This window comes from Enterobacter sp. WCHEn090032, from assembly GCF_003986875.1.
GTDB lineage: Bacteria > Pseudomonadota > Gammaproteobacteria > Enterobacterales > Enterobacteriaceae > Enterobacter > Enterobacter sichuanensis.
On record NZ_RXRN01000031.1, the window covers coordinates 1 to 51,146 of the forward strand.

Here is a 51,146-nt window from a genome sequence, read left to right on the forward strand (position 1 = left end):
GCACCGTTATTAAACACAACCTCCTGCCTGAATCGGCGCAATTCTGCCAACGACATCAATAAAATCCCGCCAATAGCGGCTAATACAAACCCGCTGCTGCTCGCCGACGCCACCGGGGTCATTATCGTCCCCAGGCCGCCGAGGATCGCCGCGCCAATGGCATCGCCCGTCACGTTCTGCGCGGTCCACAGGCCGTTAATGCGCCCCAGCATCCCTTCCGGCGTCTGGGTCTGGATCAGGGTGTACTGTAACAGCGAGCTGATGGCGCTCAGCCAGCCGAAAATCACCAGGCACATCACGCCCAGCGCCCACACCGGCATCAGGCTGAAGAAGCCAATGGCGATAAACGAGGCCAGCGTGGCAAGCAGCATAATCAATCCCGGACGCGCGCTCTGCGCCAGGTTGCCGCTGGTCAGCGCACCGCATGCCGCGCCGAGCGGAATGGCGGCGTAGAGAATGCCTATCTCCGAAGCGCTCATCTGCCACTCGCCCGCCAGCGCCGGGTACAACACGCGCACCGCACTCGCCATGGTCAGCAGGCCGCCGAGCAGCGCAATCCCGCCGATTAGCGGGTTGCTGAACAGAAAACGAATGGCCGCCTTCAGTGATTTCAGCGGATGCTCGCGCGGCTGCGGCGGCGGGGGCAGAAGCGGCAGGCGCAGCAGCGTCAGCGTGGTGATAAACGTGCCCGCCGCTGCCAGCCCGTAGTTCCAGGCCACGTTACCCGTTGCCAGCAGCAGACCGCCGACCATAGGCGAAATCACCGAGCCCAGACGGACGGTGAGCATGGTAATCGCCCCGGCCTGCATCAGGTTTTCGCGCCCCACCAGCGCAGGCGTGGCCGCCAGCAACGCCGTCACGCCCAGCGAGGCAAAGAAACCGTCCCACAGGCCAAGCGCGTAAATGACCACCAGCGACGGCTCAGGCAGCATGGCGTTCAGACACAGCCCGACAAACCCCACCCCGCAGGTGCCGCGCGCCAGCAGGATCAGCTTTTTACGCTCGTAGCGGTCCGCCAGCACGCCGCCGACCATCAGGCCGATAAACATCGCCCCACCGGTTAAGGTGACCGAAAGGCCCACCAGCCAGCTGGAGTGCGTCATGGTCTGGATCTGTACCGGCACAGCCACGCCGAGCAGGCCGAGGGACAAAATGGAGATAAAGCGGGCGATAAATACAGCGCGATACGCCGGGTGTGTTTTAAGCAGGCTGAGGTTGAGCAGCCAGGATTTTTGATTCATGACAAAGCCTTGAGTGTAATTCTACCCTTTCCATGGGCGCACATGCTAACATAGCCAAATAAGATAGATAACGATAATCACTATCATTATCAAGTCATGGATGTTGCTATGTCGTTTTCCTCTTCTTCGGTGCGCGCCCTTGCCGTGCCCGTTTTATTGCTGCTGTTAATTCTGGCGATTGCACTCAGCCTGCTGGTCGGCGCGAAGCCGCTACCCGCATCCGTTATCGTTGATGCGCTCACCGGCACCTGTCAGAGCGCCGACTGCGTTATCGTGCTCGACGCCCGTCTGCCCCGCACGCTCGCCGGGCTGCTGGCCGGTGGCGCACTCGGTCTTGCCGGTGCGCTGATGCAAACCCTCACCCGTAACCCACTGGCGGACCCCGGCATTCTCGGCGTTAACGCCGGAGCCAGCTTTGCCATCGTGCTCGGCGCGGCGCTGCTCGGTTTGACCTCGCCGTCTGAACAACTGGTGATGGCCTTCTGCGGCGCGCTGGCCGCCTCGCTGGTGGTGGCGTTTACCGGCAGCCAGGGCGGCGGGCAGCTGAGTCCGGTTCGCTTAACGCTGGCAGGCGTGGCGCTCGGCGCGGTGCTGGAAGGGCTATCCAGCGGCATCGCCCTGCTCAACCCGGACGTCTACGATCGGCTACGTTTCTGGCAGGCCGGCTCGCTGGATATCCGCACGCTGGACACCTTAAAAGTGGTGGCGATCCCGGTGGTTATCGCCGCCGCCGTGGCGCTGTTGTTAAGCCGGGCGCTGAACAGCCTGAGTCTCGGGAGCGACACCGCCACCGCGCTCGGCAACCGCGTGGCGCGGACCCAGCTGACGGGATTACTGGTCATCACCGTTTTGTGCGGCAGCGCGACGGCGGTTGTCGGCCCGATAGCCTTTATCGGCCTGATGATGCCGCACATGGCGCGCTGGCTGGTGGGGGCGGATCACCGCTGGTCGCTGCCGGTGACGCTACTGGCAACGCCCGCCCTGCTGCTGGTGGCCGATGTTGTGGGTCGTCTTCTGGTGCCCGGCGAGCTGCGCGTCTCGGTGGTCAGCGCCTTTATCGGCGCGCCGGTGCTGATCTTCCTCGTGCGCCGTAAACGCGGAGGTGCCGTATGATGGCCCCGTCCCGTCGTTTAATGACCAGCGTCGCACTGCTGCTTGTCGCCATTCTGCTGCTGGCGGTCTGGAGCCTGCGCAGCGGCGCGGTCACGCTCGATTTTACTCAGGTCTTTAACGCCCTGCTCGGCAGCGCACCGCGCAACCTCTCCCTGGTGGTCACCGAATGGCGACTGCCGCGCGTGGCGATGGCGATTCTGGTGGGCGCGGCGCTCGGCGTCAGCGGTGCGATATTCCAGTCGCTGATGCGCAACCCGCTCGGCAGCCCGGACGTGATGGGCCTCAATACCGGCGCCTGGAGCGGCGTGCTGGTGGCGATGGTGCTGTTTGGTCAGCACCTGACGGCCATCACCTTTACGGCGATGGCGGGCGGCATGCTCACGTCCCTGCTTATCTGGCTGCTTGCCTGGCGCAACGGTATCGACACCTTCCGCCTGATCATCATCGGTATCGGCGTGCGCGCCATGCTGATGGCGTTTAATACCTGGCTGCTGCTGCAGGCCTCGCTGGAAACCGCGCTCTCCGCCGGGCTGTGGTACGCCGGCTCGCTCAACGGCCTGACCTGGGGCAAAACCTGGCCCGCCGCGCCATTGATTGTGCTGATGTTTATTGCCGCACTGCTGCTGGTGCGGCGCATGCGTCTGCTGGAGATGGGCGACGACAGCGCCTGCGCGCTGGGTGTCGGCGTTGAGCGCTCGCGCCTGATGCTGATGCTGGTGGCGGTCTTGCTGACCGCAGCCGCTACCGCCATCGCCGGGCCAATCTCATTTATCGCCCTGGTGGCGCCGCATATCGCCCGTCGTCTTAGCGGCACCGCGCGCTGGGGTCTGACCCAGGCGGCGCTGTGCGGCGCGGTGCTGCTGCTGGCCGCGGATCTCTGCGCCCGGCAGCTGTTTATGCCTTATCAACTGCCGGTGGGCGTCGTGACCGTCAGCCTCGGCGGGATTTACCTCATCGTCTTGCTCGTTCAGGAGTCACGCAAGAAATGACCGATACCCTCTCCCGCCTGCGCGGCGAAAAACTCACCCTCGGCTACGGCAAAAAAATCATTGCCCGTGATTTAACCGTCGCGATCCCGGACGGCCATTTTACGGCAATCATCGGCCCGAACGGCTGCGGTAAATCGACACTGCTACGCACGCTGAGCCGCCTGATGACGCCGGTTGAGGGCAACGTATTCCTCGACGGCGAGCAGATCCAGCGCTTCCCCAGCAAAGAGGTGGCCAGGCGCATCGGATTGCTGGCGCAAAACGCCACCACGCCGGGAGACATCACGGTGCTGGAGCTGGTTTCGCGCGGGCGCTACCCGCACCAGCCGCTGTTTACCCGCTGGCGTAAAGAGGATGAGGAGGCGGTCAACCGCGCAATGCGGGCGACCGGGATTACCGATCTCGCGCTGCAAAGCGTGGACACCCTCTCCGGCGGGCAGCGCCAGCGGGCGTGGATCGCGATGGTGCTGGCGCAGGAGACCGCCATCATGCTGCTGGACGAACCGACGACCTGGCTGGATATCAGCCATCAGATTGACCTGCTGGAGCTGCTGAGCGAGCTGAACCGCACGCAGGGCTACACCCTGGCGGCGGTACTGCATGATTTGAACCAGGCGTGCCGCTACGCCACGCATCTGATTGCGCTGCGCGATGGCGAGATTGTGGCGCAGGGCGCGCCGAAGGAGATTGTGACGCCAGAGCTGATCGCGCGGATCTACGGCATGCGCTGCATGATTATTGACGATCCAGTGGCGGGGACGCCGCTGGTGGTACCTTTAGGTCGGCGGTAATTGCCGGGTGGCGGCTTCGCCTTACCCGGCCTACACTCAGCTCCCGTAGGCCCGGTAAGCGCAGCGCCACCGGGCAGTTTCACTACCCCAATATCTCCCTCAACACCGACCCAATCTTCTCAAACGCCTGCGGTGAAATGATATCCACGTGGGCGCAGTCCTGGCTGTACACCTCCAGTTCACCTACCCATGGCGCCCACGCAACCTGCGGATCCTGCGTGCGCGTGCGCTCGGCCACAAACAGCGTCGCTTTACCCTCGAAGCGCGCACTGTGTGCCGTGGTGAGCAAGCGCACCGCGTCAGCGTAGTTGCCCTCAATAGCGCTAAACAGTTCGCTGGAGCCCTGTCCCTGCTGAGCGGCGATAAACGCCTGTCGCTCGCGCTCGATTTCCGCCAGCACTGCCGGGTCGAGGCCGTTCGCCTCTTTCTCTGCCCAGTTCTGGGTTTCCGGCGGCCAGGTATCCAGCAGGCCGAGGAACGCGACGACTTCCCCCTGCGCGCACAGACGCGCGGCAATGCCCTGCGCCAGCGTGCCGCCAAGGGAATAACCGAACAGGTAATACGGTCCCTGCCGCTGCTGTGCGCGCAAGGTTTTCAGGTGATGTTCGATTACCTCATCCAGATCCGCACACTGCTGCATTGGCCCGTCCGGGCGAGGTGACTGAATGCCGGTAATGGACCAGCGCGGACTAAGATAGCGAGCCAGCACGCTAAACTGCCACGCAAAACCGGAAGCCGGATGGAAGCAGAACAGCGTTGGGCCGTCGCTTTCACGCAGCGGGAGAAGGGTTTCATACCCCAGACGCTGCGCCTGCGCGTCGCTCATCGACGAGTCCAGCAGCGCGCTGAGCTTGCTGACCGTGGAGGCGACCATAATCTGCCCCGGCGTGACCTTGCGGGCAAACGTGCGGCTCAGCTGTGCCGCGAGGCGCATCGCCAGCAGCGAGTGGCCGCCAAGGGCAAAGAAGTCGGCTTCGGTATCGTTGACCTCGCAGCCCAGCAGCGCGGCAAACGCCTGCGCGACGCCGATTTCGGTTGCGCTTTCCGGCGCGCGACCGGATGTTTTGCTGGTCAGCTCCGGCAGCGGCAGCGCCTTACGGTCGAGCTTGCCGTTGGCGCTTAACGGCAGCGCGCTGATTTGCAGTAGTACCACCGGCACCATATGCGGCGGCAACTGTGCTTTGAGTGATGCCAGTAGCGCATCGCGATCCAGCGGCAGACCCGATTCAGAGACCACATACCCCACCAGTTGGCGCGCATCGCCGTCCGTTGCCGCCGCCTGATTGAACACGCAGGCGTGCGCCACGGCCTGGGCCACGTCCGGCAGCGACAGCATCGCCCGGTCGATTTCGCCGAGCTCGATGCGCTGGCCGCGAATTTTCAGCTGATCGTCGCTGCGGCCCAGATACTCCACCGCGCCGTTGTCCAGCCAGCGGGCGACGTCGCCAGTGCGGTACATCCGCTCGCCAGGGGCGAACGGATCGGCGATAAAGCGGCTGGCGGTCAGATCAGGACGACCCAGATACCCCTGCGCCAGCTGGATGCCGGTCAGGTAAAGATCCCCCGCCACGCCAAAGGGCACCGGGCGCATCATCGCATCCAGAATGCGCAGCCCCGTGTTCCACACCGGGAAACCGATCGGCACGCTGTTGCCTTTAACAGCCGCCAGTTCCGGGCCAAACGCCGGATACCAGCTGACGTCCACCGCCGCTTCGGTTGGACCATAGAGGTTATGCAGCGGCACATGGGTCAACGCTTCCCACTCGCGGCACAGCGCCGTCGGCAGCGCTTCGCCGCTGCAGAACACCTGCTTAAGCGTGTTGCAGCACCCGACGTTTTCCGCCGTCAGCGAGGCGACAAACGCCGCCAGCATCGACGGCACAAAGTGGGTAGTAGTCACGCCGTAGTGCGCGAAGAAGCTCTGCATCGCCTGCGGATCGCGGTGAGCATCCGGCTCGGCCATCACCAGCTTCGCCCCGGCGATAAACGGCCACCAGAACTCCCACACCGACACGTCAAAGCTGCACGGCGTTTTCTGCGCCACCACGTCGCTCGCGTTCAATGGGTAGTGATCCTGCATCCACTTCAGACGGTTAACGATGGCAGTGTGCCCGACCATCACCCCTTTCGGACGCCCCGTCGAACCGGAGGTAAAGATGATGTACGCCGTCTGCTCCGGCTTCGCCAGGCGCAGCGGCTCAGCCCCCGCGGTCGGTAATAGTGTGTTGTAACTAAAGGAGGGAATCGGCAGATCGCTAAAGCGCGGACGCTGCTCGTCGGTGGTAATGAGCAGGGACGGCTTCGCGTCCTCCAGCATCATCCGCAGGCGGTCGTCCGGGTAGCCGGTGTCCAGCGGCAGCCACGCGGCACCCGCTTCGACAATGCCGTGCAAGGCCAGCGTCAGGAACACCGAGCGCGGCAGCGCCACCGCCACGCTGTCGCCCGGCTTCACGCCACGCTCGCGCAGCAGGTTTGCCAGTGCCACCACCTGCTCACGCATCTGGCGATAGGTAAGCTCGATGTGCGCATCCGCCAGCGCGGGGGCATCAGGCGTGTTGCTTGCCTGCTCCGCTACCAGATCGGCGAGCGTAGTGGACGGCAGCGCCAGCCCGGTATCGTTGATGCGCGCAAGCTGCGCATACTCCTGTTCTGAAACGGTCTCCACCTCGCTACAGCGCAGGTCCGGGTTGGCAGCAAACTGCATGAGCATCGCGTTCAGACGGGCAACATGACGGGTAAGCGTCGCTTCATCATAACGCAGCTTACTGGCGAGGATTTCAATACTGAGTCCCCCCTGTTCATCCGGGAACAGTGCCAGCTCAAGGTCATTCACCGGGCCGGTCGCCAGCGTGTGGGTGATGGCCTCCACGCCGTCGAGTTCCAGCCGGTAGTCGAACACCTTCACGTTCAACACGGGGCCAAAAAGGGGCTCGTCGCCCGCCGCTTTCCCGCTGTCGCGCACGATCTGCTCGGCGTCGTAGCGCTGGTGGCGGCGCATTTTTTTTAGCTGGTTCGCCAGGCGCTGCGCCAGGTCCGGCAGGCTCTCCTGCGGATTGATATTCACCGCCAGCGGCAGGACGTTGAGCACTGGCCCGGTCGCGGTCAGCGCGGCCGATCCCATCCTGCGCATAAAGATAAACCCGGCGGCGTAGTCCAGCCGTCCGGTGAGGCGCCCGAGCCACAGCGTCACCAGCGCAAGCGCCAGTTCGGCGCGCTGCACCTGCCCTGCCGCCTGTACAAGCCGGCTAAAGGCGCGACCGTCAGTGGCGATTTTCAGGCGCAGAATATCCGTTGTCGCGGCACGACCCGGCAGCGGCGCAGAAGAGAGCGAGACCGGCGAAGGCAGCTGCTTGCGCTGTTCGGCCCAGAAGGCACCATCGCGCCGCCAGGCTTCACTGTCACGATAGCGCTGGTACTCTTCCACCACCTCCGCAAACGACGTGAACGGAGACTCAGGCGTGGGTTCGCCCTTTTGCCATGCGGAATAAATTGCGGCAATCTGGCGGGTAATGGCCGGGAAACTGAAGCCATCCACCACCAGATGGTGATAACGCTGATACCAGTACCAGCACTGATCCCCCACCTGAATCAGCTGGTGAAACGCCAGCGGCTGGCCGCTGTCAACGCGCAGGTTCTGGTTGAGATCGGTCTCCATCAGCGCCATAGCGGCGTCATGCGAGTCGACGCGCACGATGGACGGTTCCGGCAGAATGAAGGTTTCATCAACCCACTGCCACACCTCACCATTCTCTTGCGTAAAGCGCGTGCGCAGGGTATCGGCCTGCATCATGCCTGCCGCAATGGCTTTTGCCATCAGCGGCGCGTCGATATTCCCTTTCAGCTCGGTGTAGTGCGCCACGCTCCAGGCGTTTGGCAACGTGGATAACTGTTCCGCCATCCAGATACCCGGCTGGGCGGCAACGAGAGGCAGACAGTTCATGCGTTCCCCTTTGCAAAATGAGACGGTTCCAGCGTTTGCCAGCGTTCCGCCAGCCACTGCTGGCACGCTTCCTGGGACTGTGCTTCGCACACCACACGCCACCCTGCCGGCAGTTCGCACTGCTGCGGCCACAGGCTGTACTGCCCCTGGTCGTTTTGCAAAATGGCAAACTGTCCCTGCGGATTATCGAAAGGATTGCTGAATTCCATACAGACTCCGTTATTGAATAAGCGGCTGCCAGAGGGTGATCAGCCCCTGCGTCAGCCCCCCGCGCCAGCAAAGCGCGTCGTGCCCGCCGTCAACCTGACGCCAGTAAACCTGCTGTTGCGCATGCAGTTCGGCGTAAATCGCCTGATTCGCATTGAAAATGAGCGGCTCGTTGCGCCCGGCCTCCAGAACAATGCGCAGCCCACGCGCGGTTATCTCCCCCGCCCTGAGTTGTTCGATAAGGCGTCCCTCCTGCTGCCCGCCGCGATGCGGCCACCAGTAGGAGCCGGACTGGCTTAGCACGCAGCCAAAACGCTGCGGCCAGTTGAGGCCAGCATACAGGGAAGAGAGTCCGCCAAAGCTTTGGCCCGCCACCACCGTACGGTCGGCGCGGTCGCTGAACGGCGCGTGTTTTTTGACAAGCGGGAGAAGTTCTTCCTGCACCGCCAGCCAGAAATCGGGGTTACAGGGCAGTTCGCTGTTGCGATGCGCCATGTCGATCACATCGATTAACACGTAGACGGCTGGCGGCAGCTTGCGCCCGGCAGTAAGCGACGCCAGCGCAGGCCAGACGGGCATGCTTTCCGCCCAGAACTGACCGTCGAGCAGCACGGCCAGCGGGCGTTCAGGGTTTTCGTCCCCGGTGGTAAAAATCCATACGCGGCGGCGGTTTTTCAGGCGCGCGCTTTCCCATTCAATGCAGACCGGCGCGTTGTGAGGGGTATCGGAATGTTGCCAGCCCGGCTGAACCGGTGCTTCCGGCATCTCCAGCGCCGAGACGGCATGGCCGCGCCCGCCGCGCCAGCTCTGCGGATTCAGCGGGTCAGACACCGCGTGCGGCAGCAGTTTTCGCCAGCCTTCGCGCAGCGCCAGGCGGTCCGGCTTCTGGCCTGCGAACACGGCGTCGGCAAAATCGTTTTCATTCACAGAGGGGATAAAACAGTAGCTCCCGCGCCACGCGGGGAAAAATTCGCCCTGCCACTGCCAGACGTCGGTATCCGGGATGCGTTCAAGGGATTGCGGGCGGGCATTCTGGTGGTGATCGGTCACGCCGGTGACGTAGAGCCAGACGCGTTTGATCGGTGACGTTCTTTGCGTTCCTGCCGGGTCACGCCACCAGAACGTGACGCGATATTTCCCTTTTTCCCGTGTCCATTCAGGCCCGTTTTTCGACTGCCACCACGCTTCACTGCCCGTTGTTAACGCCGTCACCCTTATAACCTCATGTTTAACAGTCTTTTTTGTTTCAGAGCAAATTTTATTGATAATATTATTGATAACTATTTGCATTTGCAATAGCGTAGTGGCCGCGCTGTGGGAAGCGCTCATAAAACAACCATAAAAGCAGGACGTACAATGAATAAGAAGATTCACTCTCTGGCCTTGCTGGTCAATTTAGGGATTTACGGCGCCGCGCTGCCCGCGCTGGCAGACGATAACAACGCCTCCGCGCAGCACGAAGACACCATGGTCATCACCGCCGCCGAGCAGAACCTGCAGGCACCGGGGGTATCAACCATCACCGCCGATGAGATCCGTAAAAACCCGCCCGCGCGCGACGTGGCGGAAATCATCCGTACCATGCCGGGCGTGAACCTGACCGGGAACTCCACCAGCGGCCAGCGCGGGAATAACCGTCAGATTGATATTCGCGGCATGGGGCCGGAAAACACCCTGATCCTGATCGACGGCAAGCCGGTAACCAGCCGTAACTCCATCCGTCTGGGCTGGCGCGGCGAGCGTGATACCCGCGGCGATACCGGCTGGGTACCGCCAGAGATGATCGAGCGCATCGAAGTGATCCGCGGACCGGCGGCCGCGCGCTACGGCAACGGTGCGGCAGGCGGCGTGGTGAACATCATCACCAAAAAGTTCGACGACCAGTGGCATGGCTCCTGGAACACCTACCTGAATGCGCCAGAACACAAGGACGAAGGTTCCACCAAACGCACCAACTTCAGCCTGAGCGGCCCGCTTGGCGGCGATTTCAGCTTCCGCATGTTTGGTAACCTGGACAAAACGCAAGCCGACGCGTGGGACATCAACCAGGGTCACCAGTCTGAGCGTACCGGCGCCTACGCCAATACTCTGCCGGCTGGCCGGGAAGGTGTGGAGAACAAAGACATTAACGGGGTGGTCCGCTGGGACTTCGCGCCGATGCAGTCCCTGGAATTTGAAGCAGGTTACAGCCGTCAGAACAACCTCTACGCGGGTGATACTCAGAACACCAACAACGACAACGCGCTGGTGAAAAAGAATTACGGCAAAGAGACCAACCGTATCTATCGCCAGAACTTCGCCGTTACCTGGAACGGCGGCTGGGATAACGGCATAACCACCAGCAACTGGGCGCAGTACGAGCACACCCGCAACTCCCGTCTGGGCGAAGGGCTGGCGGGGGGGCTGGAAGGCCTGTTCAACAGCGAAAAATTCACCGACACCGACCTGGCCGACGTGATGCTGCACAGCGAGATCAACCTGCCGATTGATTTCCTCGTCAACCAGAATCTGACGCTGGGCACCGAATGGAACCAGCAGCGCATGAAGGATTCCACCTCCTTCACGCAAACCCAGCAGGGCGGCACCATTCCGGGGATGAGTAACGATCGCAGTCCATACACCTCGGCAGAGATTTTCTCCCTGTTCGCCGAGAACAATATGGAGCTAACCGACAGCACCATGCTGACCCCGGCGTTGCGCTTCGACCATCACACCATCGTCGGCAATAACTGGAGCCCGTCCCTGAACCTGTCGCAAGGTCTGGGGGATAACTTCACGCTGAAGATGGGGATCGCGCGGGCTTACAAAGCGCCGAGCCTGTACCAGACCAACCCAAACTACCTGCTCTACAGCAAAGGCCAGGGCTGCTACGCCAGCTCCGACGGCGTGGGCTGCTACATGATGGGTAATGAGGATCTGAAGGCCGAAACCAGCATCAACAAAGAGATTGGTCTGGAGTGGAAGCGCGACGGCTGGCTGGCGGGCGTGACCTGGTTCCGCAACGACTACCGCGACAAGATTGAAGCGGGCTACGCGCCGATTGGTCACACCTCCTCCGGTAAAGTGCAGACCGATATCTACCAGTGGGAAAACGTGCCGAAAGCGGTGGTTGAAGGGCTGGAAGGCTCCCTGAACGTGCCGGTCAGCGACACCATTAACTGGACCAACAATATTACATACATGCTGCAGAGCAAGAACAAGGAGACCGGCGATCGTCTGTCGATTATCCCGGAGTACACGCTGAACTCGACCCTGAGCTGGCAGGTCCATCAGGACGTGTCGCTCCAGTCGACTTTCACCTGGTACGGCAAGCAGCAGCCGAAGAAGTACAACTACAAAGGTCAGCCGGTGACCGGTTCTGAGAAAGACGAAGTCAGCCCGTACAGCATCGTGGGTCTGAGCGCGACCTGGGACATGACCAAAAACGTCAGCCTGACCGGCGGCGTGGATAACGTCTTCGACAAGCGCCAGTGGCGTGCGGGTAATGCCCAGACCACAGGTAACGCCACCACCGGCGCGTATATGTACGGTGCAGGGGCGTATACGTATAATGAGCCGGGTCGCACCTGGTATATGAGCGTGAATACGCGTTTTTAAGGCACTGAAGTCAATCCTTCCCTCTCCCCTCAGGGGAGAGGGTCAGGGTGAGGGGAAAACCATGCACACCACCCACCGCACGCTCATTCTCGCCAACCACACCGTCCACCACGTCACCTTCGATCCCACGACCTTCACCGACGCCGATCTCCTCTGGCTCCCCCATCACGCTGAACTTGCAAACGCCGGACGCAAACGCAAAGCAGAGCATCTGGCTGGCCGCATCGCCGCCGCGCATGCCTTACCTGACCACACCGTTCCCGGCATCGGCCCCAGCGGCGAACCACTCTGGCCAGAAGGCATTTCAGGCAGCATCACCCACAGCGGCACGCAGGCAATGGCGGTTGTCGTCCGTCATCCCGATGCGCGGGTGGGTATTGATTGCGAAGCCATACTTCCAGACAGTGAGGCCCGGGAAATCCAGGACGGCATTATTGATGTGCAGGAAGCGATGTGCCTGACGCGTTCGGGCTACCCTTTCGCGCTGGCGCTGACGCTGACGTTTAGCGCCAAAGAGAGTCTGTTTAAGGCGCTCTTTCCGCAGGTGAAGACTTTTATGGATTTTGACTGTGCTCGTATTACGCGACTCGATGAAAGAACACTTACGCTGGCCCTGACCCGCCCCCAGGCTGAGTTTAAGGAAAACACGCTATTTACAATTCACTGGTTACTAAATAACGACCGGGTGATCACGTTGTTGTAACGCGCGACTGACTGCTGTAAATCTTCTTCCAGTTGCTATAGTTTATTGAGCATCTCATCCAGGCGATACAGCGTTATTAAGAAATTAAATTCCTCAACCTTCAATTTTAAGCGAATATAATTCAACAAGCTGTAAACAGAATAGTAAACATACTGAATAAATATAAAAGCACACCCACCGACATATAACCATTTCATTGGGTAAGATATTGTCCCACACCACAACAACAAAGCCCCATAACCGGCAAACAATCCTAAAAAAAACATTAAGAAAGGAATCCATAACAAATTCCTTTTAAGCTTCACCTCAGAGTTTTCATAAGTATAAAAACCTTTCACAAGAAATAAAGACTTACAAAAACCTCCGCGCTCCTTGATGTTTTCAAGGTAATACCTAAGAATGTAAATATTTAAATAAAAGTCATCACACAATTTAAAATCAGACAGCTTAAGTTTTTGCTTGTATTTTCCTATTGGGTCTTCCTCTTTTATCCCTTCCTTCAAATAATCTAAAGCCTCTTCCTTCTTCTCATTTGACAAAGAAAAGAATGTTTCAACAATAATCAATTTCTTCAAATAAGGTAATAGAGGGATGAAAAATTTATAGGTACTTGCCAGCGAGGTAATTTCCATTCACAGCTTCCTTGGGTAAATTTTAACCGCACGCGCCCGGTGAGTAAACCAGAGTAACGAGTACTGCTGCGGGCAGATCTGGTAGAAAAAGTTCTGCTCACCGCCATGTTCACCAGCAGATCCAAATACTGCACTATCGTAGGCCGGGTAAGGCATCGCCGCCACCCGGCATGATGGCTCTTCACTGCCCCGCAAGCGCTCTGAAAAAGGCAGGATTCTCCCGAATCACATTCAGCACTTTCGCCGCCAATCCCGTTGGATTTCGACGTTTAGACTCCCAACTTTTTATCGTATCAACGCTCGTGCCCAGCGCCTTCGCCATTTCACTTTGGGTGACGCTTAGCTGTTCTCTGATTGCCCGCACATCAGCCACCTCATAACGCGTCACTCTTGAGGGGGCTTTCCTGCCAGCCTGGATCTCAACGGCCTCTTCCAGTGAAGCTTTCACATCGTCAAAGATACTCATTACCTACCTCCTCATGCCTGATAGCGTACATTGTACACCTTTCAGAAACAACATTGGAAGCGGTATGCAGAAGAACTGTCGTGAGTTTTTTGAACTCTGCTTTCTCAGCATCAGTCAGGCTATCCTTGATGCTCTTTGGATACGCCATGATGAAATAAATGACCTCCCGCGTTGCGAGAAAATAGATGACCCTGGCTCCGCCTCTTTTCCCCTTTGAACCTGCGGACATCCTGATTTTACGTAACCCACCCGTATGCTGGATAAGATCGCCTTTATCGGGCCTGGCAATGAGCTCTTTTTGTAGTTCCCTTAATTCATCATCCGTAGCAATGCTTTTAATCTGCCGGGTGAAGAGCGATGTTTCGATAAACTCTATCGCATGACTCATCCACTATTCCTTCCTGAATTGCGACAACCGCCTGGATGCGACACCATCAGGCTCCAGCAGCAATATTACTCTTCCCTGAGAAACACCAGGACGTTTTACTGTATTTAAATACAGTAAAACGTATTTTTCAGATTTTGTTTAAACATCCGGAAACATCACACTATTCCCCGGCGCTTCCCTGTGCAGATGGATAAAGTTCAGGTGCCGTTCATACTGGTCCAGAATGTCCGTAATCACCTGCTCCTTGCTGTAATCCATCAAATCATTTCCCTGACTCCCTTCCAGCAGGAAGGTCTCCAGCCGGTAGTAGGTCGATTTCCCGCTGCGCGCCCGGTAGGTAAACCCGGGCACCGAGTACTGCTGCGGCCAGATCTGGTAGACAAAGTTCTGCTCGTCGCCCATATGCACCAGCAGATCCAGATGCCCCAGGTTTTCACCCTCTTCCGGCGGCAGGTTTTTCAGCTCCACATAAGCACCACGCAGTTTCAGCTCCTGCGCCACCTCCTCCATTGCCGGGAAACAGACCGTCTCCATCATCTGGCGGGTGTAGCGCGTGCCCGGGTAGTTCATCAGGCGCGACAGGCGTTTCTTCCAGCTCAGCCTGTCCTGCGCCCCCATCGGACGTGGCGCGGTGTCGCGGCTGGCGCTGACGCGGCGGTAATCTTCCACTTTGAGAGATTTATACAACCCGGCCATCACGAAGAAGATGACGAAGCTGAACGGCAACCCCATGATCACCGTGGTGTTCTGCAGGGCGGAAATGCCGTTGGTCATCAGCATGCCGAGCGTCAGCAGGCCGATGGCGACGGACCAGAAGATGCGCAGCCAGTTTGGCGCGTCGCTGTTGATGTCCTTGAGCTTCGAGGTGAAGTTGCCCAGCACCAGCGCGCCGGAATCCGCCGAGGTGACGTAGAACAGCAGGCCGGTAATGGTCGCCACGGACGCGCTAAAGGTAAACGCCGGATACTGCGCCAGCAGGCTGTAGAAGCCGCGCTCCGGGTGCGCCATCGCTTCCTGCGCAAAGGTCGCGTTGCCGTGGATAATCTCATGCAGCGCACTGTTACCAAACACCGACAGCCACAGCAGTGTAAAGGTGAACGGGATAATCAGCGTGCCCATCACAAACTGACGGATGGTGCGGCCACGTGAAATACGTGCCAGGAACAGGCCAACGAACGGCGACCACGCCACCCACCACGCCCAGAAGAAGAGCGTCCAGTTGTTCATCCACTCCACCGGACGATCAAAGGCGAAGCTGTTCAGCGTCATGCCCATAAAGCGGTTCACGTAGTCGCCCACGTTCAGCACTAAGGCATTGAGCAGGAACGAGGTATCGCCCATAAACAACACGAACAGGATCAGACCCAGCGCCAGCGCGACGTTCAGCTCGGAGAGCACGCGGATACCCTTATCCACGCCGGAGGTCACCGAAATGGTGGCGATAATCACCGAGAGCGCAATCAGCGCCGCTTTCGCCGCCATCGAATCCGGAATATCAAACAGCACGCTCAGCCCATAGTTGAGCTGCACCACGCCAATCCCCAGCGTGGTGGCGATCCCGAAGATGGTGCCGATCACCGCTGCAATATCCACGCTGTGGCCAATCGGGCCGTTTATTCTTTTCCCGAATATCGGGTACAGCGCAGAGCGGATGGTCAGAGGCAAATTATAACGGTAGCTAAAGTATCCCAGCGCCATCCCCATCAGGGCGTACATCGACCAGCCGGTCAGGCCGTAGTGGAACAGGGTCCAGACCATCGCCTGGCGCGCGGCCTCCATCGTCTGCCCCGCCCCTTCCGGCGGCTGCATATATTGCGTGACCGGTTCGGCCACGGAGAAGAACATCAGATCGATGCCGATACCTGCGGCAAACAGCATCGCCGCCCAGCTCAACAGGCTGAACTCGGGTTTTGAGTGCTCGGGTCCAAGCTTCACGGAGCCGAAACGCGAGCAGGCCACGCAGACCACAAAGACGATATAGAGCGTCGCCGCCAGTAAGTAGTACCAGCCGAAGGTCTTCGACACCCAGTTCAGGGTGCGTCCAATCCACTCGGCAGAGAAGTTGCTAAAGAAGATCGTCGTCAGGGAAAACAACAAAATCAGTCCTGCGGAAGTATAAAAAACAACCGGATTGATTTTGTCCTTTTCTCTGTTTTGCGAAAGATCTGTCATCCAGTATCCCCACTATTTTTGTAACTATTAAAATCCAAAGCCGCAACAATTAAGACACATTTTATATTGAACGTCCAATCAAAAACCGCTTTAATGGTTAACCAACGCTGATGAATGGAGTGGCAAAAATGCCCAAAGTGGGGATGCAGCCGATCCGGCGCAGGCAACTGATCAACGCCACGCTGGAAGCAATAAATGAAGTGGGAATGCATGACGCGACGATCGCACAGATCGCCCGTCGCGCAGGCGTTTCCACGGGGATCATCAGTCACTACTTCAGAGACAAAAACGGCCTGCTGGAAGCGACCATGCGCGACATCACCGGCCAGCTGCGCGACGCGGTATTAAGCCGCCTGCATGCCCTGCCGGACGGCAGCGCGGAGCAGCGCCTGCAGGCGATTGTCGGCGGTAACTTTGATGAAACTCAGGTCAGCAGCGCGGCGATGAAGGCCTGGCTGGCCTTCTGGGCAAGCAGCATGCACCAGCCGATGCTCTACCGTCTGCAGCAGGTGAGCAGCCGCCGTCTGCTCTCAAACCTGGTGTACGAGTTCCGCCGCGAGCTGCCGCGCGAACAGGCCCAGGAAGCGGGCTACGGGCTGGCGGCACTGATTGACGGCCTGTGGCTGCGTGCCGCCCTGAGCGGTAAACCGCTGGATAAAAATCTGGCCCAGTCGCTCACCAGCCACTTCATCAGCCAGCATTTACCGACCGAATAACCGAGGAGAATTTATGTCCCGAATGGCAGAACAGCAGCTTTATATCAATGGTGGTTATACATCCGCCACCAGCGGTCGCACCTTCGAGACCATCAACCCGGCCAACGGTGAAGTCCTGGCAAGCGTGCAGGCCGCCGGGCGCGAGGATGTGGACCGCGCTGTGGAAAGCGCAAAGCGCGGGCAAAAGATCTGGGCGGCAATGACTGCGATGGAGCGTTCGCGCGTTCTGCGTCGCGCCGTCGACATCCTGCGCGAGCGGAACGACGAGCTGGCCAAGCTGGAAACCCTCGACACCGGTAAAGCGTATTCCGAAACCTCAACCGTGGACATCGTCACCGGCGCGGACGTGCTGGAGTATTACGCGGGGCTGATCCCGGCGCTGGAAGGCAGCCAGATCCCCCTGCGCGAGACGTCGTTCGTCTATACCCGCCGCGAACCGCTGGGCGTAGTGGCGGGTATCGGCGCGTGGAACTACCCGATCCAGATCGCCCTGTGGAAATCCGCCCCGGCGCTGGCGGCAGGTAACGCGATGATCTTCAAGCCAAGCGAAGTGACCCCGCTTACCGCCCTGAAACTTGCCGAAATCTATACCGAAGCGGGTCTGCCGGACGGCGTGTTTAACGTCCTGCCGGGCGTGGGTGCGGAGACCGGCCAGTACCTGACTGAACATCCGGGTATCGCTAAAGTCTCCTTTACCGGCGGCGTCGCCAGCGGCAAAAAAGTGATGGCCAACGCGGCGGGCTCGTCCCTGAAAGAGGTGACGATGGAGCTGGGTGGCAAATCTCCGCTGATTATTTTCGACGATGCGGATCTCGATCTCGCGGCCGACATCGCCATGATGGCGAACTTCTTCAGCTCCGGCCAGGTATGCACCAACGGCACCCGCGTGTTCGTCCCCGCGAAGGTTAAGGCGGCGTTTGAGCAGAAAATCGTTGAGCGCGTGGGCCGCATCCGCGCGGGCGATCTGTTCGATGAACGCACCAACTTTGGCCCGCTGGTCAGCTTCCCGCACCGCGACAACGTGCTGCGCTACATCGCCAAAGGCAAAGCAGAAGGCGCGCGCGTGCTGTGCGGCGGCGACGTGCTGAAGGGCGAAGGTTTTGATAACGGCGCGTGGGTGGCCCCGACCGTGTTCACTGACTGTACCGACGAGATGACCATCGTGCGCGAGGAGATCTTCGGCCCGGTGATGTCCATCCTCACCTACGCGTCCGAGGAAGAGGCGATCCGCCGCGCCAACGATACCGACTACGGTCTGGCGGCGGGTATCGTCACGGCCGACCTGAACCGCGCCCACGGCGCCATTCATCAGCTTGAAGCGGGTATCTGCTGGATCAACACCTGGGGGGAATCCCCGGCGGAGATGCCGGTTGGCGGCTATAAACACTCCGGCATTGGCCGCGAGAATGGGGTGATGACGCTCCAGAGCTACACCCAGGTGAAGTCCATCCAGGTTGAGATGGGTAAATTCCAGTCCATATTTTAACCGGGAGGTTTTTTTGCAATTTGACTACATCATTATCGGAGCCGGCTCTGCCGGCAACGTTCTGGCGACACGACTGACTGAAGATCCGGCTACCACCGTCCTGCTGCTTGAGGCGGGCGGCCCGGATTACCGCTTTGACTTCCGCACCCAGATGCCCGCCGCGCTGGCGTTTCCGCTGCAGGGCAAGCGCTACAACTGGGCGTACGAAACCGAACCTGAGCCGTACATGAACAACCGCCGCATGGAGTGCGGACGCGGCAAAGGGCTGGGCGGCTCATCGCTGATCAACGGCATGTGCTACATCCGCGGTAACGCGATGGATCTGGACAACTGGGCCAAAGAGCCAGGTCTGGAACACTGGAGCTATCTCAACTGCCTGCCCTACTACCGCAAGGCAGAAACCCGCGACGTGGGGCCGAACGACTACCACGGCGGCGACGGTCCGGTGAGCGTCACCACCTCTAAGCCGGGCGTGAACCCGCTGTTTGAGGCGATGGTGGAAGCGGGCGTGCAGGCGGGCTATCCGCGTACCGACGACCTCAACGGCTACCAGCAGGAGGGCTTCGGCCCGATGGACCGCACGGTCACGCCGCAGGGCCGACGCGCCAGCACCGCGCGCGGCTATCTCGATCAGGCCAAACCGCGTCCGAACCTGACCATCCGCACCCACGCCATGACCGATCGCATTCTGTTTGACGGCAAACGTGCGTCAGGCGTCGAGTGGCTGGAGGGCGAAAGCACTATTCCGTCCAGAGCGACGGCGAAAAAAGAGGTGCTGCTGTGTGCAGGCGCGATTGCTTCGCCGCAGATCCTCCAGCGCTCCGGCGTAGGCAACGCTGACCTGCTGAAGCAGTTCGATATTCCGCTGGTCCACGACCTGCCCGGCGTGGGCGAAAACCTGCAGGATCACCTGGAGATGTACCTCCAGTACGAATGCAAAGAGCCGGTCTCCCTCTACCCTGCCCTGCAGTGGTGGAACCAGCCGAAGATTGGCGCCGAGTGGCTGTTTGGCGGCACCGGCGTGGGGGCGAGCAACCACTTCGAGGCGGGCGGGTTTATCCGCAGCCGCGAGGAGTTTGAATGGCCGAACATTCAGTACCACTTCCTGCCGGTAGCCATTAACTACAACGGTTCAAACGCGGTAAAAGAGCACGGCTTCCAGTGCCACGTGGGCTCCATGCGTTCGCCAAGCCGTGGGCACGTGCGTATTAAATCGCGCGATCCGCACCAGCATCCGGCGATCCTGTTCAACTATATGTCCCACGAGCAGGACTGGCAGGAGTTCCGTGACGCAATCCGCATCACCCGTGAGATCATGCACCAGCCGGCGCTGGACAAATACCGCGGCCGCGAAATCAGCCCCGGTATCGAATGTCAGACCGACGAGCAGCTGGACGAGTTCGTGCGTAACCACGCCGAAACCGCCTTCCACCCGTGCGGGAGCTGCAAAATGGGCTATGACGAGATGGCGGTGGTCGACGGCGAAGGCCGCGTTCACGGGCTGGAAGGGTTACGCGTGGTAGATGCGTCGATCATGCCACAGATCATTACCGGCAACCTGAACGCCACGACCATCATGATTGGCGAGAAAATTGCCGACGCCATTCGCGGGCGCGAGCCGCTAGCGAAGAGCACGGCGGCGTATTATGTGGCGAACGGGGCACCGGTGAGGCGCTGAGTGCCCCTCACCCTAACCCTCTCCCCAAAGGGGCGAGGGGACTTAAAACACCCTCTTCCCCTTGGGGAGAGGGCTGGATGAGGGAAAATTACGTCCGAAACGCCTCTAACCGCGTAATCTGCCGCCCTTCTCCGTCAAAATTCTCTGCCGCCAGCCAGGCGCGCAGTTCCGCGTCTCTTTGCGGCCATTCGCCGTCAATAATAGAAAGCATATCGCTGTCGCGGTTACGCCCTTTGCGCACCAGCTTCTGCCGCAGCCGCCCTTCCCAGACAAACCCCAGCCGCTCTGCCGCCCTGCGCGAGGCGATGTTCATCGAATCGCACTTCCACTCCACCCGGCGGTAGCCGTGTTCGAACGCATTTTTCAGCAGCAGCCATACCGTTTCGGTCCCGATGCGGGAGCCTTTCATCTTTCGCGACCAGGTCACGTGACCGATTTCGACCGACCCCAGTAGCCGCTCGTTGGCCATATAGCTCACCAGCCCGACCGCGCGCTCGGTGCGTAAATCAATGACGGCAAACGGCACCAGTTCATCGTCCATCACCTTCGCCATAATCCAATGCGCAGTGGCTTCCACACTCATGGGCTGTGTGCTGGCAAGCCACGTCCAGTCGCTGTCGTCACCCAGCGCGTAGGCCTCGTAAAGATCGGCCGCGTGGCGATCGGCATCCAGCGGCTCCAGACGGCAATACAGGCCGAACAGCGGCGTGTGGGTCAGCACGCGCGCGCCTTTCCAGTCGGGAACAATATCGTTGACGGTTTGACCATGTTGATTGATTTCGGGCACGGCAGTGACTCCCTGAAAGGTAAGGAGTTTGTTATAGCAGGTTAAAAAACGGGCGAAAAGCAGCGTATGTTAATAGCCCGAACGCATGCATTATTCCTGGAGGGCATAAGCAAAGCAGAATTTCGACTTTGCGTATATCCTTCGCCAGCCTAACGTAGCGGAACATAAAACAAACAATATATTTTCTTCAGGGATCGCTATGACAAAAAAACTGCTGCCTTTACTGGTGCTGGCTACATTCTCCGCTGCGGCTCACGCGGCTACGCCCCCCAATACGCTGGTTGTCGCCCAGGGACTTGATGACATTGTGAGCCTCGACCCGGCCGAAGCCAACGAGCTTTCCAGTATCCAGACCGTGCCCAGCCTGTATCAGCGCCTGGTGCAGCCGGACCGCAACAACCCGGAAAAAATCACCCCGATTCTGGCAGAAAGCTGGCAGGCGGACGCGGCAGCAAAAACCCTGACTATTAAACTCAGGCCCGATGCCAGATTTGCCTCCGGCAACCCGCTGCGTCCGGAAGACGTGATCTTCTCCTATACCCGCGCCGTGACGCTGAACAAATCCCCGGCCTTTATTCTCAACGTGCTGGGCTGGGAGGCGAGCAACATCGCCAGCCAGCTGAAGAAAGTGGATGACCACACCGTGCAGCTGCACTGGACGGCGGACGTCAGCCCTGCCGTGGCGCTCAACATTCTCTCCACGCCGATCGCCTCCATCGTCGATGAGAAGCAGGTCGCGGCGAACGTGAAGGATAACGACTTCGGCAACGCGTGGCTGAAAATGCACTCGGCGGGCAGCGGCGCGTTCAAAATGCGCGTCTACCAGCCGCATCAGGCCATTGTGCTGGAAGCCAACGACTCGGCGCCCGGTGGCGCGCCGAAGCTTAAGAGCATCATCATTAAAAACGTTCCCGATCCGGCTTCCCGCCGCCTGCTGATCCAGCAGGGCGACGCGGACGTGGCGCGCGATCTGGGTGCAGACCAGATCAGCGCGCTCGACGGCAAGCCGGGCGTGAAGGTACTGAGCATCCCGTCTGCGGAGCAGAATTACCTGGTGTTTAACACCGGCAACAGCGCCAACCCGCTGCTGAACAACCCGGCCTTCTGGGAGGCGGCACGCTGGCTGGTGGACTATGACGGCATTACCAAAAACCTGCTGAAAGGCCAGTATTTTGTCCATCAGAGCTTCCTGCCGGTCGGTCTGCCGGGCGCGCTGGAAGATAATCCGTTTAAATTTGATCCGGCGAAAGCGAAAGCCATCCTCGCCAAAGCGGGTATTAAAGACGCCCACTTCACCCTGGACGTGGAGAACAAGCCGCCGTTTATCACCATCGCGCAGTCGATGCAGGCGAGCTTCGCGCAGGGTGGCGTGAAGGTGGATCTGTTGCCCGCCGCCGGGAGCCAGGTGTACGCCCGCGTGCGTGCGAAGCAGCATCAGGCGGCAATTCGTCTGTGGATCCCGGACTACTTTGACGCGCACTCCAACGCCAGCGCCTTCGCGTGGAACGACGGTAAATCCAGCACCGTGGCCGGACTGAACGGCTGGAAAATTCCGGAGCTGAACAAGGCCACGCTGGCGGCGGTGGCCGAGCCGGATCCGGCGAAACGTCTGGATCTGTACAAGAAAATGCAGGAACAGCTGCAGCACAACTCGCCGTACGTGTTCGTCGACCAGGGCAAAACCCAGATCGTGGTGCGCGAAAACGTGAAGGGGTATCAGCAGGGGCTGAACGCGGATATGGTCTGGTACGATCGCGTCACGAAGTAGCCCTTGTTGCCGGGTGGCGCTGCGCTTACCCGGCCTACGTTCTCGGTTTTTGTAGGCCGGGTAAGGCGAAGCCGCCACCCGGCATGAAGAGATTTCCCATGCCACATCTTTCCACCCGCGTGCTTCAGGGTCTGCTGACCCTGCTGCTGACGCTTTTCGGGCTGCTGCTCGTCACCTTTGCGCTTTCGGCGTTTTCCCCGGTCGATCGCGTGCTGCAGATCGTCGGCGATCACGCCAGCCAGTCCACGTACGATCAGGTTCGCCACCAGCTCGGGCTGGATCGGCCTCTTCCCGTGCAGTTCTGGCACTATCTACAGAGCCTCGCCCACGGTGATTTAGGCACCGCCAGCGCCACCGGACAGCCGGTGCTGCAGGATCTGCTGCACGCTTTTCCCGCCACGCTCGAACTGGCCACCCTGGCGCTGATTATCGGCACCGTGCTCGGCGTGGTTGCCGGGGTGCTGTGCGCCCGCTACGCCGGTTCGCCGCTCGATTTAGCCATCAGAACGCTCACCCTGCTCGGTAACTCGGTGCCGATTTTCTGGCTCGGGCTGCTGATGCTGGCCCTGTTCTACGCGAAGCTGCAGTGGAGCGCGGGCCCCGGCAGGCTGGACGACAACTGGCAGTTTACCGTGGAGCCGCGCACCGGCTTTGCGCTGATTGATACCTGGCTTTCCGGCGACCGGGAGGCATTTCGTAATGCCGTCAGCCACCTGGTGCTGCCGGTGCTGCTGCTGGCCTACTACTCGCTGGCGAGCATTACCCGCCTGACGCGCTCCGCCTGTCTGAGCGAGATGAACAAAGAGTACATCCTGCTCGCCCGCGCCAAGGGCGCCGGGGAGATGACCATTCTGCTGCGCCACGTGCTGCCGAACATTCGCAGCACCCTGCTGACGGTGATTGCCCTGGCCTATACCAGCATGCTGGAAGGCGCGGTGTTAACGGAAACCGTCTTCTCCTGGCCGGGCATCGGGCGCTACCTCACCACCGCCCTGTTCGCCGGAGACACCACCGCGGTGATGGGCGGCACGCTGCTGATTGGTATCTGTTTTGTACTGATCAATAACCTTACCGACCTGCTTGTGCGGGCAACCGATCCCAGGGTGCGCTGATGCCGTTTTATCTTTTCTTACGCCGCCTGCGCTGCTCCCCCGCCGCCTTTTGCGGGCTGGTTGCCATCACGCTGCTGGTGCTGATAGCCGTGTTCGCGTCCTGGCTTGCGCCGGTGGACCCAAACTGGCAGGACGCCGCCGCGCGCCTGCAGGCACCAAACGCTCAGCACTGGCTGGGCACCGACAGCTACGGGCGCGATCTGCTCTCGCGCCTGATTTACGGCACCCGCCCGGCGCTCGGGCTGGTCGCTTTAGTGACCGTTATCACCCTCCCCGCCGGTCTGCTGGTGGGCATATTATCCGGTTACTACGGCGGCTGGCTGGAGCGCATCCTGATGCGCTTTACCGACGTGGTGATGTCGATGCCGCGCCTGATTCTCGCCTTCGCGTTTGTGGCGATGCTCGGCCCGGGGCTGGTCAACGGCGCGCTGGCGCTGGCCTTAACCACCTGGCCGGCCTATGCGCGTCAGGCCCGGAGTGAAATTCAGCGCCTGCGCCACAGCGATTACCTGGCCGCCGCGGAGATGATGGGTATTCGCGGCCTGCGCCTGCTGGTCGGCCATATTCTGCCCCTGTGTCTGCCCTCCGCGATTGTGCGCTTAGCGCTGGATCTGGCAGGCATTATTCTGGCCGCCGCCGGGCTTGGCTTCCTCGGCCTCGGTGCACGTCCGCCTATGGCTGAATGGGGAGCGATGATAGCTGACGGCATGCAGGTGATTTTCGACCAGTGGTGGATTGCTGCCATTCCGGGTGCGGCCATTCTGTTTGCCAGCCTGGCCTTTAACCTGCTGGGCGATGGCCTGCGCGACGTACTGGAGCCACAGCATGACTGAACACCGCGTTATCGTCGATGCGCTGAATATCGACTACCCTTCCGCCCGCGTGGTCAACGGCCTGAGCTTTACATTAGGCAACGAGCGGCTGGCGCTGGTGGGTGAATCCGGCTCGGGGAAATCCATGTCTGCCCGCGCCCTGATGGGGCTGGTACGCCAGCCCGGCATCGTGCGCGCTAAGCAGCTTAACGTGCTGGGCAATGATGTGCTGACCCTGAACAGCCGCCGCTGGCAGGCGCTGCGCGGCAACGGCATTGCGATGGTCCTGCAGGATCCGCGCTATGCGCTTAATCCGGTGAAAAGCGTCGCCGCTCAACTACAAGAGGCACTGACTCTGCATCAGCGCCTGCCCCGTTCAGAACGCCTTGAACGTATACACGATATTATCCGCGCCGTCGGGCTCAATGAGCACGTGCTTCAGCGTTACCCCGGCGAACTCTCCGGCGGCATGGGGCAGCGGGTGATGATTGCGATGGCGCTGATCAACAACCCGCAGGTGCTGATTGCCGACGAACCGACGTCTGCGCTGGACGCCCGCCTGCGTAACCAGATCCTCGAGCTGCTGGTGCAGCAGTGCGAAGCGCGACAGATGGCGATGCTGTTAATCAGCCACGACCTGCCGCTGGTGGCGGAGCACTGCGACCGGGTGCTGGTGATGTATCAGGGCGAAAAGGTCGACGAGATGGCGGCACGCCAGCTCCCGCAGGCAACGCATCCGTACACCCGCACCCTGTGGACCTGTCGTCCGAACGCCAGTACCTATGGACAGATGCTGCCGACGCTTGACCGTTCGCAGCCGTGGAAGGAGGCCGGTGATGTCGCTCGTTGAGGTGAATCAGCTCCACGTGAGCTTTGGGGAGAAAACGGCGGTATCCGCCGCCAGCTTTAGCGTCGAAAAAGGGGAAACCTTCAGCCTGATTGGCGAATCCGGCTGCGGGAAATCAACCCTTCTGCGCGTGCTGGCGGGGCTGCAGCGCGAGTGGCGCGGAAGCCTCTCGCTGCTGGGCGGCGCGGTTCGGCCTGGGCAGCGTTTTACCGGCCCGCTGCGCCGCAACGTGCAGATGGTGTTTCAGGATCCGTGGGCCTCGCTGCACCCAAACCACACGATTGCACGCACCCTTTCGGAGCCGTTAACAATCCACGGTGAAACGCAGATTGCCCGGAAAGTCGAAGACGCCTTGCAGCAGGTAGGGTTGCCTGCCGACGCGGGTAAACGTTATCCGCACCAGCTTTCCGGCGGCCAGCGTCAGCGCGTGGCCATTGCCCGGGCGCTGCTGCTGCGCCCGCAGCTTCTGCTGCTGGATGAACCCACCTCGGCGCTGGATATGTCCGTCCAGGCGGAAATTCTGAACCTGCTCAACCGCTTAAAAGCCAGGCACGAGATGACCTATCTGCTGGTGAGCCACGACGCGGACGTGATTGCCCATATGTCCGACCGGGCGGCGTTTATGGCGCATGGGGAGATCCAGAAGGTGTTTGACCGGGAGGCGATGTTGCGGGGCGAGCACAGGATGGGGTAAACCGTGCGGCGGCGAGTGCCGCACGGATTCCGTAGGCCGGGTAAGGCGTCGCCGCCACCCGGCAACAAATCACTTGAGCAGCTTCACCGTGGCATCGATGTCGATCTCATCTTCGGTGAAGATCAACGTCGTATTCTGGAAGGTGGTGATCGCCAGCTTCTTCACCGTGCGCATTTCGCCCGGCTTTTTGTCGGATTTCGGTTTGATGCTGTTCATCAGCAGCCCGACCGACAGCACCGCATTCTCTTTATCGATTTTGGTATCCACGGGCTCTTCTTCGCTGAACACCACGAAGGATTTGATCGAGGTGAGCTTCACGCGCTCGCCCGCAATATAGAGATGCTTGCTTTCCGGGATCACCTTCACCGCATAGGCGGAAAGACCTTTGTTGTTGGTGGTCGGCTCGAAGGTCACCGCCGCGTCTTTCTTAATCAGATCAGGGTTGGCGACCTTAATCACATGAAAATAGCGGTTGTCGCCGTTTTCATCTTTGATAAATCCAAAGCCTTTATCTTTAAACCACGTCGTGATTGTTCCGTTCATCGCTGTTACCGCCTGTCAGATCGTAATGACTAAAGTTTTGCAGCGCGCAGTGTAATGCACAATGGCGGAGGAGACAAAAAAAAGCCCCTGCACGGGGGCAGGGGAAAACTCATGTCAGAGCTTATTAGTATTGAGTATTTAGTTGAACACCATCCCACCATCAATCAACAGCGACTGGCCGGTCATGTAGTCGGAATCGGGTCCTGCCAGGTATGAGACGCAGGCAGCGACATCTTCCGGTTCGGACAGGCGGCCAAGCGTGATGCGTTTGGCAAAGGTTTCGGTCCCGTAGCCGAGCGGTTTACCCGCTGCCTCGGAGACCTGACGGTCGATCTCCGCCCACATCGGCGTTTTCACGATGCCCGGGCAGTAAGCGTTAACGGTGATCCCCAGCGGCGCGAGATCCCGTGCGGCGGTCTGGGTTAAGCCGCGCACCGCGAACTTGCTGGAACTGTAGACGGCCAGCTCCGGGTTACCGGTGTGGCCCGCCTGGGAGCAGGCGTTAATGATTTTCCCGCCGTGCCCCTCTTTACGAAACGCGTCAATCGCGGCCTGAATGCCCCAGATCACCCCTTTCACGTTAATGTTGTAGACCTTATCGACAATCTCCGGGGTGATGGATTCGATCGGGGTGGACGGCGCGATCCCGGCGTTGTTAACGATCACGTGGAAACCGCCCAGCGCGGTGCGGGCTTTCTCCACCGCGGCAAATACCTGCTCGCGGTCAGAGACATCCACCTTCACGGCGACGGCGTTACCGCCGTTGCGGATGATTTCGTCGGCAACGGCTCTTGCCGTCTCAGCGTTATAGTCGGCGATGGCGACGGCAAAGCCATCTTTCACCAGGCGCAGCGCAATCGCTTTACCAATCCCCTGGCCTGAGCCTGTTACGAGAGCAACTTTTTGCATTTCTCTGTCCTTATCGTGAGTCACAAAATCTGGCTGAGATGGAGCTGGCCCATCAGCAGCGGGTTATCGCTGTAGTCGACGGGAATGGCCACCACGGCCGGGCCATTGACATCCATCGCCGCGCGCAGCGTCGGCTCGAGCGCCTCGGCGCTCTCCACGGCAAAGCCCTTCGCGCCGAAGGCATCGGCATAGGCTTTGAAATCGACCGGGCCGAACTCGACGCCGGAAAGACGCTGGTACTTTTTCTCTTCCTGAATGGCGACCATGTTGTAGCCGTTATCCACCCAGATGATGTGCAGCACGTTGGCGTTAAGACGTACCGCAGTTTCCAGCTCCATGCTCGACTGCAGGAAGCCACCATCACCGGAGACCGAGACCACCTTGCGCCCCGGGTTGACCAGCCACGCACCAATGGCCCACGGCAGCGCGACGCCCATGGTCTGCTGACCGTTGGAGATCATCACCTGACGCGCCCGGAAGCTGTAGAGGTAGCGGGCGATCCAGATGTGGAAGCTGCCCATATCCACGGTGAGCGTGACGTCGTTATTGACGATGTCCTGCATGGCGCGAACGATGCGCAGCGGATGCAGGGCAAACTGGTTGAGGGACGCGCCACGGCGATCGAGCAGATCGCGCTGATGCTGGCGGTCGACCAGGATCTCTGAGGCTCGCTGGCTCAGCTCCAGCTTGTGATCGATGCGGTTCGCGAGCAGATTCAGGGTTTCGGCGATGTCCCCCACCAGCTCCAGATCCGGCACGTAGTTACGCTCTTCATAGGCGGGCAGCACATCAATGTGCACCAGCGTGGCATCACCGCTGTTCCACATCGACGGCTCGTATTCCACCGGGCTGTAGCCGATGCAGATAATCAGGTCCGCCAGATGGAGCAGCCTGTCGCCCGCCTGGTTATTGAACAGACCGACGCGTCCGGCGAAGCGGGTAAAGTGCTCCTGGTTCACCGCCCCGGCGGCCTGATAGGTGCTGGTGACTGGAATACGGCTTTTCTCCAGTAGCTTACGCAGCGCCGCGCTGTTGGCCGGCTGGCTCGCCATCAGGCCCAGCAGGATGACCGGGTTTTTGGCCTTTTCGATAAGCTTCGCCACGTCGTTAATGGCGGACTCCGGCGCCGGGCCCATCAGCGCCGGGCCGCTGGCAGGTAAAATTGCCCCTGTAGCGGGCTGGTCGACAATATCCTGCGGCAGGCTGACGAACGCGCCCCCCGGCCTGCCGTGCTCGGCGGCGCGAAACGCGTTCGATACCACTTCGGCAATCGCATCCGGTGAACTGACTTCCACCGCGTATTTGGTGACCGGGCTGAACATGGCGACAGTGTCCATGCTCTGGTGCACCAGCTTGGCTTTATCCGCCCGCTTCACCGCCCCGCCCAGCGCCACCACCGGGTCGCCTTCGCTGTTGGCGGTGGCAATGCCGGTGATCAGGTTCGAGCAGCCCGGCCCGGAGGTGACCAGTGCCACCCCGGCTTTACCGGTCAACCGGCCTACTGCCGCCGCCATAAACGCCGCGTTGGCCTCGTGACGCACCGGGATGATTTCAATGGACGAGTCCAGCAGGGAATCAAAGACTTTGTCGATTTTCGCACCCGGGATCCCGAACACCTGCTTCACGCCCTGCGCTTCCAGCTGGCCGACAACCAAATCGGCGCCGTGCGCCCACTGACGTGACTGTTTCTCACTGTTCACGGTAGTTCTCCTGTTAGTTTTCGACGGAACGGATCGCGGCATCGAGGTCGCTGGGGTGCAGGTTGGCCTGTAAAAACGCGCTGTCGGCGGGCAGGTCAATCATCAGCTTGTGAATTTCACCGAAGGTGAGCACGCCGCTCTCCAGCTGGTAGTCGAGCAGATGGCCTCCGCCCTGGCGGTCGTCGGTGATGAAATGTTCGTGGTAACCCGCCACGTTGATCCCCTGCATATGCTGCGGCGTGCGGAATCCGACCAGCACCCCTTCGCGCTGGTTGAAGCGGAACACCGGCTGGTCGTCCAGCACGTCGGTCATCGCGCGGTACGGCGGCGTCTGGCGCGGTACGGTGCGGGTGTGGGCGTGGCGGAAGTTGCCGTCGATACGCAGGGCGCAGAACAGGTTATCGGAGGGGATCTGTTGGTCGATCACGTCGTGGATCTGCTGACGGCTGACCGGCCCCTCGAAGGTTTTGCGATACTGCGGCTGGAACCAGGTCATCACCGCGAACGGCGTTTTCTGCTCTGGCTTCGCGGCCCGGGCGCTGCCGTCGGCGCGCAGCTGATACACCTGGCTGCTGAAGGCAATCATTTCGCCGTCCAGCTCGTTGAAGGTGCCCAGACCAAAATCACCGTGCGCCAGCAGATCGGCGATGGTGGTCTCCCCCTCATACACGCCGCTTAGCAGGGCGCTCATTAGCGATGTCTGATAGATCACGCTGTCAGGATGCCGGGCGGAGAACCCGCGCAGGGTCTCGCACAAGCTGGCCTCACAGTCGCAGGCAGATGAATGCATCATCATGCTCGTCCTCTTCAACTTTATTTATAAAGGTTAAATAAATGTTGACCCGATTCAGCAGAGAGTTCCAATATAGAATCCATGGTGGTTTGAGACGTTTTTGATATGGAACTTCGTTATCTGCGGTATTTTGTCGCGGTTGCACGCGAGCGACACTTCACCAGGGCGGCCGAAGCGCTGGGTATTTCACAGCCTCCTCTGAGTCAGCAGATCAAACGGCTCGAAGAGGAAGTGGGCACGCCGCTGTTCAGACGCCTGACGCGGGGCGTGGAGCTGACCGAGGCGGGAGAAGCCTTCTACGAGGACGCCTGTAAAATTCTGGCGCTAAGCGACGCCGCGCTGGAGAAAGCCCGCGGCATCGCCCGCGGGCTGAACGGCAATCTGTCGATTGGCATCACCAGCTCCGACGCTTTTCATCCCAAAATTTTTGCCCTGATTCGCCAGTATCAGGTGCAGAACATGGCGGTGCAGGTTCACCAGGTGGAAGCTAATATGTCGTCGCTGACGACGATGCTGGCGGAGGGTGAACTGGATATCGCCTTCGTGCGCCTGCCGTGCGAGAGCAGCAAGGCGTTCGAGTTAACAATCCTCGACCGGGAGCCGATGGTGGTGGCGCTGCATCGCGACCATCCGCTGGCGACAAGCGGCGATCTGGCGCTGGATCAACTCCGGGATACGCCGGTGGTGCTGTTCCCGCAGGAGGTCGCGCCCGGCCTGTACGACCGGGTTCACGGCTGCTGCGAGCGGGCCGGGATCGACGTGCAGCACGCGCTGCAGTCCTCACAGCTTTCATCCTCCCTGAGCATGGTTTCCGCGGGTGGCGGCTTTGCGCTGGTGCCGAAATCCATGGCGGCCATTTCTCCGCCGAATGTCACCTATCACGCGCTGAGCTCGCCGGAGCTTTATACCGATATCGCGCTCTGCTGGCGGCGCTTTGAACGTTCGCGGACGGTGAAGCGGTTTCTGGCGATGATGAGCGAGGGATAGCGGCCAGTTTGGTTGGTGGTTTTTGTAGGCCGGGTAAGGCGTAGCCGCCACCCGGCAATGCCCTTCAGGGAGCACAACAACAGGGTTACAATACTGTTATCGAATGCTAAGGTAGATGCCCTTCTGTCTTTCGAAACCCCTGATGTAATGGAAAAGCCCCTGTCCCGTCCACTGACGCCAGCAACGCTAACCGTAAAGAGCGTAAATAGTAGCTATGAATCCAAGGGAAAATATTGTTAATACATTCAGAGAATTGTCTGCCGAATTACAGCGCGCTGCCGAGTTCTCACTACAGAATACCAATCAACTGGTCGTGCTATCGATGCGCGCCTTCGCCGCTGAAGCCGGTGTAAAACCCGCTACGTTGTTACGACTGGCGCAGCGATTAGGGTACAACGGCTGGGGGGAACTTAAGGACGCTTTCATTGATGAGCTTGGACTGCGTAATGATACATATGTCTCCAAAGCCGAGAAACTGATCGCCAAAGGCACTCAACCCCAGCTGTATGAAGAGGTGTTTCAGGCACATCAGGCCAATCTGGCGTTTACACAAAATGAAAACCATCAGGCCATGGAGCAAGCGGTATCGCTGCTGGACGCGGCGGAGAATGTCTACATTTGCGGCTTCCGTGCCAGCTTTCCTATTGCCTGGTCGCTGTTTTATGTCTATCGATTGTTCAATCGGCAAGTGTCGCTCATTGATGGTCTCGCGAGCAACATCGAGGTGTTCACCCGCGAATTAACAGCACAGGATTGCCTGTTACTCACCAGTTTTGCGCCCTATTCGCGTGAGTCGCTGGATGTTTTACGCGCGGCCCAGCAGGCGGGCGCGACCATCGTCGCCATCACGGATTCCCCCGTCTCACCATTAGCACAGGCTGCCGATTGCACGCTGCTGTTCTCCACAGACAGCCCGTCGTTTTTCCCTTCCGTGGTTTCGGGCATGGGGCTGGCCGAGTGTTTACTGGCGATGCTGGTGGCTCGCCATGGTCGGGATGCGGTGAGTAAAATCGAAAATGCTGAACGCTATCTCATCGACTCGGGTGCGTATGTCGTGCCCCGGAAACCCTGAAAAATGATTCATTTGCCTCCGGCATAAGAAAAGAGAATGCATTTGAATCCAAATTGCATTGACGTGATACAAATGAATCCTGCAAGATGCGCTTTATTAACACAGCGTATTCAGGAGCAGGACCAGCATGAGCCATATTATTCACCGCAGCCTACGCAGCACGCCCGCCGTCGCGGCGCGTGCGCAAGGGGCGTACATTTTTGATGCACAGGGAAAGCAGTATCTGGATGCCTGCGGTGGCGCCGCCGTTTCCTGTTTAGGTCATGCGCATCCTGATGTGCTGGCGGCAATGCATCGCCAGATCGATCAACTGGCCTATGCCCACACCAGTTTTTTTACCAGTGACACCGTTGAACAACTTGCTGAACAGCTGACGCGCACGGCGCCTGGCGATCTTAACTACGCCTATTTCGTTTCGGGCGGTTCGGAAGCAGTCGAAACCGCACTCAAGCTGGCGCGTCAGTATTTTGTTGAGCTCGGCCAGCCGTCGCGCACCAAATTTATCGCCCGTAAACAGAGCTATCATGGCAATACCCTTGGGGCACTCGCGGTGGGAGGCAATGAATGGCGTCGCCGTCAGTTTGCTCCCCTGTTAATCGACGTTATCCGTGTTTCGGCCTGCAATGAGTATCGCGACCGCCGCGCTGACGAAACCCAGCAGCAATATACCACGCGTTTGCTGAACGAACTGGAGCACGCCATTCTTGAGGCCGGTCCGGAGACCATTATTGGTTTCTGCGCAGAAACCGTGGTGGGGGCCACCACCGGCGCCACTCCCCCTACTCCCGGCTATCTTAAAGGGGTACGCAACCTGTGCGATAAATACGGCATTCTCTACATCGCGGATGAAGTCATGTGTGGCATGGGACGCACCGGTACGCTGCATGCGTTTGAACAGGATGATGTGGTGCCGGATTTGGTGACCATCGCGAAGGGACTGGGGGGCGGCTATCAGCCGATTGGTGCAGTATTAGCAAGCGAGAAGATTGTCTCAGCGCTGCAAACCGGCAGCGGTCTGTTCCAGCACGGACACACCTACATTTGTCACGCGACTGCCGCTTCCGCAGCCCTGGCGGTGCAGCAGGTGATTGAGCGCGATAATTTGCTCCAGGCGGTCAGGCAACAGGGTGATTACCTGCACAACGCATTGCGTGAAGTGCTGGGGGAATTACCCCACGTCGGTGATACGCGTGGACGTGGCTTGTTTGCGGGTGTTGAGCTGGTCCGTGATAAAGGCAATAAAACTCCCTTCGATCCTGCCCTGAAACTGCATGCGGCGATCAAAGCAAACTGTATGTCACGCGGGCTGATGGTCTATCCGATGGGGGGAACCATTGACGGGCAGTATGGCGACCATATTTTGATCGCCCCACCGTTTATTATCACCCCAGCCCAGCTTGATTTTGTGGTGGACACGCTGAACACCGTGATTCGCGAAGAGACGAGTAAATTATGATCAATCGTTTACCGCCCCTGGCGGAGCATGAGTGGGACGATCGGCAGCGTTCCTTAGCCGAAGAGATCATCAATGGGCCACGCGGTGCCCTGCTGCCTCCCTTCGAGCCGCTGCTGCGCAGTCCTGAGCTGATGGCGCATGCACAACGCATGGGGGAATATCTGCGTTATCGCAGTGCCCTGGGACAGCGTTTGTCGGAGCTGGCGATTTTAATGACCGCACGGCACTGGTCGCAGCCTGTGGAATGGGCAATTCATGCGCCAATAGCTCGCGAGAAAGGCATCTCTGCGGCAGCGGTGCAGGCGATTAATGAAAAACGTCTTCCTGAAGATCTGCAACCGGATGAATGGGTAATTTATCACTTCTGCAAGGAGTTACAGGAGCAGCAGAAGGTCAGCGATGCCACCTGGCAGCAGGCTGTCGCGCTGTGGGGCGAAAAAGGCGTGGTGGATCTGATCGGAATCACGGGTTATTACAGTTTTCTCTCAATGGTAATGAACGGCGCGCAGACGCCGGTACCCGACACGCGGGATGAGATTATTCCCGCATAAGCTATCGTTTTAACGTTGGCGCATGAAAGTGCGCCCTGCCTGTCACTATTTTTATTTCCCACTCCGTCGATTTTATTTCGCCGGATGATATTCATGCACGCTGTTTCACTGACGCCGAGGGTTATTATGTCTGGATTACTGACCAAATTAAAAGTTACGTTAGCGCTGGTCGCTTGTTCCGCCAGTTTTGTGGCAGGCGCGCAGGATAAATTAACTGTTGGAGTTGATACCGCTTTTGTACCCTTTGAATTTAAACAAGGCGATAAATATGTCGGTTTTGATATAGATTTGTGGGATGCCATTGCCAAAAAGATGAATGTCAGCTACGAATTGCGCCCAATGGATTTCGGCGGGCTGATTCCCGGTTTGCAATCACGTAATCTCGATGTTGCGATGGCGGGGATTACTATAACCGACGCGCGTAAACAGGTCGTTGATTTCAGCGAGGGTTATTATGATGCTGATTTATTAATGGCGGTTAAAAGCAGCGATAATACCATTACTAAATTCAGCGATTTAGCGGGTAAGAAAGTGGGACTGAAGCAGGGAACAGCGGCGGCCAGTTTTATGAAAAGCAAATATAAGGCGAATTATGTCGAGTTCCCGAATATCGATAACGCCTATCTTGATTTGCAGGCAGGTAATCTTGATGCCGTGGTACATGACTCACCCAACGTGCTCTATTACGTTAAAACGGCAGGTGATGGCAAAGTGAAATCTACCGGCGAGACCGACAGCATTCTGCCGCAGCACTACGGCTTTGCGATGCAGAAAAACAGCCCCCTGACGCCAAAGATCAACGCTGCACTGGAGGCCTTACGCGCGGATGGAACCTATAGCAAGATCTACGTGAAGTGGTTTGCGAAACAGCCAAAATAATCCCGCCAGGTCGGAGCGATCCGACCTCGTTGCATCTTAACGGGTAGAATGATGAATTTCGACAGTAAATATATTTGGGAGTCCCTGCCGCTGTTGTTGCAAGGACTACAGCTGACGCTGATTATTTCTTTATCAGGTTTATTGGGTGGTTTTGTTATTGGCCTGCTGGCAGGAACCTGCCGTGCGCTTGGAGGAAAGATATCAAAAACCGTCTCGTTAGTCTTTGTCGAGTTAATCCGCGGCACGCCGATTATGGTGCAAGTGATGTTTATTTACTTCGCACTTCCCATGGTGTTACCCGTTCATATTGATCCGGTAACGGCAGCCATTACGACAATTGTAATTAACTCGGGTGCTTATATTGCAGAAATCACCCGCGGGGCGATTCTCTCAATTAATAAAGGATTCAGAGAGGCCAGCCTGGCAATGGGATTATCACAACGCAGCACGCTATGGCATGTCATTATGCCGCTGGCATTACGCCGTATGATCCCTGCGTTAGGTAATCAGTGGATTATTAGTATAAAAGACACCTCGCTATTTATTGTGATTGGTGTGGCGGAATTGACGCGTCAGGGGCAGGAAATTATTGCCGGTAATTTCCGCGCACTGGAAGTCTGGACCGCAGTGGCAATGATTTACCTGCTGGTAACGCTGTGTCTGAGTTTCCTCCTGAAGCAACTGGAGAAAAGGATCCATATTTTATGAGCATGGTTGAATTTAGCGCAGTGTCGAAGAACTTCGGTTCCACTCAGGTGCTGCACGACATCAATTTAAAAATTGAAGCCGGTGAAGTGGTGGTGATCATTGGTCCTTCCGGTTCGGGTAAATCGACGCTGCTACGCTGCATTAATAAGCTGGAGGAGATTTCCTCCGGCACGCTGCTGGTAGCGGGAATGCATATTACCGATCCTCACGCGAATGAGTGCGATATCCGCCGCGAAGCCGGGATGGTGTTTCAGCAGTTCCATCTCTTCCCCCATCTGACGGCGCTGGAGAATGTGATGTTTGGTCCGGTTCGCGTGCGCAAACAGAGCAAAGCTGCCGCGCGTGAACAGGCACTGGCGCTACTGGACCGTGTGGGCTTACGCGAACGCGCTCATCACTACCCATCAGAGCTCTCGGGCGGTCAGCAGCAGCGCGTGGCCATTGCCAGAGCTCTGGCAGTGAAACCGAAAATGATGCTGTTCGATGAGCCGACCTCAGCGCTGGATCCCGAATTACGGCATGAGGTCCTGAAAGTGATGCGCTCGCTGGCCGAAGAAGGCATGACCATGGTGATTGTGACCCATGAAATCGGCTTCGCCCGCGATGTGGCATCACGGCTCATCTTTATTGATGGCGGCACCATTGCCGAAGATGGTCCACCTGATATGCTGCTGAACAGCAGCGCTAATCCTCGCCTGAAAGAATTTTTGCAGCATGTATCCTGAACAGAAGTGAATGATAACACCATGAAAAAATTAGAAATTAGCGGTTCCGCTTTTGCGGTGGGTCAGGAACTTGGCGCATTCGGCCGCGAGGCCTGGCATGCAAAACTGACGCAAACGGCGTTGTGGCAAACCGTTACCGCCATGAAAGACGCAGAACAGACCCGGCGAATGCGCTCTCGCGTCCAGTCTCAGTTTCCCCTGATTTGGCAGGAGCTGGAGGGACTCGCCAGGGGGCTGGGGGCACCGCTTGATGAGGTGTTTGCCTGGAACTGTCGCGGCGATTTGGTGCGCTCTACCTCTGACGGTTGTACCACCGTAGCGGGAAGCACTGCGGAGGGAGAGCTGATTATTGCGCATAACGAAGACGGTTTCCCTCAGCTTCGCAATGACTGCGCCATCGTCAGTATCACCCCTGATGACGGCCTGGCGTTTACCAGTTTTGCCTATCCAGGATCGATTTGCGGACATACCTTTGCCGTAAACGAAAAAGGTGTGGTGAATACGGTGAATAACATTCGCGCTGTACACCGTCCGTACGGAATGCCGCGCCAGATACTCGCCCGCGCCGCGCTGAATGCCGCCACCCTGGATGAAGCCATCACCATACTGACCTCAGAGCCACGCGCCGGAGCCTTTCATCACACGCTGGGGCAACGGGGAGACCGTCGTCTGTTTAGCGTAGAAGCCACGGGAACAGGCTGTTCCGTCATGCCGTTGCGGGAGGTTTTCGCCCATGCTAATCACCTTATCCACCCTCAGTTTGCTGCGGTTGAGCAGGTGATCACGGACAGTTCCCGTTCACGGCAAACACGGCTAAACGCCTGGCTTGAGACGCAATCTCAGCTTGATGGTGCGGCGGCACTGGATATTCTTTCTGACCAGCACGACTCCTCTCTCCCGATTTATCGTCTCTCGCCACACGATCCGGATGAAGAGAACACGCTAGCCACGGCCATTTTTACCCTGAGTACCTCGGCAATAAAATGGCAGATCTTCACCCACGATCGGCAAAAACCCGCTTTACAGTCTTGTTCTGTCGGCCATAAATGTGAATGACCCAATCTGCAGTTCTCGTAGGCCGGGTAAGGCGTAGCCGCCACCCGGCAATGGCCTTCTGGAAGCCGCCTCGCAAACCTGCAAGCAACCTTATGTAATTCAGGAGCATCCCTTTTCATCCCTTCATCACGGCCGTAAAGTGCCTGCGTTGCGGCATATTCGTAACCGGGCGTAGGAACCCGTTAGCATAACATGTCATTTTTTTGCCCGAAGAGGATGCTAAATGGCGACTATCCCTGCATTTTCTTACCCGCTCTCTGAAGAAAGCGCGGTTCATCACCTTATTAACCTTCAGCTCCCCGATTCTGCGGATCTTTTCGAGCTGGCTGATACCTGTGCTGCCTATGTCAGCGTGCTGGTGGAAACTGACGATGCAGTAACGTTTGCCACACTCTGCAGACGATTGCTGGCCGTGCTCAAACGGCTGCGCGAGTGCTGTGACGCCGAGCTTCCGCCGTATCTGGTTGAACAGCTGATTGCGGGAGAAAAGCTGACCTCCTGCGTACCGGACTGCTGGCAGAAGACGGCGTTGCAGGTGGATTATGCTCTGGCGTTAACGTTGGCGGTGATGGGCGGGACACTGCCTGCGAGCGTGGCGAGAGAGCTCACCGGGCTATTGCATGATATGGTCTGGTTGTTGGCGGAATTTGTGAAGGAGCCGTATCTCACAGCACACTGAGGCCGGCGAAGAGAGGCCGGAATGCTACCGAAGCAAGGTACGGTTTCGGCCAGATACCCCTCTCTTTTCCTGGTAATTGTCTGCGGCAAGCCATCTGTTACTCTGGCTGAGCTCAAAGGATGACAAGGAAGAGAGATGCTAAACCCAGGATTCGTTACCCACAAAGCGCTTTCTCACTGGCGTGATGCTCCCGTTTTCCTGCCCCAGTTTCAGTTTCATGAGAAACATCGAACGGTTATACATACTGCTCATCCAGAAACTATTCTGCCGTTGATTGCACACTTTGACGTCCGGCAAGACCCCGTGATTCGGCGACTAATGTCTTTGCGCCAAATACCGCAGAAATTACTGCGCAACACGCAGTCTAACGCGATCGGCAACTTTGGTTTGCACAGCTTTACCCTGTTGAAAAGTTCACCCTCTGAGCTGTGCTATGGCTTAAAAGGGCAATTCTGGCGTACGGATTTCGGTCTGGAAAACGTGCCGGACGCGAATACTTTTCAGACGCCCGCTGCGCCGGGCAGCGCGAAACTGCTGCTGCGCTATCAGGTAACGGAACTGGCGCCAGGCCAACATGAGCTCTCTACGGAAACCTTCGTCTATTGTCCGGACAGAAGCACCAGGCTAAGGATGACAGCTTACTGGCTGGTAATACGGGCGGGCAGCGGCTGGATCCGTAAGAGGATGCTGGAGGCTGTTAAAGCGAATATTGAAAGTCAGGGGTGAGGTTCGCCTGTGAAATGTTCCGCATGGGACCCTCGCGGGAATATTTTCCCGCACGTAAATGGAGTGAACAATGGAGATTTTAATGAATAAGCGCACTATTGCCTGTTTGCTTTTACTCAGTGCATTTGCCGTAAATGCTGCTGATGGCGGTAAAGGTGGTGATGGAGGAAATGGGTCTGATGGCGGAAACAGTTCTGATGGCACCGTCTCATCTGATGGCCGGGCGGGTTGTCCGGGCGGAACAAATCCGGATCCATCAGGGAATTTTTATTTTCCCGGAACAAAACAGCAATGCAACCCGGGGAAGCAGGATGCAATGAAAAACGCCAGGCAATAAGATAAAGCGTGGCAATACGCTTACTCATCCTGATTCCATTTCCTCATCAGCCCCTGCTCCCGGAAAAATTTACCAAGGAAACAGACAGGCATCCGCCAAACTGAACGAAGACACAGACAGATAAGCGTTTGTTGAAAGCTTCTCACGAAAAATCAATTTGAACTCTTCGGGTTGCATGAGGTTGAAAAGCGCTATCGGCCCAGTGTGATTTTTAAAATAATATTGGCCTTATCTGGGATCGGTATATTCATCCTTTGTTTATGCGCCTGTTCACGATGTCATTCACATAATGTTCAATCGAAATATTGTGCTCCCGATTAATCTGAGAAATGAATGCGCAGAGATGCTCTTGCGATGCATGAAGGACAGTGGCAATAAGGTTATCAAAATCGTTCTGCGTAAATCTGTTATGTCCCTTCAACGTCGAACGCTGGAGCAAAGTGTGAGCGGTCACTTCCAGGACTGCCCGCCGGTAATGATCGGACAGCAGGACGTCAAGATCGGTCTGACGAATATCAAACTCAAAATGAAAGCTGACAAATCCCGATTCGACAGGTATTGAATAAATCAGTTTGTCACCTAATTGCTCAACGTAAGGTTCATATCCTTCGCCCATTACTCGCGTCGTCTGCATGTAATCCCTCTCCTTTGATGTATTGGATTAATTTCACCTGAATAAATATACAGCATTACTCTTTAGAACCTTGCTTAATATACCTGTAAGAGTCACAGAGAACATCACCTCGCTAAAAATAATATTTTCGCCATACTGGTTTACCTTGAAAGAAAATAATTAGCCATAAAAATAATTATAAAACGCATTGAAATTTTCATTACCGATAAGTGGTAAAATTCTTTCCCGCAACTCATCAATGAAATTATCTTTTACTTCGTCATTATCATCTGCTATATCAAAGATATCGTAGTGACCATATATCAAATCAATTAGCTCAGCTAGAGAAAATATGAACCCAGAGAGACTACTGGCTATTTGAAACGGTTCAATGACATCATAACTAGCATAGACAGAGGAATTCCCTTCATCGATAACCGCAACTATAGGTTTACCTCCAACTAAATCATCCCCAATAACAAGATAATTATCTGGTAAGTATTCATAACCACTTTGAGCCTTCGTGAGCTCATTGACAGAGTGAATTTTAATTGGTGTGAAACCTGTTTCAATCCTTAACTTTTCAGGATTATAATTTTTATATAAGAAATCGATATCTGTTGAACGAGGTAAGTTGGACGGGAATGTATTATCCAGGTCACTGACGGTGCTGAAACTCCCTGACAGCGAGTATTTATTGCAAATAATAATAAATTGTTTTAATGCTTTTTCAATCTCATTCACCATGATCTCAGACTCATCCATAAATATAGTCCTCAGTAATAACCCATTAATTTAGCACAACATTTGCAGAATGCATTATCTTCTGACAAGCTAAGTAAAGCAATTTCCGATTAGTCTCTCGTTCTTTAAATCAAAGCTCTATGAAGTTATCGTTCTCGAGATAAAAATTCAAACCTGATATTAAATCCTCAACAGATGGTTTTTCTCTTTGGAAAGAGATATTATGTAATACATCAATAAATTGTTCTCCATAGAAAAAGAGCTCTAGCGAATTTTCGACAACAAAATCGGGGTATACTTCCTCATCGTCATCACTAATGACAGGATAGTTATCTAAATAACAAACAAGATCTTCTTTAGCAGAGGATTCATATTCTTTTGTATACACACAAAAATTATCCAATGTGTACCCATTCATAATTCCAAATATTAAATCATATAAACTATAAGCTTTTCTGTATTCTAAATGATTCATATACATAATCCTTAATTGTCTATCTTTTATGCTTTGTAAAGAAAGTTGTTAATGATAGGATAATAAACCCATTGAATTATATTTTAAACAATTTTTATAATCTGGAAATAATTTCATGGACCATATTTACTTACTTAAATCATAGTTATATTAATAAAGAGGGGTCAACAAACTCTATTCCTTTCATGTTATTCTTAGAAAGTAACTCTTTAAATTCATTTGAAATAATTATGCAAGCTTTATACTCACTACATCTTGCCATACTAAAATTTTCAATAACATTTTCTTTGAAGACTATTTTACTAAACTTCCTTGGACCATTAGGCAAATAACTTAATATAGGTTGACTTTCCGAAGCTTCCATATCGATGCATGAAACCTCTCTTAGTAGATTAATTATTTTATACCCTTGCTGTTTGTCTTCATTTACAGATACAGTTGCATCAATAAGTTGAACATCAGTCCGAAAAACATCGTGACAAGAAATTAGCGATGCTAGTCTGGGGGATATGAATATAGGCCCATCACTATAATAAAAATCATATGCAAGCAGTGCATTCTCACTCACCTTTGATTTTAATGTAAAAAAATGCCCCTCGTAAGTTTCAATTGATTTACATTGAGAAAAAGCACTTCCAGATATGTCAGGGTGCTGGTATTCAAACCAGTAATTATTGGGATAATCACAAGCAATTCTTAACCAATACATATTTAACGCCCTCTATTTCAAAACATATTTATGAATGCTATATTAATTTTTTTAATTCTAGCTGTATAGCTTTTATACTCATTTTACTAACCGGGGTGAGTACGATACACCCCGCAATTTTATTTAAAGATAATTAATCTCACATCTTCCAATAATATCGAAAACGTGGTCGTATGTGCATAGAACTACTCGTTGCAGATCATCTTCCCTTTCAGTTTCGATTAAATCAAAGCTCGACTGTAAATTCCCATCATAAGGATAATCATCTATTTTATACACAGACATCATTTCGATGTTACTGAATAAAAACTCAATACGAACATCAGGAGCATCTTTTATACCTGGCTTACAAGAAGATAAACTTAAAGAAGCTTTCACCAAAAAATTAAAGGGGTAAAGTTTTAGCTCGGTGCCAGATACTATCAAAGCATCACGACCGTAAATCAAACCATACTTTGTTTCTATTGCCTTTATATTCATATCAACGATACTCTGTTGTGCATATCGAATTAAATTCTTAACCATTTGAAACTATGTAGCTTTAAATACTAACATTTTTGCGTAGTTAGTATTTAAAACACGGGTGCGTAATCATTTTTAAATTATATAAAATTTCTTCCCCTGATGCCTGGTATTAACACCATTATTATTTAGAGGAATTTTATAGACGTAAGTAAAAAATCAAAAAAAACATTCTTCATAAAAACATCATCTGTATTATAAAAGCCGGAATAATTAATATTAATCCAGATTTTATTAATCAGTTATCTTTACGAGTACTGCCAAAAACCAGCTATAGTATTTCCGCCGGATATTTTTTTATACAAATACAAAGCACCGTAACCAAAGATGTAATCACCATCAAGCAATGCATCTGGATAATAGTCTTCATCTATCTGCATGAAAAATTGATAACCATCCTTTTGTAAAGCATCTAAATAATAATCTTCAGATTGTATTAACCTTGCTTCTTCGGTTTTAGTGATAAAATCAAACTCTTCACTTTCAACTTTATCATACCCAACAATACCTGCCTTATTAATGTGTTTTATCGTAAATGCATCATTATTGCTTTCATAAGAAAAAGTATGCGTGAAAACTTTTACCGAACAATTAGGGTAGATATTGTTATCAATCATATCGTCATATCTTTCCGGAATAACTATCGTAATATACTCATGTCCATCATCAGGATTCTGAACTGTCAAATAAAACTTATAACCTTGAATATCATCTAGTTTATCTAAAAAGAATTCAGGAATATTTCCACCTATCCGCCCAATGACATTACCATCAGAAAAGATACTTATTTTAGAAATTAGATTACATTTAATCATTTCTTAAACTCACTCCCATAAAAAGTACATTCTCTCTTTCCTAATTCGCATAACCATTTCTGCGAACAAATTCTTCGCATCTTTAAGTCACATTTATGATTAACTAAAATGCACGTCTCTTTAGGTATGATTAAAAAATAAACTAATAAAGGCCGGAAAAGTTTATTTTTTTTGCCAGCTAATAGATTTAATAAAGCCTGGAGTCTGAGCGTGGTTCAACATCTCTTGTACCAAGTTGATTCGTTTTTTCAAAAATCAAATCATAGCAATAGATAGTCTCTTCCCCCTTTAATAAATGAACACCTTCAAGGCTCACTTTATATATTCCTTTAGGAACATCAGCGTTAACCCAACCAGTATAATCTTCCCACTCCCAAAATACTGCCATATCAGCAAAATATAAATCACCAGTTACATTAAGATAGAAATATTTATCCGTGAATATAACCTCTCTGTCTTCATTGTCGGGGAATTCATTTAAAAAGAACCTAACAACATAGCCACCATCATCAAGGCCCATAATAGGTAAGGCAATACCTTCATTAAGCACAAGCTCCCCTTTGTCTGTGGTAGTGAACTCCTCGAGAATGTTTTCTCCATCATCTATCTTCCCACCAAATGGGGCCAGTATTCCTGGATAATCGAAAATTATTATCCCGTTAAAATCCAGATCAGTGTCAATTGTTTTAACCACATCTGCCTCCTGATGCCTTACCTGTTTGTTTATTATTGAACCACTCCAACAGTTTTGAATGTGCTTCTTTAGGAGTGACATTTCTGGCTAAGATATCACCCGTCGAAGCAATCTTTAAATCGCCTCTTATATGTGAAACGGAATCTAAATTACGGCTAGACGCATTGAATAAATCTTCCGCGGCCCCCTGCCACGGCCCCTGAATTTTTCCAATATCGTTTTTAATAGCTCTATGTAGTTCTTCATGCATTCCAGCACTATAAGGATCCGGGAAAAACGTTGGCGTATTTTTCATAGTACCAGGATCGGTTAGCCAAATGCTGTTGGCCTTGTTTCGTGGGATTAAATGGTGTCCCATTCCATTTGGGTTCCATGCCCATGGCATTAACCCTAATGGATCTATCCAGGTAAGTGGATTAGGAACGTATGAATATGAATTAAAACCGCCATTCAACCCAATCGGATCCCGCACAATAAACCGCCCGACCTGCGGGTCGTAGTAGCGGAACAGGTTATAGTGCAGCCCCGTTTCACCGTCAGCGTACTGCCCGGCATAGCGAAGCGACTGGTGTGCCATCGCCGAGCGATTCACAAGCTGTGAGAACCCTTCGCTCTGGTGGCGTACCTCGCCAAAGCTGCCGTACTGACCGCTCCAGCGCACCGCGCCACGCTCGTCGGTCACTTCCAGCGGCGCGCCGTTCAGATCGGTGTTGACCCAGTAAATCTCACCGCTGCTCTGGTCACGAAGATGATCCACCCGCGCCAGCGGGCTGCAGGCTTCATTCGGGTCGTATACATACGTGCTGCACAGCCCGCTCTCCTTCTGCTCCTGCTGCTCCTGCTGCTCCTGCAGCAGGCGGTAGCCCTGCCACAGGAATGGGTCTGCCCGATCGGATAGACATAATTAAATTCTATAAAAATGCTGTTTCGCCACTACCAATTTTCTTCACTGCAAGTCCTTTAAATTTAATGCCAATCCCATGTTCCTCATCTAAATCGGTCGAGAACATGAACCCAAATTCATTGTCTTCATCTGGAGAAAGATAAACTTTCAGCAAAATCAAGTCTTTTGCATCCGTACCATATATACGCTTACTATATGCCTGGGTTTCAGTTGCGATTTTCTCGGAAAAATTTTTCTGTTTCTTAATAAGAAAATCGATGTCTTTTTTCATTTTTTCATCGACCGAATCAGATTCAAGATTTACGCACTGGACGAGAAAATGACCAAACACTGATAATACTAAATCGACTGAAATACCTTCATCATCTTCATAAAATCCCATATTCACTGACATCGAAACCTCTTTCATTATGAATTCTATGATTTTTAAAATAAAAATCATAGATCAACATTTACTTTCACTCCTGCATCAAGGGAAGACTCACAAATTCTCTCGTAAAATTCAGTAAAGCTATTACTAATTTTAAAGATATTGCCGCACTCATTTTTCTCAGCGATGTCAAACTTTTGGATATCATCCTCTGCATGTAGATGAGTTCTATCCCAATAATACACACCCTGGTTTTTACTTCCATTTAATATAAGATAAAAGTTACCTCCAGGATCACCGCCAATGATTAATTTATCATCAATAAAATCAAGTTCATTTAAAAAACACTCATTTTGGCGAAAAATGTCGTGATTAGGATTTTTCATATTTATTCCAAAAAGGGCATAAAAAGCGATAACCCCTTCATCTACACCTTCGTACTCCAGCTCACAAAAATCTGGAGGTTTTACAACAAAACCATTTTTCAACCTGAGGAATTCTTTATAATCTTCTGGCAAACCGACTTTAAATTTTCCCTCCAAATTTCTAAGTTCATCTTTTGTTTTGGGTTTACCGCATGAAATAGGCATAAGCTATCCTTAGTATATAACTCCTTGATGTTAGATAATCCACCTTAAAAAAACTACAATTAATTTTTACATACATAATTTATTGTAGTAATAAAGTCGGGAAAACTATCCCAACTTCTTATTTCAAATGCTTTCGAACTTGATAACAGGTGGAGGGAAATCATCAGGGAATGATTTACATCTAATTTTATTTTTTAATAATCCCTCAAGAAAATCAGTTAATCCGACATCAAAATACTCAACTTCTGGTAATCTTGCTGCAATAATAGCAACAGTCCATAACTCACTATTATCTTTAGAATTTACGGACCAGAATAGATAATCACCATTATCGGTAACTCCTAACGGAATCAACCCATTATCCTTGGGATACATTTGATAATTATAATAATCTTTATCTGACTCAATCAGATAATTAAGGTCTTCCAAAATAAATTTATACTGTTTAAAAAAATTGACATTTTCATTTTTACTAAATGGGTTAAAAATAACAATAAAGTCCGCAATACGACCTGAACCATACTCATTTATAAATTCAATATAATCAGAGGGGAAAGTTAAACCATCCTCAATCAGTGGCCATTTCATTCCGTTCCCCGAATCCGAAGGGGCTACAGGTGTTGCTAATATTGTAATCAGTTTATTTTTTGACATATTTACCCCCCCAAGAGGATTAAATTAAAAAACCAGTTAAACTCTATTTAATTAACTGGATTTTAAGATCATTTAAAACAGTTTACTTATAGAGGTAATTTATCAGGAGCCCAAACTGATCTTCCCCATTTTATATTACCATTCCTTAAAGTTTCCTTTATGAAATTTTCAAAATTGGAATTAAAATAGTCATCAGATTTTATCGTTATTTCAAGACTATAGTTTTCATCGCATAAAAATTCGCTTAGCCTATCTTCTTTATCTATAAGCGTTACAGTAAAACCATCACATTCAGCTTTAGCAATATAACGCCCCTCATCATCCTCGCAAACTAGTGTTCGTTCAAACACCTGCTCTAAATTTGTAAGCAGCTCTTTAAATGATATATTTTCAAGCAATACATAGCTTAACCATCGTTTATGTATACTCATTTTCTCCTACTTACAGCCGACTTAGCGCTGAACATCACCACGCCTTGCCATGTCGCTTAACTCATGGCTCTTAAAAATTCTGAAACCGAAAGGTTCTTCTCTTAAACCAAGTAGGGTAGAACGTAATTTACTATTTATAGACGCTTCTATTTCGCTCACTCCTACAATTTTCGATGCATCACGGCGTCTGTTAGTAAATACAGGTTCATTAGCTGAATAATCCGATTGAATAAAATAATCCACATCAAAATTGTTGAAGTTTATAGGTCTTGATATATTAGGATCGTGTGCTTTACTTATGCCGCTTGCTATACTTCCTCAGTAATCAATAGTTGCATTAGGGTCAATCACTTGTATTGCTGGTAAACGCTCACGAAGAACAGTATCAATTTGCTATTGAACGCTATTTAAATTTGTTAATCCTAACGGATCAATTCACCCCGACGGATTCGGCACATACTGATAAAGAATCACCTTTCCGTTAGCCCAATCGGATCCTGCTCAATAAACCACACAATCTGCGGCTCGTAGTAGAGGATAGATTATTAATTATATCTTTGTTTGTGGTTCAAGAAAGGATTATATCATATCAAAGCCGGACGAATCTCTCACCCGACCTTCATTCTTTTTAGCTTAAACAGTTTATTACTAGCGAGTCTAACTCTACCCATGCATCTTCTAATTTAAAAACCAAATCTGGTTTATTTTCCACTTTTTCAAAACTCGCATACGCATTTCTTATCATTTGAGGTATTGTATATAAATACAAAGCTAATTCTTTATCTATGGACTCATTATTTTTCAATAAGTTAGCAACCTCCTTTAAACTAGAAACCAAGTCATTATATTGTTCATCATTGAAAACCATATTAATTCTGACATTATTAACAAAGCCATTGTCAATTATTTTTTTCTTTACATCACATAACATAAATCACCTATTTAAATATTATGGCTTCGTGAGGAACCTCACCAAAAATCAATACTTCCTGATGCGCCGCAGCAGCATTTCGAGTAAACGGTGTTTGTAAATTCTCTGCTGATGCCTGGCTTCTGGTGGAGGAAATCCAAGAGTCACGCGAATGCGGAGCACCTGCAATATATTAGGCCGGTGTTATTTTATGCTAAGCTGTTGTACTTATTGTTTTTTATCCGCTCACATACTCTCGGGTTTCCAGGCGTCACCGCTCTTATGACAATATTACCATTACATAGCCCCCACGGAGCACCCCCCCAGCGGATTCAGTGCATACTGAAAAAGATTCCACCCTGCATTCAACCCAAGCGGATCCTGCACAATTAACTGCCCAACCTGTAGGTCTTAGTAGTGGTCCAGGTAAGTTCTTCTCAGTTTCAATCTACACTTCAAAAGGATACAATGAGATATTTTTTATGGCTGTTGAAAACGAAACAAATTTACTACCACCTGGGTAGTACTCAACATCTAAAAAAATGATCTGACCACCTAATGAAACAGTTAAAACCCCGTCACTCTCATAAGAGATGACCTGAGAAACAAATAACATTCCATCACCATCCACCTTGATTTCAGATGTCTCCTGACAAACATCATTAATATTCAAGCCCCATTTAAAAATGTCATCTACATCAAATTCGACATTATAACTACTACTTACTTCCGGTGGTTCATCACACCATACAGCCACTCCATTGCCTAAAGGTGAGGTGAACTCTACTTTATTTCCATCAAATTTTACTACTGTTATGTTTGTCATTTTAGTATCGGTACTCTCACAACAAGATTATCAACATTCATGACATTATTTGCAGGGTCTAATGTCCACGTTTCTTCATGGTAATGATGTTTAGTTGGTTTACTATTCATTTCATGGTTACCATAACGGATACTTCTCTTACCGTCAGCTGATACGATTCGGTCTGGGTCTGGTAATCCAGTTCTTGTATGGATATTTGTATGGGGCCGGGGCCAGGGAAATCATCCCAACGATTAAGGGCATCCTCTGGTTTAACTGGCTTAGGAGCATAAGTCTCATTGTGGTACCCCTGCCCTGGAGGATTAGGATTTTTTCCACCAGCATTAATTCTGTCTTGCATAATCCCAGCGGCTCAATCCACCCCAACGGATTCGGCGCATACTGATAAAGGTTCCAGCCGCCATTCAACCCAATAGGATCCTGCACAATAAACCGCCCGACCTGCGGGTCGTAGTAGCGGAACAGGTTATAGTGCAGCCCCGTTTTATCATCATACTGCTCTGAAGAGAGTTATATTTCTTATCGGACCAATAATCTATTGTATATTCATTCGAAAAATGTCAAATATATCCAGAAGCTCATCAAATGTTGAAAATTCATTTCGCTTATTTAGTTTGTACGAACCTGCATTTACATCCATTACTTCTGACATACAGCTAAAATCATCCCAAACCGTAAATCTTGCTATATAGTTTTCGTTTTCGAAATCTACCACTACACTATTGGATAATTCATTTTATTATGAGCAAGCATATAATCACCATGCTGAAATACCCATTTCTCAAATTTATTTAGCATCTTTTCCTAACTTTCCCATTAATCTTCCCACCTTTAATAGTGATATTTTGTGCTGTTGGCATTTCAGGAACTTCCAAGCCTTTGCGTTTAGCTAATCGCCCTTGAATAGAATCTGGCCCTACTATTTTTGCCCACCCTTCATTGGTTGGTACAAATGTTTTTTCCGGTACATCAAATTCAACATATATCGCACAATTCTTGGCCTGCTTACCAAAAGCATCTATATTAGCTGGGCAGGCAACATGAGTAGTTCCTGTTGAGCTTTGTATTACTTTCCTGTATTAGGCATCTGTTAATATTGCGATGGTCCCATCCAGCGACCAACAGTCGCAGTTAAGCCAAGAGGATCGATATAGTTTAACGGATTCGGCGCATACTGATAAAGGTTCCACCCGCCATTCAGCCCAATCGGATCCTGCATAATAAACCGCCCGACCTGTGGGTCGTAGTTGCGGAATAATGGACATACTGAATTATTGGATAGAACATGTATTAAATATTAAGAAGTCAGGAGAGCTGAATATCCTCCTGATATTTATTAATCAATGAATTAAATATTATTCATTTCAAAATCAATCGCAATAACCACCCAGTGAAAAATTTAAATATCCATCACTAGGTTAATTTTTACTGTTTTTCAACATCTCTAATATCTCTCCTTCACTTTTATCATAAGGAGGCTTCCATAAAGATAAATCGTTTTCTATCCATTCATCAAATTCCTCTGCAGATATTTTTGACTCTAGCTCCCGATAAAGATACTTTCTAGTTTTAGATAATTTGTCTAAAACATTGCATTGATTAAAAAAAAGCAAAAGGGCTGATGCTGTTCTATTTTCTTCAATAAACCCAGATCCGATCTTATCTATTACGATAACAATTTCCTCCATAGAGGTCAGGATCTCTTTTAATTCATCTATATTTTGTGTGTCTTTATTCATAATTTCAGCATCCCTTATTAAACTTAGTGGTCCTTTTATCTAGTATAACATCACCTTTAATTTTATATTCTTAGATACCTAAATCATTTTTCCTGAATTCTACACGACTTTCATCAATATCTAAGTCGATATAATTTCTAGCGTGATTTTGTTTTATATTAAATTTTTCTGCTGCAACAGCCATGCTTAAAGGCTTACCTTTGGCTCTTGTAGCAAAAACAGCATTCTGATCTGCAGCCTTGATTACCATACTGTTTTTTATTCCAGTAAACCCTTGATTACTTGTATAGTGCCTTAATCGAATGACATCTAGGCCCAATGGGTCAATCCAAATAAGCGGATTCGGCGCATACTGATAAAGGTTCCACCCGCCATTCAGCCCAATCGGATCCTGCACAATAAACCGCCCGACCTGCGGGTCGTAGTAGCGGAACAGGTTATAGTGCAGCCCCGTTTCCCCGTCAGCGTACTGCCCGGCATAGCGAAGCGGCTGGTGTGCCATTGCCGTGCGATTCACAAGCCGTGAGAACCCTTCGCTCTGGTGGCGTACCTCGCCAAAGCTGCCGTACTGGCCGCTCCAGCGTACCGCACCACGCTCGTCGGTCACTTCCAGCGGCGCGCCGTTCAGGTCGGTGTTGAACCAGTAAATCTCACCGCTGCTCTGGTCACGAAGGTGATCCACCCGGGCCAGCGGGCTCCAGGCTTCATTCGGGTCGTATACATACGTGCTGCACAGCCCGCTCTCCTGCTGCTCATGCTGCTCCTGCAGCAGGCGGTAGCCCTGCCACAGGAAGCGGGTGTCGGTGGTGCCGTGCGTCGGGGTGACGATTTTGCGCGTGCGGCGGCTCAGCGCGTCGTAGCGATAGCGCGCCTCAAAGCGCCCTTCCGGC

General features: G+C 53.8%; 53 protein-coding genes and 3 pseudogenes. 24 read left to right on the top strand and 32 right to left on the bottom strand.

Features of this window, described 5'->3' with window-relative positions:
• The coding region (gene entS / locus EKN83_RS19745; RefSeq protein ID WP_126801537.1) for an enterobactin transporter EntS at positions 1 to 1,241 on the bottom strand (1,241 nt) is incomplete at its 3' end.
• Between the two features lie 108 nt (positions 1,242 to 1,349).
• Here entS and fepD point away from each other — a divergent pair.
• Genes fepD through fepC form a run of 3 tightly spaced genes read left to right on the top strand, consistent with a single transcriptional unit; the run spans position 1,350 to position 4,134 of the window.
• The gene (fepD, locus tag EKN83_RS19750; RefSeq protein ID WP_126801538.1) at positions 1,350 to 2,354 is read left to right on the top strand and encodes a Fe(3+)-siderophore ABC transporter permease; all 1,005 of its coding nucleotides are present in this window, start codon (positions 1,350 to 1,352) and stop codon (positions 2,352 to 2,354) included.
• Entirely contained in the window at positions 2,351 to 3,343 is a 993-nt protein-coding gene (gene fepG, locus EKN83_RS19755) for an iron-enterobactin ABC transporter permease (RefSeq protein WP_032672685.1), read from the top strand. Before fepD ends, fepG begins: the two co-directional genes overlap by 4 nt.
• Positions 3,340 to 4,134, top strand: a complete 795-nt coding sequence (fepC, locus tag EKN83_RS19760; RefSeq protein ID WP_126801539.1) for an iron-enterobactin ABC transporter ATP-binding protein — start codon at positions 3,340 to 3,342, stop codon at positions 4,132 to 4,134. Before fepG ends, fepC begins: the two co-directional genes overlap by 4 nt.
• An 82-nt stretch (positions 4,135 to 4,216) precedes the next feature.
• On the opposite strand, the gene entF is transcribed toward fepC, so the two are convergent.
• From entF to fes, 3 genes are read right to left on the bottom strand one after another with little or no spacing between them, the layout of a single operon-like run.
• Positions 4,217 to 8,074, bottom strand: coding sequence for an enterobactin non-ribosomal peptide synthetase EntF (entF, locus tag EKN83_RS19765; RefSeq protein ID WP_126801540.1), 3,858 nt, complete (start codon positions 8,072 to 8,074; stop codon positions 4,217 to 4,219).
• Positions 8,071 to 8,283: an MbtH family protein gene (locus tag EKN83_RS19770; RefSeq protein ID WP_025759969.1), complete on the bottom strand. Its 213-nt coding sequence runs from the start codon at positions 8,281 to 8,283 to the stop codon at positions 8,071 to 8,073. Before EKN83_RS19770 ends, entF begins: the two co-directional genes overlap by 4 nt.
• 10 nt (positions 8,284 to 8,293) lie before the next feature.
• Positions 8,294 to 9,493 (bottom strand): enterochelin esterase, encoded by a 1,200-nt coding sequence (gene fes / locus EKN83_RS19775; protein WP_126801541.1) that lies wholly within the window; start codon positions 9,491 to 9,493, stop codon positions 8,294 to 8,296.
• A gap of 144 nt (positions 9,494 to 9,637) precedes the next feature.
• Here fes and EKN83_RS19780 point away from each other — a divergent pair, with 144 nt between their 5' ends.
• Entirely contained in the window at positions 9,638 to 11,878 is a 2,241-nt protein-coding gene (locus EKN83_RS19780; RefSeq protein WP_025759967.1) for a TonB-dependent siderophore receptor, read from the top strand.
• Between the two features lie 61 nt (positions 11,879 to 11,939).
• Positions 11,940 to 12,581, top strand: coding sequence for an enterobactin synthase subunit EntD (gene entD / locus EKN83_RS19785; RefSeq protein ID WP_126801542.1), 642 nt, complete (start codon positions 11,940 to 11,942; stop codon positions 12,579 to 12,581).
• A gap of 35 nt (positions 12,582 to 12,616) precedes the next feature.
• On the opposite strand, the gene EKN83_RS19790 is transcribed toward entD, so the two are convergent.
• The 4 genes from EKN83_RS19790 to betT form a co-directional block, all read right to left on the bottom strand.
• Positions 12,617 to 13,213, bottom strand: a complete 597-nt coding sequence (locus EKN83_RS19790) for a hypothetical protein (protein WP_126801543.1) — start codon at positions 13,211 to 13,213, stop codon at positions 12,617 to 12,619.
• Positions 13,214 to 13,394: 181 nt separating this feature from the next.
• The gene (nadS, locus tag EKN83_RS19795; protein WP_025759670.1) at positions 13,395 to 13,679 is read right to left on the bottom strand and encodes a NadS family protein; all 285 of its coding nucleotides are present in this window, start codon (positions 13,677 to 13,679) and stop codon (positions 13,395 to 13,397) included.
• Positions 13,666 to 14,067 (bottom strand): type II toxin-antitoxin system RelE/ParE family toxin, encoded by a 402-nt coding sequence (locus tag EKN83_RS19800; protein ID WP_126801544.1) that lies wholly within the window; start codon positions 14,065 to 14,067, stop codon positions 13,666 to 13,668. The genes nadS and EKN83_RS19800 overlap by 14 nt, the downstream gene beginning before the upstream one ends.
• 138 nt (positions 14,068 to 14,205) lie before the next feature.
• Positions 14,206 to 16,239, bottom strand: a complete 2,034-nt coding sequence (gene betT, locus EKN83_RS19805) for a choline BCCT transporter BetT (RefSeq protein ID WP_126801545.1) — start codon at positions 16,237 to 16,239, stop codon at positions 14,206 to 14,208.
• 128 nt (positions 16,240 to 16,367) lie between these two features.
• On the opposite strand from betT, the gene betI reads away from it, so the two are divergent.
• From betI to betA, 3 genes are read left to right on the top strand one after another with little or no spacing between them, the layout of a single operon-like run.
• Positions 16,368 to 16,955: a transcriptional regulator BetI gene (gene betI / locus EKN83_RS19810; RefSeq protein ID WP_025759674.1), complete on the top strand. Its 588-nt coding sequence runs from the start codon at positions 16,368 to 16,370 to the stop codon at positions 16,953 to 16,955.
• A 13-nt stretch (positions 16,956 to 16,968) separates the two neighbouring features.
• Complete coding sequence (gene betB / locus EKN83_RS19815) at positions 16,969 to 18,441, top strand: betaine-aldehyde dehydrogenase (RefSeq protein ID WP_126801546.1); 1,473 nt, start codon at positions 16,969 to 16,971, stop codon at positions 18,439 to 18,441.
• A 13-nt stretch (positions 18,442 to 18,454) separates the two neighbouring features.
• Positions 18,455 to 20,119 carry a choline dehydrogenase gene (gene betA / locus EKN83_RS19820; protein WP_045286420.1) on the top strand — a complete coding sequence of 555 codons (1,665 nt, stop codon included), beginning with the start codon at positions 18,455 to 18,457 and terminating at the stop codon, positions 20,117 to 20,119.
• Between the two features lie 88 nt (positions 20,120 to 20,207).
• On the opposite strand, the gene EKN83_RS19825 is transcribed toward betA, so the two are convergent.
• Positions 20,208 to 20,906, bottom strand: a complete 699-nt coding sequence (locus tag EKN83_RS19825) for a GNAT family N-acetyltransferase (protein ID WP_126801547.1) — start codon at positions 20,904 to 20,906, stop codon at positions 20,208 to 20,210.
• A 199-nt stretch (positions 20,907 to 21,105) separates the two neighbouring features.
• Here EKN83_RS19825 and EKN83_RS19830 point away from each other — a divergent pair, with 199 nt between their 5' ends.
• The 5 genes from EKN83_RS19830 (at position 21,106) to EKN83_RS19850 (ending at position 26,139) form a co-directional block, all read left to right on the top strand.
• Positions 21,106 to 22,674: an ABC transporter substrate-binding protein gene (locus tag EKN83_RS19830; RefSeq protein WP_126801548.1), complete on the top strand. Its 1,569-nt coding sequence runs from the start codon at positions 21,106 to 21,108 to the stop codon at positions 22,672 to 22,674.
• 98 nt (positions 22,675 to 22,772) lie between these two features.
• On the top strand, positions 22,773 to 23,786 hold the full coding sequence (locus EKN83_RS19835; RefSeq protein WP_126801549.1) for an ABC transporter permease: 1,014 nt from the start codon (positions 22,773 to 22,775) through the stop codon (positions 23,784 to 23,786).
• Positions 23,786 to 24,619 carry an ABC transporter permease gene (locus tag EKN83_RS19840; RefSeq protein ID WP_126801550.1) on the top strand — a complete coding sequence of 278 codons (834 nt, stop codon included), beginning with the start codon at positions 23,786 to 23,788 and terminating at the stop codon, positions 24,617 to 24,619. The genes EKN83_RS19835 and EKN83_RS19840 overlap by 1 nt, the downstream gene beginning before the upstream one ends.
• Entirely contained in the window at positions 24,612 to 25,448 is an 837-nt protein-coding gene (locus EKN83_RS19845) for an ABC transporter ATP-binding protein (RefSeq protein ID WP_126801551.1), read from the top strand. The genes EKN83_RS19840 and EKN83_RS19845 overlap by 8 nt, the downstream gene beginning before the upstream one ends.
• Positions 25,435 to 26,139 carry an ABC transporter ATP-binding protein gene (locus tag EKN83_RS19850; RefSeq protein WP_126801552.1) on the top strand — a complete coding sequence of 235 codons (705 nt, stop codon included), beginning with the start codon at positions 25,435 to 25,437 and terminating at the stop codon, positions 26,137 to 26,139. Before EKN83_RS19845 ends, EKN83_RS19850 begins: the two co-directional genes overlap by 14 nt.
• 69 nt (positions 26,140 to 26,208) lie before the next feature.
• Here EKN83_RS19850 and EKN83_RS19855 read toward each other — a convergent pair whose 3' ends face one another.
• The 4 genes from EKN83_RS19855 to budA all read right to left on the bottom strand — a co-directional run bounded on the left by EKN83_RS19855 (position 26,209) and on the right by budA (position 30,084).
• The gene (locus EKN83_RS19855) at positions 26,209 to 26,682 is read right to left on the bottom strand and encodes a cold-shock protein (protein ID WP_008499407.1); all 474 of its coding nucleotides are present in this window, start codon (positions 26,680 to 26,682) and stop codon (positions 26,209 to 26,211) included.
• 138 nt (positions 26,683 to 26,820) lie between these two features.
• On the bottom strand, positions 26,821 to 27,591 hold the full coding sequence (locus tag EKN83_RS19860; RefSeq protein ID WP_023618768.1) for a (S)-acetoin forming diacetyl reductase: 771 nt from the start codon (positions 27,589 to 27,591) through the stop codon (positions 26,821 to 26,823).
• 20 nt (positions 27,592 to 27,611) lie between these two features.
• Positions 27,612 to 29,291 (bottom strand): acetolactate synthase AlsS, encoded by a 1,680-nt coding sequence (gene alsS / locus EKN83_RS19865; RefSeq protein ID WP_025759686.1) that lies wholly within the window; start codon positions 29,289 to 29,291, stop codon positions 27,612 to 27,614.
• 13 nt (positions 29,292 to 29,304) lie between these two features.
• On the bottom strand, positions 29,305 to 30,084 hold the full coding sequence (gene budA, locus EKN83_RS19870) for an acetolactate decarboxylase (protein ID WP_025759687.1): 780 nt from the start codon (positions 30,082 to 30,084) through the stop codon (positions 29,305 to 29,307).
• 105 nt (positions 30,085 to 30,189) lie between these two features.
• On the opposite strand from budA, the gene EKN83_RS19875 reads away from it, so the two are divergent.
• The 11 genes from EKN83_RS19875 to EKN83_RS19925 all read left to right on the top strand — a co-directional run bounded on the left by EKN83_RS19875 (position 30,190) and on the right by EKN83_RS19925 (position 39,260).
• The gene (locus EKN83_RS19875; RefSeq protein ID WP_025759688.1) at positions 30,190 to 31,071 is read left to right on the top strand and encodes a LysR family transcriptional regulator; all 882 of its coding nucleotides are present in this window, start codon (positions 30,190 to 30,192) and stop codon (positions 31,069 to 31,071) included.
• Between the two features lie 214 nt (positions 31,072 to 31,285).
• Positions 31,286 to 32,143 (top strand): MurR/RpiR family transcriptional regulator, encoded by an 858-nt coding sequence (locus EKN83_RS19880; RefSeq protein ID WP_025759689.1) that lies wholly within the window; start codon positions 31,286 to 31,288, stop codon positions 32,141 to 32,143.
• 127 nt (positions 32,144 to 32,270) lie between these two features.
• Entirely contained in the window at positions 32,271 to 33,599 is a 1,329-nt protein-coding gene (locus EKN83_RS19885) for an aspartate aminotransferase family protein (RefSeq protein ID WP_059386198.1), read from the top strand.
• Positions 33,596 to 34,150: a carboxymuconolactone decarboxylase family protein gene (locus tag EKN83_RS19890; RefSeq protein WP_025759692.1), complete on the top strand. Its 555-nt coding sequence runs from the start codon at positions 33,596 to 33,598 to the stop codon at positions 34,148 to 34,150. The genes EKN83_RS19885 and EKN83_RS19890 overlap by 4 nt, the downstream gene beginning before the upstream one ends.
• 126 nt (positions 34,151 to 34,276) lie before the next feature.
• On the top strand, positions 34,277 to 35,029 hold the full coding sequence (glnH, locus tag EKN83_RS19895) for a glutamine ABC transporter substrate-binding protein GlnH (protein ID WP_047957967.1): 753 nt from the start codon (positions 34,277 to 34,279) through the stop codon (positions 35,027 to 35,029).
• A 51-nt stretch (positions 35,030 to 35,080) separates the two neighbouring features.
• Complete coding sequence (glnP, locus tag EKN83_RS19900; protein WP_025759694.1) at positions 35,081 to 35,737, top strand: glutamine ABC transporter permease GlnP; 657 nt, start codon at positions 35,081 to 35,083, stop codon at positions 35,735 to 35,737.
• A gap of 2 nt (positions 35,738 to 35,739) precedes the next feature.
• Positions 35,740 to 36,462, top strand: coding sequence for a glutamine ABC transporter ATP-binding protein GlnQ (gene glnQ, locus EKN83_RS19905; protein WP_025759696.1), 723 nt, complete (start codon positions 35,740 to 35,742; stop codon positions 36,460 to 36,462).
• 21 nt (positions 36,463 to 36,483) lie between these two features.
• Complete coding sequence (locus tag EKN83_RS19910) at positions 36,484 to 37,518, top strand: C45 family autoproteolytic acyltransferase/hydolase (protein ID WP_126801553.1); 1,035 nt, start codon at positions 36,484 to 36,486, stop codon at positions 37,516 to 37,518.
• Between the two features lie 223 nt (positions 37,519 to 37,741).
• Complete coding sequence (locus EKN83_RS19915; RefSeq protein ID WP_126801554.1) at positions 37,742 to 38,197, top strand: hypothetical protein; 456 nt, start codon at positions 37,742 to 37,744, stop codon at positions 38,195 to 38,197.
• A gap of 135 nt (positions 38,198 to 38,332) precedes the next feature.
• Positions 38,333 to 38,923: a hypothetical protein gene (locus EKN83_RS19920; protein WP_126801555.1), complete on the top strand. Its 591-nt coding sequence runs from the start codon at positions 38,333 to 38,335 to the stop codon at positions 38,921 to 38,923.
• Between the two features lie 70 nt (positions 38,924 to 38,993).
• Entirely contained in the window at positions 38,994 to 39,260 is a 267-nt protein-coding gene (locus EKN83_RS19925) for a hypothetical protein (RefSeq protein WP_260591316.1), read from the top strand.
• Between the two features lie 247 nt (positions 39,261 to 39,507).
• Here EKN83_RS19925 and EKN83_RS19935 read toward each other — a convergent pair whose 3' ends face one another.
• The 19 genes and pseudogenes from EKN83_RS19935 to EKN83_RS20030 form a co-directional block, all read right to left on the bottom strand.
• A complete protein-coding gene (locus tag EKN83_RS19935) occupies positions 39,508 to 39,894 on the bottom strand; it encodes a hypothetical protein (RefSeq protein WP_126801556.1) in 387 nt (128 codons plus the stop codon).
• Between the two features lie 159 nt (positions 39,895 to 40,053).
• A complete protein-coding gene (locus EKN83_RS19940) occupies positions 40,054 to 40,638 on the bottom strand; it encodes a hypothetical protein (protein ID WP_260591318.1) in 585 nt (194 codons plus the stop codon).
• A gap of 109 nt (positions 40,639 to 40,747) precedes the next feature.
• A complete protein-coding gene (locus EKN83_RS19945; RefSeq protein WP_126801557.1) occupies positions 40,748 to 41,092 on the bottom strand; it encodes a hypothetical protein in 345 nt (114 codons plus the stop codon).
• A gap of 145 nt (positions 41,093 to 41,237) precedes the next feature.
• Positions 41,238 to 41,801 (bottom strand): imm11 family protein, encoded by a 564-nt coding sequence (locus tag EKN83_RS19950; protein WP_126801558.1) that lies wholly within the window; start codon positions 41,799 to 41,801, stop codon positions 41,238 to 41,240.
• Positions 41,802 to 41,924: 123 nt separating this feature from the next.
• A complete protein-coding gene (locus EKN83_RS19955; protein WP_126801559.1) occupies positions 41,925 to 42,281 on the bottom strand; it encodes a hypothetical protein in 357 nt (118 codons plus the stop codon).
• Between the two features lie 290 nt (positions 42,282 to 42,571).
• Positions 42,572 to 43,138, bottom strand: a complete 567-nt coding sequence (locus tag EKN83_RS19960) for a hypothetical protein (RefSeq protein WP_126801560.1) — start codon at positions 43,136 to 43,138, stop codon at positions 42,572 to 42,574.
• 187 nt (positions 43,139 to 43,325) lie between these two features.
• Entirely contained in the window at positions 43,326 to 43,832 is a 507-nt protein-coding gene (locus tag EKN83_RS19965; protein WP_126801561.1) for a hypothetical protein, read from the bottom strand.
• Positions 43,825 to 44,709: pseudogene (locus tag EKN83_RS23595) on the bottom strand (RHS repeat domain-containing protein); the annotation flags it as partial. The pseudogene EKN83_RS23595 and the gene EKN83_RS19965, both read right to left, overlap by 8 nt.
• Before the next feature lie 34 nt (positions 44,710 to 44,743).
• Positions 44,744 to 45,130 carry a hypothetical protein gene (locus EKN83_RS19975; RefSeq protein WP_126801562.1) on the bottom strand — a complete coding sequence of 129 codons (387 nt, stop codon included), beginning with the start codon at positions 45,128 to 45,130 and terminating at the stop codon, positions 44,744 to 44,746.
• Between the two features lie 44 nt (positions 45,131 to 45,174).
• Positions 45,175 to 45,696 (bottom strand): SMI1/KNR4 family protein, encoded by a 522-nt coding sequence (locus EKN83_RS19980; protein WP_126801563.1) that lies wholly within the window; start codon positions 45,694 to 45,696, stop codon positions 45,175 to 45,177.
• A 123-nt stretch (positions 45,697 to 45,819) separates the two neighbouring features.
• Entirely contained in the window at positions 45,820 to 46,350 is a 531-nt protein-coding gene (locus EKN83_RS19985; RefSeq protein WP_126801564.1) for an SMI1/KNR4 family protein, read from the bottom strand.
• A gap of 86 nt (positions 46,351 to 46,436) precedes the next feature.
• Positions 46,437 to 46,781 (bottom strand): hypothetical protein, encoded by a 345-nt coding sequence (locus EKN83_RS19990; RefSeq protein ID WP_126801565.1) that lies wholly within the window; start codon positions 46,779 to 46,781, stop codon positions 46,437 to 46,439.
• 21 nt (positions 46,782 to 46,802) lie between these two features.
• Positions 46,803 to 47,024, bottom strand: coding sequence for a hypothetical protein (locus EKN83_RS23380; protein WP_185857689.1), 222 nt, complete (start codon positions 47,022 to 47,024; stop codon positions 46,803 to 46,805).
• A 385-nt stretch (positions 47,025 to 47,409) separates the two neighbouring features.
• Entirely contained in the window at positions 47,410 to 47,712 is a 303-nt protein-coding gene (locus tag EKN83_RS20000; protein WP_126801566.1) for a hypothetical protein, read from the bottom strand.
• Between the two features lie 427 nt (positions 47,713 to 48,139).
• Positions 48,140 to 48,517, bottom strand: a complete 378-nt coding sequence (locus EKN83_RS20005; protein WP_072051501.1) for a hypothetical protein — start codon at positions 48,515 to 48,517, stop codon at positions 48,140 to 48,142.
• Between the two features lie 339 nt (positions 48,518 to 48,856).
• Positions 48,857 to 49,009 (bottom strand): annotated as a pseudogene (locus EKN83_RS23705) (RHS repeat-associated core domain-containing protein); the annotation flags it as partial.
• Positions 49,010 to 49,308: 299 nt separating this feature from the next.
• Positions 49,309 to 49,775 (bottom strand): annotated as a pseudogene (locus EKN83_RS20020) (RHS repeat-associated core domain-containing protein); the annotation flags it as partial.
• 160 nt (positions 49,776 to 49,935) lie between these two features.
• Positions 49,936 to 50,256, bottom strand: a complete 321-nt coding sequence (locus EKN83_RS20025; RefSeq protein ID WP_260591320.1) for a hypothetical protein — start codon at positions 50,254 to 50,256, stop codon at positions 49,936 to 49,938.
• Positions 50,257 to 50,326: 70 nt separating this feature from the next.
• Positions 50,327 to 51,146, bottom strand: an 820-nt coding sequence (locus EKN83_RS20030; protein ID WP_185857690.1) for an RHS repeat-associated core domain-containing protein, incomplete at its 5' end; no start/stop codon positions are given.

Coding starts and splice junctions, on each gene's coding strand:
- fepD (WP_126801538.1), top strand. CDS start 1,350: ATGTCGTTTTCCTCTTCTTCGGTGCGCGCCCTTGCCGTGCCCGTTTTA.
- fepG (WP_032672685.1), top strand. CDS start 2,351: ATGATGGCCCCGTCCCGTCGTTTAATGACCAGCGTCGCACTGCTGCTT.
- fepC (WP_126801539.1), top strand. CDS start 3,340: ATGACCGATACCCTCTCCCGCCTGCGCGGCGAAAAACTCACCCTCGGC.
- entF (WP_126801540.1), bottom strand. CDS start 8,074: ATGAACTGTCTGCCTCTCGTTGCCGCCCAGCCGGGTATCTGGATGGCG.
- EKN83_RS19770 (WP_025759969.1), bottom strand. CDS start 8,283: ATGGAATTCAGCAATCCTTTCGATAATCCGCAGGGACAGTTTGCCATT.
- EKN83_RS19780 (WP_025759967.1), top strand. CDS start 9,638: ATGAATAAGAAGATTCACTCTCTGGCCTTGCTGGTCAATTTAGGGATT.
- entD (WP_126801542.1), top strand. CDS start 11,940: ATGCACACCACCCACCGCACGCTCATTCTCGCCAACCACACCGTCCAC.
- EKN83_RS19790 (WP_126801543.1), bottom strand. CDS start 13,213: ATGGAAATTACCTCGCTGGCAAGTACCTATAAATTTTTCATCCCTCTA.
- nadS (WP_025759670.1), bottom strand. CDS start 13,679: ATGAGTATCTTTGACGATGTGAAAGCTTCACTGGAAGAGGCCGTTGAG.
- EKN83_RS19800 (WP_126801544.1), bottom strand. CDS start 14,067: ATGAGTCATGCGATAGAGTTTATCGAAACATCGCTCTTCACCCGGCAG.
- betT (WP_126801545.1), bottom strand. CDS start 16,239: ATGACAGATCTTTCGCAAAACAGAGAAAAGGACAAAATCAATCCGGTT.
- betI (WP_025759674.1), top strand. CDS start 16,368: ATGCCCAAAGTGGGGATGCAGCCGATCCGGCGCAGGCAACTGATCAAC.
- betB (WP_126801546.1), top strand. CDS start 16,969: ATGTCCCGAATGGCAGAACAGCAGCTTTATATCAATGGTGGTTATACA.
- EKN83_RS19830 (WP_126801548.1), top strand. CDS start 21,106: ATGACAAAAAAACTGCTGCCTTTACTGGTGCTGGCTACATTCTCCGCT.
- EKN83_RS19835 (WP_126801549.1), top strand. CDS start 22,773: ATGCCACATCTTTCCACCCGCGTGCTTCAGGGTCTGCTGACCCTGCTG.
- EKN83_RS19840 (WP_126801550.1), top strand. CDS start 23,786: ATGCCGTTTTATCTTTTCTTACGCCGCCTGCGCTGCTCCCCCGCCGCC.
- EKN83_RS19845 (WP_126801551.1), top strand. CDS start 24,612: ATGACTGAACACCGCGTTATCGTCGATGCGCTGAATATCGACTACCCT.
- EKN83_RS19850 (WP_126801552.1), top strand. CDS start 25,435: ATGTCGCTCGTTGAGGTGAATCAGCTCCACGTGAGCTTTGGGGAGAAA.
- EKN83_RS19855 (WP_008499407.1), bottom strand. CDS start 26,682: ATGAACGGAACAATCACGACGTGGTTTAAAGATAAAGGCTTTGGATTT.
- EKN83_RS19860 (WP_023618768.1), bottom strand. CDS start 27,591: ATGCAAAAAGTTGCTCTCGTAACAGGCTCAGGCCAGGGGATTGGTAAA.
- budA (WP_025759687.1), bottom strand. CDS start 30,084: ATGATGCATTCATCTGCCTGCGACTGTGAGGCCAGCTTGTGCGAGACC.
- EKN83_RS19875 (WP_025759688.1), top strand. CDS start 30,190: ATGGAACTTCGTTATCTGCGGTATTTTGTCGCGGTTGCACGCGAGCGA.
- EKN83_RS19880 (WP_025759689.1), top strand. CDS start 31,286: ATGAATCCAAGGGAAAATATTGTTAATACATTCAGAGAATTGTCTGCC.
- EKN83_RS19885 (WP_059386198.1), top strand. CDS start 32,271: ATGAGCCATATTATTCACCGCAGCCTACGCAGCACGCCCGCCGTCGCG.
- EKN83_RS19890 (WP_025759692.1), top strand. CDS start 33,596: ATGATCAATCGTTTACCGCCCCTGGCGGAGCATGAGTGGGACGATCGG.
- glnH (WP_047957967.1), top strand. CDS start 34,277: ATGTCTGGATTACTGACCAAATTAAAAGTTACGTTAGCGCTGGTCGCT.
- glnP (WP_025759694.1), top strand. CDS start 35,081: ATGAATTTCGACAGTAAATATATTTGGGAGTCCCTGCCGCTGTTGTTG.
- glnQ (WP_025759696.1), top strand. CDS start 35,740: ATGGTTGAATTTAGCGCAGTGTCGAAGAACTTCGGTTCCACTCAGGTG.
- EKN83_RS19910 (WP_126801553.1), top strand. CDS start 36,484: ATGAAAAAATTAGAAATTAGCGGTTCCGCTTTTGCGGTGGGTCAGGAA.
- EKN83_RS19915 (WP_126801554.1), top strand. CDS start 37,742: ATGGCGACTATCCCTGCATTTTCTTACCCGCTCTCTGAAGAAAGCGCG.
- EKN83_RS19920 (WP_126801555.1), top strand. CDS start 38,333: ATGCTAAACCCAGGATTCGTTACCCACAAAGCGCTTTCTCACTGGCGT.
- EKN83_RS19925 (WP_260591316.1), top strand. CDS start 38,994: ATGGAGATTTTAATGAATAAGCGCACTATTGCCTGTTTGCTTTTACTC.
- EKN83_RS19935 (WP_126801556.1), bottom strand. CDS start 39,894: ATGCAGACGACGCGAGTAATGGGCGAAGGATATGAACCTTACGTTGAG.
- EKN83_RS19940 (WP_260591318.1), bottom strand. CDS start 40,638: ATGGATGAGTCTGAGATCATGGTGAATGAGATTGAAAAAGCATTAAAA.
- EKN83_RS19945 (WP_126801557.1), bottom strand. CDS start 41,092: ATGAATCATTTAGAATACAGAAAAGCTTATAGTTTATATGATTTAATA.
- EKN83_RS19950 (WP_126801558.1), bottom strand. CDS start 41,801: ATGTATTGGTTAAGAATTGCTTGTGATTATCCCAATAATTACTGGTTT.
- EKN83_RS19955 (WP_126801559.1), bottom strand. CDS start 42,281: ATGAATATAAAGGCAATAGAAACAAAGTATGGTTTGATTTACGGTCGT.
- EKN83_RS19960 (WP_126801560.1), bottom strand. CDS start 43,138: ATGATTAAATGTAATCTAATTTCTAAAATAAGTATCTTTTCTGATGGT.
- EKN83_RS19975 (WP_126801562.1), bottom strand. CDS start 45,130: ATGTCAGTGAATATGGGATTTTATGAAGATGATGAAGGTATTTCAGTC.
- EKN83_RS19980 (WP_126801563.1), bottom strand. CDS start 45,696: ATGCCTATTTCATGCGGTAAACCCAAAACAAAAGATGAACTTAGAAAT.
- EKN83_RS19985 (WP_126801564.1), bottom strand. CDS start 46,350: ATGTCAAAAAATAAACTGATTACAATATTAGCAACACCTGTAGCCCCT.
- EKN83_RS19990 (WP_126801565.1), bottom strand. CDS start 46,781: ATGAGTATACATAAACGATGGTTAAGCTATGTATTGCTTGAAAATATA.
- EKN83_RS20000 (WP_126801566.1), bottom strand. CDS start 47,712: ATGTTATGTGATGTAAAGAAAAAAATAATTGACAATGGCTTTGTTAAT.
- EKN83_RS20005 (WP_072051501.1), bottom strand. CDS start 48,517: ATGACAAACATAACAGTAGTAAAATTTGATGGAAATAAAGTAGAGTTC.
- EKN83_RS20025 (WP_260591320.1), bottom strand. CDS start 50,256: ATGAATAAAGACACACAAAATATAGATGAATTAAAAGAGATCCTGACC.